Genomic DNA, 55,655 nt, shown 5'->3' on the forward strand with positions numbered 1-55,655 from the left:
TTTCCGCGCCATTTGCCCATGTCACGGATCCTGCGCGCTATTCCATCCAGTCGCGGCGTTGGCGCGGCCAGCGGCGGCACTATTTCACTGTCCCGCTCGGCCCGTATTACATCTGGGGCGCGACGGCTCGAATGCTGCGGGTTTTGGCGGATCGGGTCGCATCGTGAGCGGACTGCGCGGCGCATGGCTTGAGGCGAAGGGGACCCAGCAGGTCATGGCCATGCTGGAGGACGCCGGGTTTGAGGTCTATGCCGTTGGTGGCTGTGTGCGCAATGCACTGCTTGGGGTCCCGGTTTCGGATGTGGATATTTCGACCTCGGCGCGCCCGGAAACTGTAATGGAGCTGGCGCAAAGCGCCGGTCTTCGCGCGGTTCCCACGGGCATTGATCACGGCACCGTCACGGTTGTTGCCGATGGCGACGGTTATGAGGTCACAACGTATCGCGCCGATGTTGAGACCGATGGCCGCCGTGCGGTAGTGCGCTTTGCTGACAACATCCACGAAGATGCGGTGCGCCGGGATTTTACCATGAACGCGATTTATGCTGACCGGCGCGGCGAAATTGTCGATCCGCTGGGAGGTTTGCCAGATCTGGAAGCCCGCAAGCTGCGCTTTATTCAAGATGCCGAAACGCGGATCCGCGAGGATTATCTTCGCATCCTTCGGTTCTTTCGGTTTTCAGCTTGGTACGGTGATCCCGCTGAGGGGTTCGATCCCGAAGCGCTTGCCGCGATTGCTTCAAATATTGACGGTTTGGATCAATTATCACGTGAACGGGTGGGCGTTGAGCTTCGCAAGCTGTTCTCTGCGCCCGACCCGCTCATGGCCGTCGCCGTGATGGAGAAAACCGGGGTGTTGGGCCATGTGATGCCGGGCGCAGCCACGAAACCTTTGGGGCCGCTGTTGTTTCACGAAACGGCGCTGGGCCTTGCGCCAGATCCGCTGCGCAGAATGGCTGTGATGGGCTATTTCGACGGCAACGCGCTACGTCTTTCAAAACATGACCAAAGGCAATTTGCACAGTATCAGAGACTGATATCCACCGATGCCGGACTGGCCGAAATTGCCTGGCGCGAGGGGGCGGAGATGGCCACCGATATCTGCGTACTGCGCGCCGCCAGTTTGGAAATGCCGGTGAACGCGGAAGCTTTGGAGCAGATTGATCAAGGCGCAAAGGCGCAGTTTCCCGTGACCGCCCAAGATCTGATGCCCGCCCATCAAGGGGCGGACCTTGGTGAAGCTTTGCGCAGGCTTCAAAGCCTTTGGATTGCGTCAGGTTTTGCCTTGGACAAACAAGCCTTGCTTGCCTCGCTCGACAAGGGGTGACAGAAAAGCGGTTTTGCGCTAAAGCAAATAGACCTATCGGAGGGCAATTGATGATTTGTGACAGGATACTACCCAGCCCAGCCTGAGCTGTCCTGCACGTGGGGGCCGTTCTTGCCCCGCTTTCATCAAGTTCCAATTGCTCTTCAGGGCCTCCGATATGTTCCGTTTTTTCGAAAACCTGGTTAATCCCTATTCCGACTACACGATGGATGACACGCCGCCGCGCCGCGTCATTCCCTTTATCTTGCAGTACACGAAGTTGTTCCGGGGTATCTTTGTCTGGGCCACGATCCTTTCGGTCATTACGGCAACGATCGAAATTGGCCTGATCTGGGCTATGGGCTGGGTTGTAGATATTCTATCTGGTGACCCCGCTCAGGTTTGGCAGATGCACGGTACAGCGTTGGTTGCTTTGGCTGCATTTATCTTGTTTTTGCGGCCCATCCTGCAGGTGCTGGACGTGGCGCTGTTGAACAACACGATCTTGCCCAACCTCGGGACATTGATCCGTTTTCGAGCGCATTCGCACGTTTTGCGCCAGTCTGTCGGCTGGTTCGAAAATGATTTTGCCGGACGCATCGCCAACCGGATCATGCAGACGCCCCCGGCCGTGGGCGAAGTGACGTTTCAGATCTTTGACGCGATCACCTTTTCGCTGGCCTATGTCATTGGCGCTTTGGTGTTGTTGGGTGATGCCGACCCGAGGCTGATCATCCCGCTCGCGATATGGATTGTCCTTTACGGCTTGCTGATCCGTTGGACGGTTTTGCGTGTCAGCCCTGCGTCCAAAGCATCCAGCGACGCGCGCTCGCAGATCACAGGGCGGGTGGTGGACGCCTATACCAATGTGCATGCGATTAAGATGTTCGCACATCATGACCATGAGATGAGCTATGCCCGAGAGGCGATAGAACATGCGCGCCAGACGTTTTTCCGCGAAATGCGGCTCTATACCATCATGGATGTGGCGTTGGTGACCTTGAACGGTCTTTTGATTGTTGGCGTGGTGGGCTGGGCGATTGCGCTTTGGTCGCAAGGCAGTGCGTCGGCTGGGGTGGTTGCTTCGGCATCGGCCTTGGTTCTGCGGCTGAACGGGATGACCGGCTGGATCATGTGGGCCACGACCAGCCTGTTCCGCGAGTTGGGGATTGTCCAAGAGGGGATGGAGACCATTGCCCAGCCGATCACTCTGGTCGATACGCCCGGGGCCAAGCCCTTGCAGCTGAGTGAAGGCAAGATCGAAATACAGTCTCTATCTCACCACTATGGACGCGCTTCTGGCGGATTGGACGATATCTCCTTGACCATCGCAGCCGGTGAGAAAGTCGGGCTTGTCGGGCGCTCCGGGGCCGGAAAGTCGACTCTCGGCAAGCTGTTGCTCCGGTTTTATGACGTCGAACAGGGGCGCATTCTGATTGACGGTCAGGATATCGCCGAAGTGACTCAGGACAGCTTGCGTCAACAGATCGGGATGGTTCAGCAGGACAGCGCCTTGTTACACCGTTCCGTGCGCCAGAATCTTTTGTTTGGCCGTCCGGATGCCAGCGATGACCAGATCCAACTGGCGGCCAAACAGGCGCAGGCGCATGACTTTATCCTTGATCTCGAGGATCCGCAGGGGCGGCGCGGGTATGATGCCCATGTGGGCGAACGGGGAGTCAAGCTTTCGGGCGGACAGCGGCAACGGATCACCCTTGCGCGGGTCATGCTGAAAGACGCGCCTATCCTGCTGCTGGACGAAGCCACCAGCGCCCTCGATTCCGAGGTTGAAGCCGCCATTCAGGATACTCTGTATGGTATGATGCAGGGAAAAACCGTGATCGCGATCGCGCACCGGCTCTCGACCATTGCGCAAATGGACCGCATTCTGGTCATGGATCAGGGCCGGATTGTCGAAGAGGGCAGCCACGACGCGCTTTTGGCGCGGGGCGGGCTATATGCCAAGTTCTGGGCCCGCCAAAGCGGCGGATTTCTTGACCCAGACATCGACGCTGAGACTGAGGCCGCGGAATGACACCAACTGACTGGATAGATCCTTTTGCACAGGCTGATGGCCCGCCCCCTCGCACGCTTGGGCGCTTTTGCCTTTGGGCGCTGCGGGGAACATGGCCGCCGCTTGCCTTGGCTGGGGTGCTTTCGGTCATCGGCGGAGTGGTCGAAGTCGCGGCGGCAGTGATCCTTGGTTGGGTTGTGGATGCCGCGCTATCGTCCGAAGCAGAGACTGTTTTCAGCTCGAGCAAGGGGCTTTTACTGTTCTCTTTGGGGTTCTTCTTGATTCTGCGCCCGGTGATCTTTGGCCTGAATGCCTATCTGCAAACGCAGGTGACGCAGCCCAATATCCTCAGTCTGATACTGTCGCGCATCCACCGGTACACGATCGGGCAATCGGTCAGCTTTTTCGACAATGATTTCGCCGGGCGCATTTCGCAAAAAGAGATGCAGACCGCTCGCGCGCTGAATGACGTCGTGACTGAGGTTCTGCACACCGTTCTTTTCGCCATCGCTTCGGTCGTTGGTGCGGTCCTTATGCTGGGCACGGTCAATTGGCGCATTGCATTAGGGCTGGTGGTCTGGATGGTGGCCTATGGGTTTTTGATCCGGCACTTCATGCCGCGCGTTCGGGTCAGATCCAAAGCACGCGCGGCCGCTCGGGCTATGGTGACCGGGCAACTCGTGGATACCGTGACCAACATCAAGACGGTCAAGCTGTTCGCGCACGCGGATTACGAAGACAGTGCCGCGCTGGACGCGATGGCCACCTATCGCGACCGCTTTATCGAGTTTGGGCGGGTCTCCGTTGCGTTCCGGTTCTGGCTGATGGCCTTGGCGGGACTTTTGCCGGTTCTGCTGGTGGGCGGGGCGCTTTGGTATTGGAGTCTTGGCCTTGTCACGGCGGGTGATATCGCCGCGACGGGCGCGGTCTCCCTGCGCCTGGCGCAAATGACCGGCTGGGTCTCGTTCACGCTGATGGGGCTTTACGCCAATGTTGGTGAGGTTGAGGACGGCATGCGCACCCTTACCCCGCCGCATGACCTGGTGGACAAGACGGATGCAAGCACCTTGGCAGTTCGGGATGGCCGGATCGAGTTTCAGGACGTGGCTTTTGCCTATGGCCGCAAGACAGGCGGGGTCGAACACATCAGCCTGCATGTGGAACCGGGTGAAAAGCTGGGCGTTGTCGGTGCCTCTGGCGCGGGCAAATCGACCCTCGTAGCAATTCTGATGCGTCTCTATGACACCGAAAAAGGGCGCGTTTTGATTGACGGGCAGGATATAGCCTTGGTCACACAGGACAGCCTGCGCCACAAGATCGGCATGGTCACTCAGGAGACGGCGATGTTCAACCGCTCGGCCATGGACAACATCCGCTATGGTCGACCCGATGCCAGCGACGATGAGGTGTTCGAGGCTGCGCGTAAGGCCGAGGCGCATGACTTTATCCTTGGGTTGCGGGATCATGCCGGCCGGGAAGGCTATGGCGCGCACCTTGGGGAGCGTGGAGTCAAGTTGTCGGGCGGTCAACGCCAACGCATCGCCCTTGCGCGCGCCATCTTGAAGGATGCCCCCATTCTTGTGCTGGACGAGGCAACCTCGGCTTTGGACTCCGAGGTTGAGGCCAGCATTCAGGACGCGTTGACCCGTGTGATGGAGGGAAAGACGGTGCTTGCCATTGCGCACCGCCTGTCGACCATTTCCAGCATGGACCGGATCATCGTTCTGGATGCAGGGCGGATTGCCGAAGAAGGCACGCATGATGAATTGCTCGATAAGGGCGGCCTTTATGCGCGCTATTGGAACCGGCAGTCGGGCGGGTTCCTGGGCTCGGACGAAGGGCAAGAGGCGGCTGAATGATCGCGGCTCTGGACGAGGGCGCGCTTTCCGGGCAAGAGCCTGCACATGACCACGGTTAAAATTCAGCGACTGGGCCACAAAGGCGACGGGATCGCCCATGGGCCGATTTTTGTTCCCGGCGCCTTGCCGGGCGAAGAAGTTACGGGTGACGTGATTGGCGATGTCATGCTGGCGCCCAAGATTGTCACGCCGGTGCCGGAACGGGTAAAGCCGCCGTGCCCCCATGCCAAGGGCTGCGGCGGTTGCCAATTGCAACATGCCAGCGAAGCCTTTGTCGCGGATTGGAAAACGCAGGTCGTGGCCCGGGCGCTTGCCGCGCATGATCTTGGCACTGAAATCAGACCCTGTATCACCTCAAAACCGCAATCTCGCCGGCGTGCGTCCTTTTCGGCCCGGCGGACGAAAAAGGGCGCTTTGGCGGGGTTCCATCAAAAATCATCGGACGTGATTGTGGGTGTACCGAATTGCCAGTTGGTGACGCCCACGCTTGCCGGATCACTGCCGATGGTCGAGGCGTTGGCGGTGCTTGGTGCCAGCCGTAAAGGCGAGTTGTCGGTTCTGGTGACTGAAAGCATGACAGGGCTGGACGTCTCGGTTACCGGCGGGAAAGAGATGGACGCGGCTTTGCGCGGCGAGTTGGCAGATCTGGCGCGTGAGCATGATTTGGCCCGCATCGCCTGGGACGGTGAGGTTCTGAATCGCCGCTCTCCGGTTCAGCGTTTTGGCAATGCCGATGTAACTCCGCCCCCGGGCGCGTTTCTTCAGGCAACTCAGGAGGGCGAAAACGCCCTTCTGAACGGTGTTCGTGAGGCGCTGGGCGCAATGGGCAAGCACGCCAAAATCGCCGACTTGTTTGCCGGATGTGGCACCTTTGCGCTGCCGTTGGCACAGGATGCCCGCGTGCACGCGGTCGAGGGCGATCGGGCGATGATAGAGGCCTTGGATCAAGGATGGCGAAATGCCGAAGGGCTGAAACTGGTGACACACGAGGCCCGTGATCTGTTCCGCAATCCGTTGATGCTGGACGAGTTGGACCGCTTGGACGGGGTGGTGATTGACCCCCCGCGCGCCGGGGCCGAAGCGCAGATGGTTGAGATCGCCCGCGCTCGGGTGCCTAAGGTTGCACATGTGTCCTGCAATCCGGTGACCTTTGCCCGCGACTGCGCAGTGCTCATCAATGCGGGCTATCGTCTGGATTTCGTGCAGGCGGTTGATCAGTTCAGATGGTCAACGCACGTCGAGATCGTCGCGGGTCTTACACTGGTCGATTAACGAAAAGGTGATCTTCCGAGATTCGCCCAAATGGGGTATGCTTCTGGAAAAAACCTGTAAGGGCAAGATCGATGCGGTTTTTAAAGATTTGTGCGATGTTAAGCGTCGTGCTCGGCCTTGGTGCATGCAGCAGCAAGTTCAAGACATATAACGGGCCGGAGGTGACTCACGTTCTGGTGCAAAAGGGTGAGCGGAGGATGTATCTTCTGCACAACGGTCAGGTGCTTAAGCAGTACCGGGTTGGGCTTGGTTTTGCGCCCGGCGGTGACAAGAAACACACCGGGGATGGCCGGACGCCAGAGGGCGATTATTACATCGACAGGCGTAATCCAAACAGCGAATTTCATCTGAGCATCGGCATTTCCTACCCCAACGAACAAGACATTGTCGAGGCACAGGCACTAGGCAAAAGCCCGGGTGGCGATATCTTCATTCATGGACGCCCGCGCAAGTATCGCGACGGCGGTCAAGACTGGACAGCGGGCTGTATTGCCGTGTCCAACTCAGAAATGCAGGACATCTATGCGATGGTCAGGGACGGCACGCCGATTCGAATCACCCCTTGATGCAGCGTCAGCTGGCTGCCGCCGCGCCCGGTATTGCGGAAAGCCCGGGCGCACCTGTCAGCATGGTCCACCAGATCTTGCCGTTCTTTTCCTGATACCAGGCAAAACCAAGTTCGCGGGCAGAGGCATCAAGGATCACCCTGCGGGTCGCATCCTCTTCCATCCACGCGGCGAGGGTTTCAAGCTCGGTCTCGTAGGTTTCCGAAATGTTTTCGCCAACGATCCGGCCAGTGTACCCAACGCGATTGGCCCGGTCGATCGGGGACGATCCATCGGAGCCAAAATGCCATGGGCGGTTCTGCACGGCCATGTCCCGCGAGTGCGTGGCAGCGGCCGCATTCAGTTTGGCGTTGAGCTGCAAAGCCGGGGCGCCAGCCGCTTGACGCAGGGCGTTGACGGAATCCAGTACCCGGAACTCAATACGGCCAGCATCGCCAGCGCCTATTCGATAAACTTTGGGCAGCGGCTTGCCGTCTGGCGCCAAAGTGGCTTGGGTTGACGTCTCGGCGCAGGCAGCCAGAGCTGCCGCGGAGGAAAGAATAATAAACGTACGGCGGTTCATGTTAGCAGCTCTTGGTATCATTCTGTTAACCTATGCCTTATCCTGCACAACGTTGCCAATCAAACCCACATAGGCGTGAGCCTGCGGAAACACGCTCGTTTGAATTGCGACTGAGGCTTTCGGGTCATAATATAACTGCTTACAGAACAATCGTCCGAAAGGAGCCCGAGAACATGGCTATCAACAACGGCAACGGCTTAAGCCGCCGGAACTTTCTGGCGGCAAGTGCGACGATGATCGGGGCCCCTGCTTTGGCCCAGAACGTAAACGAAGGTACGACCGAGATTGAGCGAGAGGTCACAAGTGTTGTGCGGCGGAACATCAGCAGCTTTCGCACGCTCGACTGGCAGCCTTACTTCTCGAATCTGACCAAGGGCGCGATTCTGGTGGATATCAGCAGTCGCGCGCTGCATTTCTGGGAAGATAACGGCAACTACCATCTGTATCCTTCGTCCGTTCCGCTGACAGAAGACCTTACGCGACGCGGCCGGACCGAAGTGGTTCGCAAGGTAGAGGGTCCTGAATGGCGCCCGACACCGTCGATGCGCAAGAGAAACCCGGAGTGGCCGGAATACGTTGGTCCCGGGCCGGATAACCCGCTTGGCTCCCACGCGCTTTATCTGAGCTGGCAATATTACCGCATTCACGGCACCCATGACACGCGCAAGATCGGCCGACGTTCATCCAATGGTTGTATCGGCCTATATAACGAGCATATCGCGCAGCTTTTCAGCATGACTGAGGTGGGCACACAGGTGTTGCTAATTTGACGACAGTTCGTCTAACTGCAATTCAGGCTTGGCAAGATGCAATTGCAATTGCCCAAAAATGCTGCTTAGTCAATTATACGAGGTAAGTCTTGGGTGCCTGTCGTGCGTTCCTCAATGGGCATGGCAGGCGAACATCTGGAGAAGAACATGAAAAAAATCGCACTCGCTGTTGCATTTGCTGCCGCCGCTTCGTCCGCTATGGCTGGTTCCTACGCCAAAGACGACGTTGTAATGGAGCCCGTAGTCGTTGTTGAAGAAGCTGCTCAAAGCTCTTCCTCGGCCGGCATCCTGATCCCGCTGCTGCTTGTTGCAATCATCGCGGCCGCTGTTCACAACAACTAATACTGTTAACTGCGGAACGAATTGGAAAAGGCGCTGCGACGGTAGCGCCTTTTTCATTTGTCATACCCCGAAACTATGTGTGTTACCCGTTTACGAAAGCAGATCATTTGACGGGCGGACGTGCCCCGCCAAAATGCCACGTCTATTGCGGATTTCGGGGCACAAAAAGCTTTGAACATCCGGGTCATCGGCGGAAAGCACCCCGAGTTTGACCAAAATCGCCGCCACAGCACTTTCTGAAGCAACCGTGGTGCCATCAGCGATCTTGAGAGCAATACCCAAGCCCATTTCAGGTAGAATAGCCGTGAAATAGCCGTCGGCACCGGTTTTCAGCGCCAGCGGTTGATTGGCCGCCCGCATCAAAACCGTACAGGCGCGCCCTTCGCCTGCCACCATTTCGGGATAACTGTACATCGCGGCAGCCAGGCGCGCTCCAGCGCGGCTAAGCCCGTCATCGCGGGTGTGAGCGGTGGCAAACCAAGCCATTGCGCGTGACATGGCTTCGACCGTGGTGGCGTAGTTGGGGGCGGAACAGCCGTCGATTCCAAAGCCCGGGCTCTTCAGGTCAGTGACCGTCTCAAAGGCATCAAGACCGGCCGTTTGCACGGGGTGATCGGGATCAACATATTCCGGACCAGCGCCCAAATGTTTGCCAAGCGTCAGAAATCCGGCGTGTTTCCCCGAGCAGTTATTATGCAGCTGACAGGGCGCTTCGCCATCGCGAATCATCTGCAATTTCAGTTTCTTGTCGCGGGTGGGTTGCGGCCCACAGCGCAGATCGGACTCGGACAGTCCAAGGTCGCTTAACCATTTCGAGACTGCGGAAACGTGATCACGCGCCCCTTGATGAGACGCGCAAGCCAATGCCACTTGGCGTTCTGTCAACCGGAATCGCTCCGCCGCACCAGAAGCAACCAAAGGCAGAGCCTGAATCATTTTTGATGAGCTGCGCGGCAAAACAACGGCTTTTGGGTCACCCCAAGCCCGTACTATCCCCTTGCTGTCACTGATGACAGCATGCCCCAAATGGGCGTTTTCAAGGAACGGTCCACGGAACGTTTCGACAAGTAATTCTGGTGCAGTCATGGGGCTTCTCACATCTGAGCGATATTCTGCCAAGAGGGCTTTCGTTTTTCAGCTATTTCAGGCTATTGTCCCGCCGTCGAGAAGAAAAGGTTGTGCCCTGTCAGCGGGCGGATATAGGCCCATGGCGCACCGAGGAATACTGAGGCAAGGACAGCTGGAGGCTGCACAGATGATTTCAAGCTTTGTGCGCGTGATTGCCGCGACTGCGATGGCACTTACGGCGAGCGTTGCCGTGGCGCAGCAGGAAAGCACCAACCGCGTTGACGCAATGACCGACTGGTCCGTTTTCGAGGGCAATGACCCGCGTGAATGCTGGGCGGTCACCACCTACAAGGAAAGCGTCAACACAAAAGACGGGCGTGTTGTTGCCGTCACGCGAGGCGAGATCCTGTTGATGGTGTTCTTCCGCCCCGGCGCGGGGGTCAAGGGCCAGGTTGCCTTTACCGGCGGCTATCCCTTTGCCAATGGCTCGACCGTGAGCGTCAAAGTCGGCGACTCTGACTTTGAGATGTACACCGAGGGCGAATGGGCCTGGCCGGCAACGACTCAGGATGATGCCAAGATGATCACCGCGATGAAGCGCGGCGCGAATGCCGTCATGACTGCGGTCTCGGCGCGTGGCACAAGGACCGAAGACACCTTTTCGCTACTTGGGTTTACCGCTGCCGTGGAAGACGCCGAAAAGCGCTGTTCACAGTAAAGGACCGGGGCGTTGGCCCTGTCACCCAAGGCCGAATTTTTTGGGTATTTAAGACAAGATGAAGCAAGGGCCGGTTTTTGATCGGCCCTTTGTGTTTTGGGCCGAATCCTGTATGGGACGGGCTTGGTTTTCGAAGGATGTGATCAATGGCTGCGGATGCACCTATCACTCAGGATGTCGTGACGATCCCCCGCAAGTTGCCGGAGGGCGGTAAGGTGAACCTTGTGGGTCTGACCCGTGAGGGGTTGAAGGCTGCGCTGTTGCGGGCGGGAACGCCGGAAAAACAGGTCAAGATGCGGGCCGGTCAGGTTTGGCAGTGGATTTATCACTGGGGTGTTCGTGATTTTGCCGCCATGACGAATCTGTCCAAGGATTATCGCGCGCTGTTGGCCGAGGCCTTTGTCGTCGAGATTCCCGAGGTGGTGTCACGGCAGGTCAGCGCCGACGGGACGCGCAAATATCTTGTGCGCATCGCTGGAGGTCACGAGGTCGAGGTAGTCTATATCCCCGAATCTGACCGCGGTACGCTGTGCATCTCGTCTCAGGTTGGCTGCACGTTGACTTGTTCGTTCTGCCATACCGGCACGCAAAAACTCGTCCGCAACCTGACGGCGGGGGAGATTGTCGGCCAGGTCATGATGGCGCGGGACGATCTTGGCGAATGGCCAGAGCCGGGCGTCGGAACGGGTGAAACCGGGCCGCGGCTGTTGTCGAACGTCGTTCTAATGGGCATGGGCGAGCCACTGTACAACTTTGACAATGTGCGCGACGCGATGAATATCGCCATGGACGGCGAAGGGATCTCCCTGTCGCGGCGCCGGATCACGCTGAGCACGTCGGGCGTGGTGCCCGAGATTGCCAAATGCGCTGAGGAGATTGGTTGCTTGATGGCGGTCTCGTTCCACGCCACCACGGACGAAGTGCGCGACAAGCTGGTCCCGATCAACAAGCGCTGGAACATCCGGGAACTGCTGGACACCTTGCGGGAGTACCCCCGCTTGTCCAATAGCGAACGCATCACCTTTGAGTATGTCATGCTGAAGGATGTGAACGACACGGATGCGGACGCGCGGCGACTGGTTCAGTTGATCAAAGGCATCCCGGCCAAGATCAACCTGATTCCCTTCAACGAATGGCCCGGCGCGCCTTATGAGCGTTCAGAATGGGAGCGGATCGAGAAATTCGCCGACATTATTTACAAAGCCGGGTATGCCAGCCCGATCCGTACCCCGCGCGGCGAGGACATCATGGCCGCCTGCGGTCAGCTCAAAAGTGCGACCGAGCGCGCCCGCAAGAGCCGAAAACAGATCGAGGCCGAGGCGGGCATGTAATCCGCTCCTCCGACGGACATGAAAAAGGCGGGGTTGAACCCCGCCTTTTTTCTGCGCCTCTGGTGGCTGATCAGTCGATCCAGCCCTTGAGGTTAGCCTCGACCAAAGCGGAAAGCGCTTTGATATGGGCGTCATCGTCGTTGAGGCAGGGGATATAGGTAAACTCCTCTCCGCCGGCGTGTTCAAAGCTTTCCTTGATCTCTTCGTTGATCTCTTCCAGCGTTTCGATGCAATCGGCCGCAAAGGCGGGCGCGATCACCGCGATGCGCTTTTTCCCCTGTCTGGCCAGATCGGCGACATGGTCCACCGTGTAAGGCTTGAGCCATTCTTCACGGCCAAAAACAGACTGGAAGGTGGTGCAGATCTGGGTGTTGTCCCAGCCCAGACGATCCTTGAGCAGGCGCGTGTTCTTCTGGCACTGGCAATGATATGGGTCGCCTTCAAGCAAGTAGCGCTTGGGCATACCGTGGTAGGAGCAGACCAGCATGTCAGGCTTGGTTTCCAGTTCAGCATAGGCCTTCTCAACCGACTGGGCCAAGGCGGCGATATATAGCGGATGGTCAAAGTAGGGCGGTATGGTGCGGACTGCCGGTTGCCATTTCTCTTCCATCAGCGCCCGGAAGAATTCGTCATTGGCGGTGGCCGAAGTCGCGCCTGCCTGTTGCGGATAAAGCGGGACGAAGAGAATTTTCTGACACCCAGCCTCGACCATGGCGCGCACCTTGGATTTGGTCGACGGATTACCGTAGCGCATACAGAAATCGACCATGACCTGATCGCCATAGCGAGCCTGCATGGCGGCTTTCATCTTGGCGGTCTGGTCCTTGGTGATCGTCATCAGGGGGCTTTCGCCCTTGTCGTGGTTCCAGATCGACTTGTAGTTCGCGCCGCTGGTGAAGGGGCGTTTGGTCAGGATGATCAGCTGCAGAAGCGGTTGCCACTTCCACGAGGCGATGTCGATCACGCGCTTGTCCGAGAGAAACTCGTTCAGATACCGACGCATGGGCCAGTATGTGCAATCGTCCGGAGTTCCTAGGTTGGCCAGAAGGACACCGATCTTGGCCGGTTTGATCGCTGGGTGGTCGGCAGGGGCGTGCTCGGGTCTGACAGCGGCTTTGGTGGCGTCCAGCATCAATTTCGTCCTGTGGTGAAAAACGTTTCGAGGTAAGTATCGTCTTATTTCGATAGGTCAATCTTTGAGCGGGTTTTCCCTGGTTCCCAATGCCTCGGCGAGACTATGGGCCGCAGAGCCGGGCCGGAGGGGCTTGGGTTGGTTTGCGTCAGGAGCCCAGCCCGTCAAGGTGATGATCTCGAAGGTCGCGGGGATGCGGCCATCGTCTTGCGCGAAACTTTCCGAGTACAGTTCGGCGGCGCGCAACAGGACAGCCCGCCTTGTCGGCTTGCGCAACCGCCTTGACAGGGCATTGGTTTCGCCCATGGCGCGTAGATCCCGCATCAGGTGCAGCGCCGATTGATAGCTGGCCGTCAGCGGCATCGTGTCAGCCACGGGAAGGGCAAGGCCGGAGCGTTGCAGCAATCCACCCAGATCGCGGATTTCACCCATCGGCAAGACACGCGGCGACAGTCCGCCTGTTACCTCGATCTCGGCCTGACCAAGTGCGGCGCGCAGCTCGTGCAGTGTTTCACCGCCAAACGTGAAACACAAAAACAGCCCGTCCGGGCGCAGCGCGCGCCTGCTTTGGATGATCTGACCGACCGGATCATTTGCCCAATGCAGCGCCAGCGCATGGATCACCAGATCATGAGCGCCCTCTTTCAGGTCGAGGGTGTCCTCATCCGGGATCATATGTGCATCGGGCAGAATCTTCTGCCACACGTGCGGAAAGGGCGTCACGACAGCGGCACTCGTAAATGTCCTGTTAACCATCGCCAAGCGATCCTGCGCTTCATCGCGGGCGGTTTCGTGCAGAAACAGTGCAGGGTTTGCCGCGGTACGGGCGCGATGGCGGTCAAGGGCCTGACGATCGGTAAGAAGGGGCGGTTGTGTCATGAGGCATGAGATATGAGCTGGGCGCAGCGGATGCAAACGCTTGTGCAATTGGTCTATCCGCCAAGGTGCCTGTCTTGCGGTGGTTTGGTTGAAACGGACTTTGGCCTGTGCGGAGCATGCTGGCGGGATACGCCGTTTATCGCGGGTCTGACCTGTGATCTGTGCGGCACACCGCTGCCGGGGAGTTCCGACCGTGCCGAACATTGTGACGATTGCCTTGCAACCGCTCGGCCTTGGGTCAAAGGGCGCGCAGCTTTGGTTTATAGGGATCGCGGGCGACGGATGGTTCTGGCGCTCAAACACGGGGACCGGCACGACATTGCGCGCCCTGCCGCACGTTGGATGGCGCGGCTGACCCGGCCCGTTGTGCAAAGCGATACATTGATTGTCCCGGTGCCGCTGCATTTGCAGCGCCATTTGTCGCGGCGCTACAACCAGTCTGCCTTGCTGGCCGAGGCCTTGGCCGCAGAGCTGGGCCTGGATTGGTGTCCAGACCTGTTGGAGCGGCGTCAGGCGACGCCTTCGTTGGAAGGGAAGTCGCGCGAAGAACGTTTTCAGACCTTGGCCGGGCGGCTGGATGTGTCACCCCTGCGCGAAGAATTGATCAAGGATCGCAGCGTTCTGATTGTCGACGACGTAATGACCTCCGGGGCAACATTGGCCGCCGCATCCGAGGCCTGCCTTGCGTCGGGCGCAACAGAGGTTTTCGTCAGTGTACTGGCGCGAGTGGTAAAAGATGCCTAAGTATCCTTAGAACAGAAATACGGGATCGCACTATGCAAGACGTTGAAATCTATTCCTCACCCCTGTGCGGATATTGCCATGCGGCCAAGCGGCTTTTGACCCAGAAGGGCGTCGAATTCTCTGAAATCGATGTCCTGAAAGAACCGAACCGCCGGTCCGAGATGATGGACCGTGCGAATGGCGGGTACACTGTGCCGCAGATTTTCGTCGGGAAAACTCATGTGGGCGGCTGTGACGAATTGTATGCGCTGGAACGGGCGGGCAAACTGGACGCCTTGTTGCAAGGCTGATGCGTGTCGCGCTGCTGCAAACCTGTTCGTCGGATGATCCGGCGGAGAACCTTGTCACTGTGCAGGGGTTGCTGCGCGAAGCGGCTAAGCAAGGCGCTCAGTTGGCGTTGATGCCCGAGGTCACCAATTGCGTGTCGATGGATCGTGCGCATCAGGCCGACGTGCTGAAGCTGGAGGCGGATGATCCTTTTTTGGCCGGGCTGACCGAGACTGCGCGGGCCTTGGGTCTTTGGGTTCTGGCGGGATCGATGGCGCTTAAGGCCGAACCGCCCGAGACGCGGTTTGTTAATCGCTCGCTCTTGATTGACGATCGGGGCGCGGTTGTGGCGCGTTATGACAAGATGCACATGTTCGATGTGCAGGTCTCGGAAACGGAAACTTATCGTGAATCCAGCGGCTATGCTCCTGGATCGCGCGCCGTGGTGGTCGATACACCTTGGGCCAGGCTGGGGCTGAGCATCTGCTATGACGTTCGCTTTGCCTATCTGTATCGCGCTTTGGCGCAGGCCGGGGCCGATATCCTGACGGTTCCCTCGGCGTTTTCGCCAGGCACCGGTCCTGCGCATTGGCAGACTTTGCTGCAAGCGCGCGCGATTGAAACCGGCTGCTTTGTGCTGGCTCCGGCGCAATCCGGCACGCATTCAGCGCGCAGCGGGCGGGCCCGTACAACCTATGGGCACAGTATGGTCATTGCCCCTTGGGGCGAGGTGCTGTTGGATGCCGGGATCGAAACAGGGGTCTTTGTCGTGGATCTGGATCTTTCCAAGGTCAAAGAGGCCCGCCGCAAGATCCCGTCATTGACCCATGACCGCAGCTTAGAGGGGCCATTATGAACGATGCCAGCGCCCTTGCCATATCCCTGTTCAGCGAGCTTTTGACAGCGGATCAGTTGCTGCGCGCCCGGCTGACCAAGGTCTTGCCGAACAAGATGGAAATTTCTCATTTCTCGGTGCTCAACCATCTTGGACGGGGTGGAGAGCGCACCCCGGCGCAACTGGCACGGTCGTTTCATGTGACGCGTGGGGCCATGACCAACACTTTGGGTAAGCTCGAATTGTCGGGCTATGTGCACATCCGTCCCGATTGGGATGATGCGCGGCGCAAGCTGGTCTCAATATCACCGGCGGGGAAGGCCGCGCGGGATGCCGCGCTTGCGGCCATTACACCTCTCATCACCGAGATGGTGGGTGAGCTGGGTGAAGATCGGGTGCGCGCAGCATTGCCTGTGCTCCGGGAACTGCGGGTCAGGCTGGAAGAGGGTTAGGCCCTATCCGAAAATGCGCTTGGCATGATCGTTCAGATAGATCTTCAGCCAAGGGGTAAAATCCTGCGGGCGTTTATCGACCTCGGCGCGCAGCGCCGTGAGATCGAGCCAAGCGGTTTCCATCACTTCTTCGGGGTTCGGAACCAGCGGCATTTCCGCCGTTGCCTCAGCCACAAAAATATCGACGACTTCGTGCTCAATCATGCCGCCGCCGACATCGGCTCTATACTCTACCTGTTCACGGAATTGTGGCGATAGGCCTGTAATCCCCAGTTCCTGCTCTAAACGGCGCTGGGCGCAGATCAAGGGATCTTCCTCCCAGTGCGGATGGGTGCAGCAGGTGTTCGCCCAAAGGCCCGGCGTGTGGTATTTTCCCATGGCGCGGCGTTGGATCAAAACTTGCCCTTGGAGCAGGACAAAGACGGACACGGCTTTGTGACGTAACCCGCGCAAATGCGCCTCAAGCTTGTCGACCGGCACCAAGGTGCCGTTGATCCAGGCGGGGATCTTCGTATGCATATCAGGTGCGATTGTGGCTTTTGCGGGCATTCCGGCTTCCTCCTCTATCCGAGTGAGGAGGTCAAGCGCGGCATTTTGTGACATACATCGTAAAAATAAGATGTGTTTGCGCTGAAACGCTTGTTGACTCTGCACGCTTTGCATTAGGTACTGACGCAAATACCTGTAACGGGAGACCGAGAATGAAACTGAAGATCATCACTACCATTGCGGCCGCCACACTGGCCACCGGCGCATTTGCCGACAGCCATGCTGGAACAGGAGATGCCGAGGCTGGCGCCAAAGAATTCGGCAAGTGCAAGTCTTGCCACATGATCGAAGATGCAGAGGGCAATTCAATTGTCAAAGGCGGTCGGACCGGCCCGAACCTTTATGGGGTTATTGGCCGTACTGCGGGCACCTACGAAGGCTTTAGCTATGGCGCCGATCTGGTCGCTGCCGGTGAGGCAGGACTGGTCTGGGATGAAGAGAATTTTGTCGAGTACGTTCAGGACCCCAAGAAATTCCTGGCCGAATATCTGGACAATAAAAGCGCTCGTTCGAAAATGTCCTTCCGCCTGAGAAAGGGCATGGAAGACGTTTATGCCTATCTCGTATCGGTCGGCCCCGCGGCTAATTAAGCCAAAGGCATTGACCTGAACGACAAAGGCGCGCCCTTGGGCGCGCCTTTTCTTTTGGGAATGGCCAAGATCAGTTACCCAGTGCGCTCGCGCGGGCTGTCAGGCCAAAGGCCGATCCAACCAAGCCAAAGACCGTCTGGATCGCGTTGACCGGGGATTCGGTTGCCAGAACCGTGTCGTCCGGATGGATCTGGAATTTGCGCGCTGCAAACAAGCCATCGGCGCTGGTCAGATCAAAGGTAAACACGACTTGCTGCAAATTTGGACCGGTCCCGTCGGGGGCCAAGTGCTCGGCCTTGTATTCCCGAAGAACCAAAACCCCTTTGGGATCTGCGCGGAAATCAGACAGACCGCCCATGAGCGATAGCGCTTCAAGGGCAGTGACCCGATCCTTGGGGAAATAGATCAGGTTCTCCTGACCCGAGGCACCAAGTGCGGTAAAGGCGCGTTCATCAGGCTCGATTATTACGGTGTCGCGGGGTTGCAGCAGCGCATTTTTCGACCCGTTCGCGAAAAGTTCGTCCGCCGAAATTTCGTAGGTCTTGGAGCCGCGCAGCAGGCGGACCTGTGGATTGCGCATATTACTTGGGATGCCGCCTGCGTCAGACAAAACGTTGAGGATTTTGTAGTTCCGCGAAGGCATCGGGTAAGCGCCAGGTTTGGCGACTCCGCCGACCACATCGACGGAATTGTCACGACCCTGCTGCAGGCTAACCTGCACCTGCGCCGAGGGCACAATGGGCTCGAGCCGACTTTGAATCTTGGACCGTGCGCCTGCCGATGTCAGGCCGCGAATGCCGACCTTGTTGACATAGGGCAGAAAGATCGAGCCATTGCCGTCCACCTCTACGCCTCTGATCTCGGTAAACCTCTGACCTGGGTTGGTCAGCAGGGAATTTTCCTGACTGTCCCAGATCGTCACGTCGATCCGATCGCCGGTGCGAATGACCGAAGAGCCTGACCCGTCGGAAGCGTTCGGCCAATGATAGTGCCCGTGCGGACCAGATGAGGGCCAATTGGCGATACCTGGAATGTTCTCGCGCGAAACCGAAACGACCTGAAAGGTCGGGGTCTCGGAGTTTTTCTCAGAGAGCACCTCAGATTGAAGCGCCGCGCCACGAGGCAGGCTACAGGCAGATAATGCCAGCATCGCAGCGAATAATGTGACAAATTTGCGTCTTGCCTTCACGTCGTCCCCCGACATCACCGACCGGTTTTTATTGCTAGTAACCGCTTGTAACGTTGATAGATAGTCTGACGCTGGATTGGAAGTAGAATGAGAAAAACCGTGGTTTCTAACCGTCAGTCGCGCAGAATCCTGCTGCTTGGAGCCAGCGGTATGCTCGGACGCATGTTGCGTGCAGTCTGGCAGAAAAACCCGCCCCAAGATACTGAGGTTACGCCGGTTTTCAGGGGGCGGGCTGATGACGCGTTCGCGCTGCAATGGCATCCCGGCGCGCAGACCGATGGTTTGCCGAAAATCGACGCTGTTGTCGCGATGTGGGGTGTGAAGCCCGGATCGGACGCCGCATTGGAAGAAAACACAGCCTTAGCCATCGCCGCACAGGAGTTGGCGCGCGATTTGGGGGCAACCAAGGTGCTGCATGCCTCCAGCGCGGCGATCTATCAGCCCGGCCCTGATCCGCTGGACGAGGAGGCAAGCCAAATCCCGCCGACGCCCTACGGAAAGGCCAAGTTGGATATGGAAGCGGCAGTCGCGCATTGGCACGCTGAAAATCCCACTGGGCCGGAAAGCGTCTTGATGCGCATCGGCAATGTGGCAGGGGCGGACAGCATTTTCCTGAATCTCGCCAAGGGGGATCGTATCCGTCTGGATCGGTTCAGCGACGGCTCCGCACCGGCCCGAAGCTATATCGCGCCACAGGATCTGGCCGGGGCGATTGTCTCGCTGCTGCGCTCGGACATTACCGGACCGGTGAACCTGAGTGCCCCTGTTGCGACCGGCATGGACCAGATCGCGCTCGCGGCGGGGTCAACGATCGACTGGGTGCCTGCTCCGGAAACGGCCTTGCCAAAGGTGCAATTGGACTGCGGGCGCTTGCAAACGGTCTACACCTTCAACAAACACAGTGCGGAGGCGACTTATCTGGTGGACAGCGCCCGAGCGACGGGAGTGTGGCCATGACCCCTTTTCGCCGCCTGATCGACATTCTGAGCGCCTTTGTCCTTGGCACGGTTCTGATGCCGCTGATCCTTTGGGTAACGGTGCTGCTTTTGGTGAAAGAAGGGCGCCCGATCCTTTATAAGGCCGAGAGAATGAAGACGCCGGACACCGCCTTCCTTTTGTGGAAATTTCGCACGATGCGGCACGATGACGGAGATCGCGGTGTGTCCGGCGGGGACAAGGTCAACCGGATCACCGAAACCGGTGCTTTGCTGCGCCGCAAACGGCTGGATGAACTTCCACAGCTTTTCAATCTATTGCGCGGCGATGTCAGCCTTGTCGGACCGCGCCCGCCGCTTCGCCGCTATGTCGAGATGTATCCCAGGATCTACCGAGAGGTGCTCACGTCGCGGCCCGGGATCACCGGACTTGCCTCGGTGGTGTTTCACAAACACGAAGAGAAATTGCTTGCTGCCTGCAAAACCGCGCAGGAAACCGAAGACGTTTACTGCCGCCGCTGCATTCCGCGAAAGGCTCAGATAGACAAGCTATATGAGCCTCGGCGCAATATCTGCTCCGATTTTCGCGTTATGTTTGCGACTGTCTTCCGCAGCGTCGATCCGCACTAGGCGGGCTTAGCGACGCAGGGCCTGGTTGATGACGTAGCCAATTCCAAAACCAATCCACTGCCGACCGGACAGAATGTTGCCGGCGTTGTCGACGATGTAAGCATTGGTAAATTTCACGCCTTCACCCCGGCACAGCGCGGTCACGACTGTCCCGCTGCTGTAGATTTCACCCGCAGTAACCTGCTGGCGCGCACCGGTAGTAACGTCGCAATTGTACGACTTGGTCTCGGTCACATCTTCCTGGGTCAAGAATCGCTGCTGGTAGGGGGCAGACCCTGCTCGGCGCGCCTGTACCAACCGATACAGCGCGTCCTCTTCAACGTTCATCAGGTCGCCGCCAAAACCGCGCGTTGCGGTGATCATGCCGCGCCGCAACACAATGCCTTGTCGGGTCGAGCTGCCATAGCTTTGGTAAGGGCCATTGCGCTCAATCTCGAGCATCATGAATTGCGCCTTGCGAGCCTCGAACTGAAAGAACTCAATTGGGGCGTCTGTGGCGGCCAGCATTCCGGAGATCTGCTGAGGTGTCACGCCACCGGCGGCTCCGTCGTCCTTTTTGCCTGAAAAGGTCGACGGCAGGTCCTTGACCAGTTCCAAAATCGGGCTTTTTTCGGTGCCGCAAGCGGTCAGGGCGAGGCCCGCGACCAAGGCGAGGCCAAGCCGAAACGTCGTGGTCATTTTCATCGCCAGAATCTCCCCCAGGAGCGAACCACATCGGGTTCATGATAGTCCCGCACCTGATCGTAAAGGCGACCCTGCACGTTCAGACGCGCCCCCCCGTCACGAGACAGGGATTGCAGTGTGATCGTGTCTTTCTTGCGCGAGGGTGTTCCGAGGAAGGAGGCGATCGGAATGGTAAAGCGCAACCCCTTGTCGAAAGACCCTTCGCCAAAGTCTTCGAACGAGGCGTTTGTCTTTGTGGCATAAGCACCAATGGTCCAGCCATTGGCAAATTCGCGGTCGATCGACACCGTTGCGCCGTAATCGCCCGCGAGGTAGCGGCCAACGTCGACTTGTCCGTGGAAGCCGTTTCCAAAGCTGTAATAGGCCGAGACATGGCCGTTCACATTTGGAATATCACGTTTGATACCGGTGACTGGGTCCGTGGTGGTCATGCTTTGAACGCCAAAAAGCTGATCGTAATCACGGCGCAGCACGTAGTTCAGCTCGGCTCCGAAGGCGAGGCGGCTGTTGACGGGCTTCCAAAGGATTTCACCCGAGGCACCGGCGTACATGGATTCGAGATAACCAACCGTCAGACGGCTATAAAGATTGCGACCGGGACGCCCGTAGGCTGCCACTTGCAGGAACTCGACGGCCGGGTCTCCGTTCAGGGTGTAAAGCCCGCGATCCGTACGCACCCGCGGCAGGTTGGATTCGTCCCGCCGGATTTTGTTGTTGCGATTGTTACCGAGCTCTTTCTTCACAGCGCCCGATACGACGATGTTCGGGGTAATCTGCCAATCGGCGCTGGCACGCAGGCCGCCTTGCAGGCCGACGGGGTTGCTGGGGTCAAACAGGGCGACCGAGGCATAGGGACCAAACGACCAGCGGAACTTGGGATACAGACCCGGATCCAAATCCGGCAACCTGCCGTAGGCATCCGTGATCGAGGTGCGTGCCAAAATTTCGTCGGCATTCTCATGCTCAAGACGCTCCAGATCGGAACGGCGGATGGTCACAGCTGACATTGCCATCCCGTTCATCACTGGGATGATAACGAACTCTTCGACCGAGGCGGGCAGCGTGCGGCTCATGGAGCGCGCAGTGCGGCCAATGGCCTGCGAAGGTGCGCCGTATCTGGGGTTCACGAGGCGCACGGTCGCGCGGTTGGCTTCAAGTCTCAGGCCTTCGACCAAGAGACCATCCTTGGCGGCCAGCGAGCGCAGCTCTTTGTTGGCCGAGGTGATGACACTCTGGTTTCCAACCCAGCCAAGATCGCTTGCCGATCCGGCAGGCCGTACCTTGATGGGATAAGAGGCCTGTTCGATGCCGCCAGCCACGCCAAAGGTCTTGGGATTCAGGACCAAAGTAAACTGCGCGCCGATCTCGTTGCCATTGGCATGATATAGCGACAACTGAGAGCCGCTGCGGAACCGGTAGTCGATGCCAAAATTCCACGGGCTGGTTTTTGACATCTGTCCGCGGGTCGATTCCAGATTGTAGTTGTCCGAGGAGTATTCGACCGAGAAATTCCAATTGGCGTTCGGGGCATAGCTGACGCCGCCAAATCCGGCCACGGGCCCGCGGAACCACCGGTCGTATGTCGGAACACCGCCCGCGCCCAGAACGACGTTTGGCCGCGTGCCGGTTGTGGCGAACGAGTTGTAGCTGCCAAGCCGTCCCCATCCTACACCGCCGGTGAGCCTCAGGCCAGGCGCCAAGGTCTTTGTCGCGACGATGTACTCGCCCCCGTAAAGTCCGGTGCCGATCAAGTCCTGAAACCCGACAACAACAGAGGGGCGGATTTTGCCTTCGGTCAGCAGTTGATAGCGCAGATCGAAACTGCGGTCGTAGTACACGCCGTTCTGACTGTCTGGATGGTTAAAGTTGTCGATACCGGAATAGCGGAAGGTTCCGGAAAGGCGCGGAGTGATCTGGAACGACAAGGTGGTGCGGCGGCTGTCACCAAGCTGGCCCATCGTCGCTGCGATCGTCGCATCTGGATCCACTTCGGCGGTGGGCATGTCGATCAGGCCCGGCACCCCGTACAGGTTATGGCTGGGAACATAGGGCGCTTCTTGCGCAAATGCGGCTGCCGACGTCAGTCCGAACGCCGTCACGAGGGTCAACCCGCGCAGGCTTTTCCTATATCGCGTCATTGCCGAGAAGTGTTCCGGCATGCCCGGCCCCTTTCAGAAGGTTCTGTGGTTTATCCTGTGCTAGTCATTTTGACGCGCCCTGTCCATTGATCGGGCTTACGCGCGGGCACTCTGTGGGAAAATCGGCACGGCTTTGCCAACGGTCGTAAACCGCCCTGCGCATTAACGGAACATTTTTAATCGTTAAGTCGCTGGTAAACCCTGCCGGATATACCGGTCAGTGGTGAGAAAAAGGTGGTGATATGAGTGGCGACAACAAGGTTGCGCCAGTCATTATCAAACGAAAGAAAGTCGTCAGCGGCGACGGGCACCATGGCGGTGCGTGGAAGGTGGCTTATGCCGACTTCGTGACCGCTATGATGGCGTTCTTTTTGTTGATGTGGCTGTTGAACGCGACAACTGAAAAACAACGCAAAGGTATCGCGGATTATTTCAGTCCAACTGTGGCGCTGGCCCGTGTTTCGGGCGGCGGAGATGGTCCCTTGGGCGGCGACTCGGTTTTTGCCGAGAATGTTCTGCCACGGATGGGAACCGGCTCGACCAGCCTGAGACCAATGGCGGACAACCGCGAAAAGGGCAGTTTTTCCAAGGGCGAAAGCTCTGATCAGGATACCCAGACAGAGGTTTTTGAACAGGCCGAAGACATGCTGATGGGGCGTGGCGGCGAAAGTATGGTCGCTGACGAGCTGATGAAGCACATCTTTACCGAGGTCACAGACGAAGGGCTGGTGGTAGAACTTTTTGAAACTCAAGAGGCGCCGCTGTTCAAAGGTGAGGCCGAGCCGACCCAGTTGCTGCGTGATCTGGCGATCGTGCTGGTGCGCGCGGCGCAGATCGTGACCAATCCCATCGCGATCGAGGGTCATACGGCGGCCTATCCTGTCGTGCTGGCAAAGAACCCTTCCTGGGATGTGTCTGGAATGCGTGCGACAGCGTTTCGGGAATTGCTCTTCAAGGCGAATCTTCCTGAACAACGTGTCCAGCGTGTGACGTCACATGCGGATCGCGAACCGCGAGAGGCCAATACCATGGATCTCCGAAACAGTCGTATCGAAGTGGTCTTTCTGAGGAGACAACTAGAATAGACCAAGAGTGAGTTGTATTTTAGCTGTTAGCGTCGCGTTAAACCAACGCCCTTATCTGTTGTCCTCGGAATATTACCGAGACAGCAGAAAGGCGTGTCATGACGATCTCCTCCTCCCTCAATGCCGGTGTGGCGGGCCTCGCGGCGAATGCTACGCGGCTTGGGACCATCTCAGATAACATCGCGAACTCAGCAACCAATGGCTACAAACGCGTGGAAACCGATTTCCAGTCCATGGTGATCGGATCCAATGGCGGTACATATACAGCAGGCGGCGTGCGCACGACCACGCAACGGCTGATTGACGAATCGGGCGCCCTAGTCGCCACTACGAACGCAACGGATCTTGCGGTGCGCGGACGGGGCTTCCTGCCGGTTGCACAGTCGGCCGAGGTTCTGGCTGGCAACGGTGACCCCCAGATGTTCCTGACGACGACAGGATCGTTCCGCGTTGATGCGGATGGCTATCTGCGCAGCGAATCGGGCCTTATGCTCCTGGGCTGGCCAGCCAATGCGGACGGCACCATTCCAACCAACGCGCGGGACACCTCGGCATCTTTGGAACCTGTGCAGATCGCTCTCAATCAATACCTGAGCGAACCCACGACCTCGGTCACGCTGGGTGTGAACCTTCCGGCGACAGAAACCTACGCTGGAGCATCGGGTGACGACCTTACTCTGCCGGTGGAGTATTTTGATAACTTCGGCCGGTCCGAAAATCTGACCGTAACCTTTAGCCCGACCATCCCTGCGGCGGGTTCATCCAACGAATGGACGGTTACCATTACCGATTCGGCGAGTGCAGGGGCCGTAATTGGCGAATACACGGTCACGTTCAATGACACGCAGGCCGATGGCGGGACCTTGGGTACCGTAACCGATATTTCAGGCGGTGCTTACGATTCGACGACAGGCTCTTTCATTGTGAACGTCGCCGGCGGCCCGATCGAAATCACTGTTGGGACACCTGGATCGAATGGCGGACTAACCCAGCGCTCGGACTCCTTTGCTCCTTTGAACATTGGCAAGGACGGCTCTCCGGCGGGGAACATGACCTCGGTTGAAATTGACGAGAACGGCTTTGTTTATGCCTTCTTCGATACCGGGATTACGCAGACCATCTATCAGGTCCCGTTGGTCGACGTTCCCAATCCGAACGGCATGGTGGCACTGGATAACCAAGTCTACATGCCTTCCCCGGAAAGCGGCAGTTTCTTCCTTTGGGATGCAGGTGACGGCCCGACTGGCGATGTCGTCTCTTATGCGCGGGAAGAAAGCACCACTGATGTGGCAAGCGAGCTGACCGACATGATCCAGACTCAACGTGCGTATTCGTCGAATGCCAAGGTTATCCAGACCGTCGACGAGATGCTTCAGGAAACCACAAACATCAAGCGCTGACGGTTTTCCGTCAGCCTTTTAAGGAGGCTGCGACATGTCGCTTACTGGTGCACTTTACAACGCGTTCAGCGGCCTCAAGGCCAATTCCCGCGCTGCGGCTTTGGTGTCGACGAATATTTCAAACGCGACAACCGAAAGCTATGGGCGACGGGAATTGGCGGTTTCTGCTGGAGCCGTGGGAAGTCATGGCGGGGTGGTTATCAACGGCGTGATCCGCCATTCCGACCCGGTTCTGATGGCTGACCGCCGGTTGTCCGACGCAAGTATGGGCGCTGCCGGGGACATGTACGCCTTTGCAAGCCGAATGGAGGATCTGGTCGGCGAAACGGGAACGCCCGGTTCGCTGACGGATCGCGTCACGGCCCTTGAAAACGCATTGATAAACGCCGCTTCGAATCCGGCGTCGACTCAGCGGCTTGAAAATATCTCGACGACGGCAAATGATCTGGCGAAAACCATCAACACGCTGTCCGACGAAGTTCAGGTCGCGCGCCAAAGTGCCGACGCTACGATCGCGCGGCATGTACAGACCTTGAATGAAACCGTCGCGCGATTGGATGAAATCAATGACGATGTGATCAAGGCCAATAGCACCGGTGGCGATGTATCGACGTTGCTGGATGAGCGCCAACGCCTGATCGACGGTATTTCTGAAATCGTTCCGCTTCGCGTGGTGGCACGGGATCGAGGTGAGATCGCCCTGTTCACCCGCGGCGGTGCCGTTCTATTGGATGGCCGTCCGATGGAGGTCGGGTTCGAGCCGACCCTGTCGATCGGGGCGGGCATGACCCTGGCGGGGGGACAACTCAACGGTCTTACCCTGAATGGGCTGGACGTAAATTCAACCGACGCGGGGATGTTCGCGGGCGGTAGTCTGGGCGCACAGTTCGAGTTGCGCGATGTTGCAACGGTTGAGCGCCAGTCGCAACTTGACGGTATTGCCCGCGACCTGATCGAGCGTCTCGGGCCCGGAGGACCGGACATAACTCTTGGTGCAACTGATCCCGGTCTGTTTACCGACGCCGGGATCGCTTTTGATCCTCTGAACGAGGCTGGAATCGCCGGACGTCTTGAAATCAATTCTCTCGTCGCCCCCGGCAGCGGAGAAGCGTGGCGACTGCGCGACGGTCTAGGCGCAGCAACGCAGGGAGAGGTTGGCGATGCCTCACTTCTGACTGCAATCTCGGCCGCTCTGGAAGAGCCAGTTCTTCCCGGTTCCACGTCTTTGGATTCGGTCCCGCGCAGCTTCATCAATCAGGTTTCGGGCTTTGCTTCGGATGTGGTGGGCACCCGGGTCCGGGCTGAGAACGAACGCGCCTTCACAATATCGCAAAATACCGGGCTCAAAGAACTTGAGCTCTCTAAAGGGGTCGATACCGACCAGGAATTGCAACGACTCATGCAGATCGAACAACTTTACACCGCCAACGCAAAGGTGATGTCGACGGTCGATCAATTGCTTGAGCGTCTGATGAGCATCTGAGGAGGACAAGAATGGATTCTGTAGGAAATCTGGCCCGCTCGCTGGTACTGCGCACCAATCAGGTGCGTCTGCGCGACGAGATGGACAAATTGGCGGTCGAAGTTTCGACCGGCATGACCAAGGACGCTGGGAAACATCTGGGCGGAGATCTGACCGGCTTGCTGGCGATTGATCGCTCGCTGTCGAAACTGGATGCTTACAGGATTAACACGACCGAAGCAGCCTATCTGACCGGTACCATGCAGACCACTTTGGATGAAATGCAAAGCCGCACCCAGACGTTGTCGCAGACCCTGATTGCGGCGGATTTGACACCATCCGGCGAACTGCTTTCCACCATGTCCGAGGATGCAAAAAGTACGTTGGGCCAGATGCTGAGCGGTATGAACCGCTCGGTCGCCGGGCGTTTTCTTTTCTCCGGAACGGCAACGGATCGGGCTGCCGTTGCGGGAATTGACGACATGATGACCGAACTCAGGACCGCAGTTGCGGGGCAGACCGATCTTGCCGGTATCGAGGCCGCGCTTGATGTCTTTTTCGACGCTGGTGGGACATATGAGACGACGATTTACGAAGGGTCTGCCAACGGTCTCGCGCCCTTGCGTCTAAGTGAAAACGAGACTGCCAGCGTTGATATCCGCGCAACCGATCCGGTGTTTCGAGAACTGATGAAACCAATCGCCATGGCTGCCCTGGCCTCCGACGCGAGCCTCGGATTTGACGAGGCGCTGCAAGGCAAGCTTTTGGCCAAAGCCGGGCGGGATCTTCTGGGCGCACAAAAGCCACTGGTCGAATTGCGCGCCGGTTTGGGAGCTCTTGAGGGGCGGATCGAAGAAACGCAGACCCGAAACTCTGCAGAACGCACGGCGACCAGTCTGGCCAAGCTTGATCTGGTCGGAACGGACCAATACGAGACTGCCGCCAGGTACGAAGCCATTCGCGGGCAGTTGGAAAGCCTATACGCGATTACCGCACGCTCGCAGCGACTTTCGCTGGCGGAGTATCTTTGATGGGCAGATTTTTCGCGCTATTTCTCGCGCTACTGGTCACGGCCAATATGGTTCAGGCGCAATCCGTCCGGATCAAGGATCTGGTCGAGGTGGACGGCGTGCGCTCCAACGATCTGGTAGGATATGGCCTCGTCGTCGGTTTGAACGGAACGGGCGACGGTCTGCGCAATTCGCCATTCACCGAAGAAATCATGTCGAATATCCTGGAGCGACTGGGTGTGAACGTGACCGGCGAACAGTTCCGCCCAAGGAATGTTGCCGCGGTCATTGTGACCGGCCGGTTGCCCGCATTTTCGCGGGTAGGAAATCAGATTGATATAACGGTTTCAGCCATTGGCGATGCCAAAAGCCTGCTTGGCGGTACTTTGATCATGACCCCGCTGAACGCTGCTGACGGACAGATATATGCCGTAGCGCAGGGGACCGTCATTGCAGGTGGCGTGGCGGCCGAAGGCGATGCCGCCAAGGTCGTTCAAGGGGTTCCCACCGCCGGGGTCATCCCATCCGGTGCCCGGGTCGAGCGCGAAGTGTCTTTCGATTTTACCCAGCTTTCCAATCTGCGACTTGCTCTGCGTGAACCGGATTTCACGACCGCCGCAAGGATCGAAGAGGTCATAAACCGGTCCATTGGCCGTCGTGCCGCAACGATGCTGGACGCGGGAACGATCACCGTAAATTTGCAACAAACAGGCGCAGCCTCGCCCGCACGCGCAGTTGTTGCCATTGAGAATCTGTCAGTTGAGCCTGAACGCCGCGCACGGGTCGTTGTCGATCAACGCTCTGGGACGATTGTCATGGGATCAGACGTCAGGATTTCCCGCGTCGCGGTTTCCCAGGGCAACCTGACGCTGCGCATAGAAGAGGCTCCGCTTGCGGTGCAGCCAAATCCGTTTGCCGAAGGTCAGACCGTCGTTGTGCCCCGCAGCGCAGCGGGCATCGTGGAAGAGCCGGGAATTGGACTGGCCGAGGTGCCTGAAGGTACGTCATTGTCCGAAGTTATTGCTGGCCTGAATGCGCTTGGTGTCAGCCCTCGCGACATGATCGACATTCTGAAAAGCATCAAGGCAGCAGGTGCGCTGCACGCTGAATTCGTCGTGATGTAGCGGATTTTGCGCCGCTGGTGAGAGGTTCTTAACGGCTGGCTGTCATCTTCATTGTTAGTTTTGGATCGGGAGTCCGGGAATGCTGGGAATTATCGGTATCGCCGTTATGTTCATCATGGTTTTTGGTGGATATCTGCTGGCGGGTGGCAAGCTGGCCATCATCCTAAAGGCACTGCCATTTGAATTCATGATGATCGGTGGTGCCGCAGCCGGCGCGTTTCTGATCAGCAATGACGGTGGGGCGGTCAAGCATACATTGAAGGATGTTGGGAAGGTCTTCAAAGGCGCTAAATGGAAGCCAGAGGACTACCGGGACCTCCTTTGCCTGCTTTTCGAATTGATTCGCCTTGCCCGCAGCAGCCCGGTTGCAATCGAAGAACATGTTGAAACCCCTTCGGAATCGACGATATTTCAAAAATATCCAAAGATCCTTGGCGACAAAAACGCCCTTGAATTGATCTGCGACACAATGCGGTCAGTTTCGATGAACTACGACGATCCGCATCAGGTCGAGGAGGTTCTGGATAAAAGGATTGAAGGATTGCAACATCACGCGCTGCATTCGAGCCACGCGTTGCAGTCGATGGCGGATGCTTTGCCAGCTTTGGGCATTGTTGCTGCTGTTTTGGGTGTTATCAAAACGATGGCCTCAATCGACCAACCACCAGAAGTGCTGGGCAAACTGATTGGTGGTGCACTTGTCGGTACGTTCCTGGGGGTGTTTTTGGCTTACGGGCTGGCGGCTCCGTTCGCGACCAAGGTCAAGGCTGTTGTTGATGAGGATATGCACTTCTATCAGTTGATCCGCGAGGTTCTGGTCGCGAACCTGCACAATCATGCGACCAATATCTGCATTGAGGTTGGCCGTCAAAACGCGCCCTCTCATTTCCGCCCCAGCTTCATCGACTTGGAAGAGGCGCTGAAATCCGTCAAGCAGGATGCGGCATGAGGTCGTTCGCTCTGGCAATCCTGACCGCTTTTTTGCCGGTGATCGTTTTCGCCCAGCAGGTCACTGTGCGGGCTGGCGAGCATGGTGATTTTACACGCTTGGTTTTCAATGTGCCGGTTGGGACGCAATGGGAGCTTGAGCAAGAAGCGGGCGCAAACCAGATGCGCCTCGTTCTTCGGCGCGATGGATTAAAATTTGATACAAGTCGTGTCTTTCAGAAAATCGATAACAGCCGCATCTCTGGCTTTGAGCCCGTGAATGGGCAGTCAGCACTGGACATCCTGCTGAACTGTAATTGCGCCGCAGAGAGTTTCGTTCTCCGCAACAGAATGATTGTCTTGGACTTCCGCGGTGCGGATGCCGACGTGGTTACTGCCCAACCGGAACCAGAAAAACCGATCACCACCGAAGCAAATCTTCCATACACTGCTCAGGATATCTCGCTGGCACGCGAGTTATCGAAAGTGCGTGTCGCAGGGATTCCCGGCGTTGGACCTTCGAAACAGCCAGAACCACTTTTGCCGAGCGTCTCAATCCTGCGTCCAGAAAACCAGCAAATTGAAAAGGTAAGCAATCAACCTAAAACGACGGATCCTTACGAAGTCGGCGACTCAATTGCCGAGGATCTGGCGAGGGCAGCAACGCAAGGACTTTTGGATCCCGCTGTTCAAGCGGCGCCGGATCCGCGTCACATAACACTTCATCCCGAGGAGCAAGGCTTGGAAGACAACGGTTCTGACGCCGAAGCCCACTCCGCCGATCTTTTTGAGCAGTTGGCTGAGATCAATCCAGACTCCGCTAAAAAAGGGGTCATATCCATCGGCGGCATTCAATGTACTTCCGACAAAAAGCTCAGAATCGCTGAGTGGGGCCAAGCTGACAGCATCCTGGAAGTCCTTGCCAGAGACAGGTCGCAGCTTTTTGGCGAGTTTGACAAAGTTAATGACCGGGCGCTTCAAGATTATGTACGCGCACTTCTACACTTCGGCTTTGGTGCCGAAGCGCGCGCGGTGCTAAGCGCGACCCCGGAACATCCAGATCCCATGCTGCAGGCCATCAGCTATATGGTCGATGGGGAAAAGGAGCCGACCGGCTGGTTCTTGAAGCAAGCCAACTGTGATACAAACGCTGCCTTTTGGGCGGCGCTCAGTGGCGGTGTCAAACCCGAGGACACGCATTACAACAGTCAGGCAATTCTGCGTGGTCTCGAAGCACTTCCTGTCCATCTGCGTGAATTTCTGGGGCCGCAATTGGCAAACCGCCTTTCGCTTGCCGGAAAGTCTGACCTTGCCCGCGACGTTCTCAGGCGGCTGGAGCGACTCCACGGGGGAGCGACGGCCAGCCTTGCCCTGAATGAGGCGCAGCTTGAGTTGCGTGAAGGAAATATTGAAAAAGCCGACACGACGCTCAAGTCTATCCAAGCTCTTCCCGGGGCCGCTGCGCCCAGCGCCATTACCACAGCCGTCGACATTGCGCGTGCGAAAGACCAGTCAGTGTCTGGTGAGGTTGTTGCCTTGACGGCTGCATACGCGTCTGAGCTGAGGGACAGCGAACAGGGCCCGGAACTTTGGCAGGCCCACATAAGATCCAGGCTTTTGAACCGGCAGTTTCCAGAGGGCTACGAAGCGCTGCAGGATTCGGTGGGGATCCCCGCCGAGATGGTCCGGGACACTACGATTGAAGTGTTCAAGGCACTGACCGCGCAGGCGGAAGATGTTGAATTCCTGAAGTTTGCAATGGGCGGCATGCTGCATTCCGAAGACCTCGGAAATCCTAGCTTGGACTTGGCGATCATTCAGCGTTTGCTGGATCTGGATATGGCCGAGGCCGCGTTGGATCGGCTCGACACCACCCCGGAAAAACCGGGCGCACACGAATTTCGGCTTGCGCGAGCGCGGGCGTTGTTGGCTCTGTCCCGTCCCGAAGAGGCTGAAATTGTTCTTGTTGGCTTGAGAGGCGAAAAGATTTCCGAGTTGCGTGCGGAAGCCCGGCGTCAGATGGGCGACTTTGACTACGCCAGAAACATTTATGAAGAGATGGGGCAATCTGATGATGCTCTGAATGCCGCGTGGTTGTCAGGCGATTGGGAGCGCGTCGCGCAAGAAGGGGAAAACCCGCTCGCTCAAGCGGCCCGCTTGACCGAGGCTACTGCGCCCGCGCCAGAGGCGCCGAGCTTGGGTTATGCCGAGGGCTTGACTGGCGAGAGCGCACAAACCCGCGAAACGATCCGCGCATTGTTGGAAGCCACACGTATTGGCGCCGGCAATTGAGATAAACTTACCAAAAATAAATCTCTTCTGATTAGCACTTGAAGGGCGCGTGAACACGCCTGGTAAGTGACCCAAGAGGCCAAGAAATGGCATCCACGGATATTCTGATCAACTCCCGCCCGGTGGCTCGCAAAGACCATTTGATGGCGGGATCTCCCAGCTGCGTGCGCCCCGTCAAAAGTGCGATGATCGCAGCCGTTGGTATACAATGGCAGCCAACTCTTGGTTCACCGCATTGCTTCAGGAAGATTCCCGAACTCAAGGTAGGAGCAGGCCATTGAACATGAGCATTTCGGCATTTTTCAAGCCGACCATTCTCTTGGCATTGGCGCTTATGGCGATCATCGTCATGATGATTTTGCCAATGCCGTCCTGGGTTTTGGATGTTGGTCTCGCGGCCTCCTTCGGGATCGCGATTTTGATCTTCACAGTGACCTTGTTCATTGAACGACCGCTTGATTTCTCGGCCTTTCCGACGATCCTGCTGACGTCTTTGATGCTGCGCCTTTCACTGAACGTCAGCTCGACCAAACTGATTATCGGTAACGGGCATACGGGCACTTCAGCTGCAGGCGACGTGATCGAAGGGTTTGCCAGCTTCGTCATGGGCGGCAGCGTCTTCCTTGGCCTGGTGGTTTTCGGCGTTCTGATGATCGTCAACTTTACGGTCATCACCAAAGGCGCAGCACGAATGGCCGAAGTTTCGGCCCGTTTTGCGTTGGACGGCATGCCGGGCAAGCAGTTGGCGATTGACGCGGACATGGCCGCAGGTGCGATTGACCACGCCGAAGCAAAGGCGCGCCGTGATCGAGAGCAGCAGGAAACGACCTTCTTCGGATCACTGGACGGTGCGTCCAAATTTGTGAAAGGGGATGCGGTTGCCGGCCTTCTGATCACCGGGCTCAATTTCATCATGGGCATCGCCATGGGCGTTTTCGTGCATGATATGAGCTTTTCGAATGCGGTGGAAACATACGCGATCCTGACGGTTGGCGATGGGCTGGTCACTCAGATTCCGGCGGTTATCATCTCTATTGCCGCGGGTTTGCTGTTGGCGCGCGGCGGAGCGACTGGGGCCACGGACGTTGCCATCCTAAGCCAGCTAGGTCGTCATCCTTCGGCGCTTTTGACTGTCGGCATACTCATGGGTCTCTTTGCCCTTGTTCCCGGCTTGCCTTTTATTCCCTTCATTCTCGGTTCGATCATTCTGTGTGGTGCGGCTTGGTGGGTCGCAAATCGTCCCGAACCGGAGGAGCCCGCGCAAGACGCGCAAGCCGAAGAGCAGGCGCCGACCCAGCGGCCAATGGGCGATGTTTTGGACCTGGACGATATCCATGTCGAATTTGCGCCTGATCTCGTCAATATGGTGCTTGATCCGGCGACGGGGCTGGACATCCGGATTGCCAACATGAGGACCCACGTTGCCTCAAATTATGGGCTGATCCTGCCGGAAATGCGGTTGACGGATGCACCTGAACTGACCACGGGCACCTACGTCATAAAAATTCACGGGGTTGAGATGGCCCGTGGCGAATTGAACGCAGATCTTGTGCTTGCCTTGATGCCCGAAGACCGTGCATCGCTTCCTGCGGGGCATGATGTGACCGAGCCGGTTTATGGCGCGCCCGCCCGCTGGATTCGCCCCGAGGATCAGGAGCGGGCCGCCATCACCGGAGCCACCATCGTCACCCCGACCGAGGTTCTGGCCACCCATCTTCTGGAGGTTGTCCGCCGCAACTTTGGTCGCTTGCTGACACTTAAAGCTCTCCGCCGCTTGCTGGATGAAATGGTTTCGCTGACCAATCCCGCACGGGCCGAAGCGAACCGCAAGCTGATCGACGAATTGATCCCGGACAAGGTACAGATCGACACACTGCATCATGTGTTGCGCCTATTGCTGGATGAACAGGTTTCGATCCGTAACCTGCCGCTGATCCTTGAGGCGATTGCCGAGATGCGCGGCCAGCAGACCCAGCCCGAGGCGATCTGCGAACATGTCCGGCAGCGTCTGGGCTTCCAGCTTGTCGCCGGTTTGCGACGCAAGGATGGAACGATACCCTTGATTCAGCTCGCTCCCGAATGGGAAGAGACATTCCTTTCCTACCAGATCGAAGGCGTGCAAGGCGCGTTGGATGTCGCCCTTCCGCCCGACCGCTTCGAAGCGCTGACCGAGGGTCTGGCTGAACAGATTGGTGAGGCGGGTAACCGAGGCGTCTCGCCCGCGATTGTCACCTCATCGCGGCGGCGCCGGTTTTTGCGAACAGTAATGGCTGCCAAGGGGATGACCAGCCCTGTCATGTCCTTCGAAGAAATCGGTCTTGAGGCGCGGCCAGCGCTTATTGGCGTGGTCGCCGCGTGATTCCCGGGCTCGAGGATGCGGTGACGCTGACGACCTCGGCGCTTTGGGGCGGCTTGATCGTGTTTTTGCGCGTCGGCGCGGCCATGTCTGTCTTGCCTGCGCTGGGTGAACAGATGCTGTCAGTCCGTGTCAAACTGGTTCTCGCTCTTGTCTTGACTTCCGTCGTGGCGCCCGCGGTCCTTCCGCGCATAGACCTGCCTGAGCCGGGCATGGGCAGTCTTGTCGCGGCCGCCGTCACCGAAACGCTGTCCGGGCTGTTTTTGGGCATCATGTTGCGGCTCTTTGTTCTGGCCATCCAAACGGCCGGATCCATTGCGGCGCAGTCGACGTCTTTGGCGCAGATCTTTGGGTCTCAGGGCATGGATCCTTTGCCTGCGGTGGGTCACATCCTGACCATATCGGCGCTGGCATTGCTGATGGCGACAGGCTTTCATGTGAAAGCTGCCGCATATCTGGTGTTATCCTACGACATCCTGCCGCCTCTCATGTTTCCTGACCCGGCGGCGGTGGCCGATGCCGGACGCGAACGCATTGGTCAAAGTTTTGCGCTGGGGTTCAGTCTTGCCGCGCCGTTTGTAATCCTTTCGGTTTTGTACAACCTCACGCTTGGCGTCATCAACAAGGCGATGCCACAGTTGATGGTGGCCTTCGTCGGCGCGCCGGTGATCACTCTTGGGTCGATCGCCATGCTGCTTTTGTGTGCGCCGATCATCCTGACTGTCTGGCTGGAAGCCCTTGAAGGGTTCCTCGCGAACCCGTTCAGGTGACGTATGTCGGATGAAGACGACAGCGCAGAAAAGAGCCACGAAGCTTCCCCACGAAAGCTTGAGGAAGCGCGAAAAAAGGGTGAAATCCCGCGTGCCCCGGATCTGTCCACGGGGATGTCCTACCTTGGGCTTCTTCTATGCGGTTTGGTGCTGGGCGGGCCGGTATTGCGCGAGTTTGCCAATGCTCTGCTGCCGCTGATCGAGCAGCCGGACAGGCTCGAGTCGTTGTTCTTTCGCGATGGCGCGCAGGAAATCGCGGGCGAAGTAATGTCGGCGACGCTGGTGCCGACTCTGCCGATCATGACCGTGCCGGGTATCATGGTCCTGCTGACGCTGCTCGCCTCGCGTGGCATAATCTTCACGCCTTCCAAGCTGATACCCAAGGGGCAAAGGCTGAATCCGATTGCCAACGCAAAGAACAAATTCGGTCGGCGCGGGTTGTTCGAGTTCTTCAAGAGCTTTGTAAAACTCACGGTCTATTCGATCTGTCTGGGTTTGTTCCTGAAGGGAAAACTCGGACAAATCGTTGGTAGCATTTACGCCTCGGCTGGCGAGGGGGTCGTCATGATGACCGACCTGATGATGCAGTTCCTGACGCTGGTTGTATTGATCGCCCTGACCATTGGCGGCCTCGACTTTTTCTGGCAGCGGGCCGAGCACCTTCGCAAGAACCGCATGACGCTGAAAGAATTGCGCGATGAATTCAAGGAATCAGAGGGCGATCCGCACTTCAAACAGGCGCGGAGGGGGCGGGCGCAAGAGATTGCACTGGCGCAAATGATGGGCGCTGTGCCTGACGCCGATGTGGTGATTGTGAACCCGACGCATTTTGCCGTTGCGCTGAAATGGAGCCGTATGCCCGGGGCCGCGCCGGAATGCGTGGCCAAGGGGGTGGATGAAATTGCTCTGAAAATTCGGGAGATTGCGCAGGAAAACAAGGTGCCGATTCATTCTGACCCACCAACTGCGCGCGCGCTCTATGCAACCACGGAAATTGGCAATGAGATTTCTCCGGAACATTACAAACCAGTGGCCGCCGCCATCCGCTTTGCCGAGGCGATGCGTGTCAAAGCCCGCAAGAGGGGATGGTGATGGCGCAAAACTTTGACGACCTCATTCAAGTGACGGATCTTTTGCAGGAGAGGGCGCTGGACAAGCATCGCCAGAACCTGGCCGAAAGCCGGAAGCTGAAAGAAGAACTGGCCCAGATCGATGCCTTCCGGCAGGCGGTTCAGGATGATGCTGGATCACTGGGCGCACGCCGATTGTCCGGGGCGGATACGCTGTGGCAGACGTGGTTGGTGCGCAAACGGGCCACGATCTTGCAACATATGGCGATGGCGCGCGCGAAAGAGGCGGACAGCCTTGCCCATGCGCGAACGGCGCAGGCTCGGTTCAATGCGGCCGAGCGGCTGGACGCCGAGGAAAAGCGCAAGTCGCGGGAAAAACGCCAGTTGGCTCAGACGGAAACGCTCGAAGCACTTGGCCGGTTGCGGCAAGCTATGGCGGAAGATCGCGGATCATAGTTTGCGCGCCCTCTTGGCGATTGGGGGCAAAGCGCATAGTTCCAAACCATGAGATTGTTCCGGTCCGCTCCTGTTGCCCTGCCCAAGTTTGACGCCCCGCTCGCGCCGGACGTGCCATTCTATGCGGTTGGCGACATTCACGGCTGCGACAGTCTGCTGGAAAAGCTGTTTGAGCGGTTTGCTCAGGAAGCACATCCAACAGCTCGGTTGGTCTGTGTCGGCGACTACGTCGATCGCGGCGAAGAAAGCGCTCAGGTCCTGAAGCGGCTGCACGCGATGCAAACCGGCTCGGGCGGGATGATGGTTTGCCTGATGGGAAATCACGAGCGGATGCTTTTGGAGTTTCTCGATAACCCGACCAAATATGGTGTCCGCTGGCTGCGCAATGGCGGGCTGCAGACCTTGGCAAGTTATCGGCTGCCGGCCGTGGCTGAATCTGCCGGGGAAGCAGAATGGCAAGACTTGCGAGACCGTTTGAAAGACCAGATTGGTGATGAGATCGAGAATTGGCTCAGGTCCCTTCCCTTGCATTGGCAAACCGGCAATGTTGCAGTGACCCACGCGGGCGCGGACCCGCAGCTTCCGATTGCCGGGCAAGACGAAAAATCGCTGATCTGGGGGCGCTCGACGTTTTTCGAAGAAGTGCGAAGGGATGGGATCTGGGTGGCTCATGGCCATGTCATCACCCGCGAAGCCAAGGCCGAAAACGGACGCATTCCATTGGACACTGGTGCCTATGCGACTGGGCGTCTGACGGCGGCGCTGATTGAACCAGACAAGCTGACCTATATGAGCGCCTGAGACTGGCTGTTGGTCTGAAAACCCGGTAGGAATCACGCAATTGCCGCGTATCTGCGGGCGTGTAAGGGGAACAATATGCAGACCGTTTTGGTGACCGGCTCGGCCGGCTTTATTGGCTACCACACCTCGCAACGCCTGTTGGAACAGGGGTATCGTGTGGTTGGTCTGGATGCCATGACGGACTACTACGACGTCCGCCTGAAAGAGGATCGGCATGCCCAGCTGACGCCCAACCCCGAGTTCACTGAAGTGATTGGACAGGTCGAAACGCCCGGACTAATGATGCGTCTTTTCGAGATGCACAAGCCGGATTTTTTGATCCATCTCGCCGCACAGGCTGGGGTTCGCTATTCGATCGAGAACCCGCGGTCTTACCTTGAATCCAACATCGTCGGCACGTTTGAAATCCTCGAAGCCGCGCGCGCGCACCCTCCGATCCACATGCTGCTGGCGTCGACCTCATCGGCTTATGGCGCCAACACCCAAATGCCCTATCGCGAAACGGACCGGGCGGATCATCAGATGTCCTTTTACGCGGCGACCAAGAAATCAACCGAGAACATGGCGCATTCCTATGCCCACCTGTTCAATTTGCCCGTCACGATGTTCCGGTTCTTTACCGTTTACGGCCCTTGGGGGCGCCCCGACATGGCGCTGTTCAAGTTTACCAAGGCGATCCTCGCCGGTGAGCCGATTGACGTCTACAACCACGGAAAGATGAAGCGCGATTTCACCTATATCGACGATCTGGTCGAGGGAATCTGCCGCTTGATGGCCGCCATCCCGCAACGACCCGAAGGCGCCGTGCCCGAGGGCGACAGCCTGTCTCCGGTTGCGCCTTACCGGGTTGTGAATATCGGGAACTCGCAGGCGATCCAGTTGACCGAATTCATCGAAGCGATCGAAGCCGCCACTGGCCTTGAGGCCAAGCGCAACCTGATGCCCATTCAGCCCGGCGATGTTCCCGCGACTTGGGCGGATGCGACGTTGTTGCAAAGATTGACGGGCGCGCGTCCCGGCACCACGGTGCAAGACGGCGTGGCGCGCTTTGTTGCCTGGTATCGCGACTACTACGGGGCTTTTGAGAAATAGGTCACCGCGAGCGTAACGTTACTAAAATTCGAGATCACTGAAAATTCGGTAACGTTTTTCTTGATCCGAATCGACATTGAGCATAAACCGACCTTGCGGTCGGCGAATGCCGGCATGAGGAGACGCGCGACTATGACCACAGATGCATTCATCTGCGATGCCACACGCACACCCATTGGCCGCTACGGCGGCGCCCTGTCCTCGGTCCGTGCCGACGATCTGGCGGCGCTACCGATTGCGGCTTTGAAAGAGCGGAACCCCAATGTTGACTGGGCCAGTCTGGACGATGTCATCTATGGCAGCGCCAATCAGGCGGGTGAGGATAACCGCAACGTTGCGCGCATGGCCGCGTTGTTGGCGGGGCTGCCGATCGAAGTTCCGGGAACCACGATCAACCGCCTTTGCGCCAGCGGGATGGACGCGGTGGGGATGGCGTCGCGCGGGATCAAAGCGGGTGACTATGACATGGTCATTGCTGGCGGTGTGGAATCGATGTCCCGCGCGCCTTTTGTGATGCCCAAGGCGACCAGCGCCTTTGCTCGCGCCAACGCGGTCTACGACACCACCATCGGATGGCGGTTTGTGAACCCGAAGATGCAGAAGATGTACGGCACCGACTCGATGCCCCAGACGGCGGACAACGTTGCTGCGGATTACGGCATATCGCGCGAGGATCAGGATGCCTTTGCCGCGCGCTCTCAGGCGCGCTGGGCTGCGGCACATGAGGCAGGTATCTTTGGCGATGAGATCACCCCGGTCTCGGTCCAGCAGCGCAAGGGCGATCCGGTGGTCGTAGACACGGATGAACATCCGCGCCCCGGCACCGATGCAGCCAAACTGTCCAAGTTGCGCGGCGTGAACGGGCCAGACCTGTCGGTGACGGCAGGCAATGCCAGCGGTGTCAACGATGGCGCGGCGGCGATCCTTTTGGCGAACGAGGCGGCCGCCAAGGCAAACGGTCTGACACCGATGGCCCGTGTTGTCGGCATGGCCACAGCGGGTGTTGCTCCGCGCGTCATGGGTATTGGCCCGGTGCCCGCCACGCGCAAAGTGCTGGCACGAACGGGTCTAAGCATCGAGCAGATGGATGTGATAGAGTTGAACGAGGCATTCGCCAGTCAAGGGCTGGCCACGCTGCGCGAATTGGGCGTCGCGGACGATGCACCGCATGTGAACCCGAACGGAGGGGCCATTGCTTTGGGCCACCCCTTGGGCATGTCGGGTGCGCGGCTGGTTTTGACGGCGGCCTATCAATTGCGACGTACGGGCGGGCGCTATGCGCTGTGCACCATGTGCGTCGGTGTTGGACAGGGCGCTGCCCTGATCCTTGAACGGGTATAAGGAGGCACTTCCATGTATGCTCAGATGGTTAAGTCCGAAGCAACGAACGACGATCCCGAAAAGCTGGCCGCCTTTCAGGCGCGCATCGACGCCGGTGAACGGATCGAACCGAAGGATTGGATGCCGGTCGGTTATCGCAAAACGCTGATCCGCCAGATTGGTCAGCACGCGCACTCCGAAATCGTCGGCCAACTGCCCGAAGGCAATTGGATCACCCGCGCCCCGACGCTCGAGCGCAAGGCGATCCTGCTGGCCAAGGTGCAGGATGAAGCGGGCCATGGTCTGTACCTGTATTGCGCCGCGGAAACATTGGGGGTCTCTCGTGATGAGCTGACCGAAATGCTGCTGGACGGGCGAATGAAATACAGCTCGATCTTCAACTACCCGACGCTGACCTGGGCCGATATTGGCGCGGTCGGTTGGCTGGTTGATGGCGCGGCGATCATGAATCAGGTGCCGCTGCAGCGTACATCCTTTGGGCCGTACAGCCGCGCGATGATCCGCATCTGCAAGGAGGAATCCTTCCACCAGCGGCAGGGCTACGACATCATGATGAAGATGGCGCAGGGCACCGAGGCGCAGAAACGCATGGCGCAGGATGCGCTGAACCGCTTTTGGTATCCGTCCCTGATGATGTTCGGTCCGTCCGATGCCGAAAGCGTACATTCGGCGCAAAGCATGGCGTGGAAGATCAAGATCGATAGCAACGACGGGCTGCGCCAGAAGTTTGTCGACCAGACCGTGCCGCAGGCAAAATACCTTGGCCTGACCATCCCGGACGACAACCTGAAATGGAACGAGGAAAAGAACGGCTGGGATTTCTCAGAGCCTGACTGGACTGAATTTTTCAACGTGCTCAAGGGCAATGGCCCTTGCAACCATGAACGCATGGAAGACCGCAACAAGGCCTGGGACGATGGTGCCTGGGTTCGCGACGGGTTGCTTGCTCATGCAGAAAAGAAACGCGCCGCCAAAGTCGCGGCTGAGTAAGGGGAAACGAAATGTCCAAGGAATGGCCCCTCTGGGAGATTTTCATCCGTGGTCAGCACGGGATGAGCCACCGCCACGTCGGCAGCCTACACGCGCCCGACGCCGAGACCGCGATCCGCAATGCGCGCGACGTCTATACGCGCCGCAACGAAGGTGTGTCGATTTGGGTGGTCGAGGCTGTGCATATCGCGGCTTCGTCGCCTTCGGACAAGGGTCCGCTTTACGAGCCGTCGGAATCCAAGGTCTACCGCCACCCGACCTTTTTCGACATTCCCGACGAAGTGGGGCACATGTGATGGCCGAGGTGATCGACAAGACTGCTTTGTTCGAATTCCTGTGCCGGATGGGGGACAATACCCTTATCCTCGGGCATCGGGTGTCCGAATGGTGCGGTCATGCGCCGGTGCTTGAGGAAGATATCGCGCTGGCCAATACCGCGCTGGACCTGATCGGACAGACCCAACTGTGGCTGGGCTATGCGGCCGAGGTCGAGGGCAAAGGACGCAGCGCCGACGATCTGGCGTTTTTGCGCGATGCTTGGGATTTTCGGAACATTCTGATGGTCGAACTGCCGAATGGCGATTTTGGCCAGACCTTGATGCGGCAATTCCTGTTCGACGCTTGGCAAGTGATCATGCTTCGGCATTTGCAGGACTCGTCGGACCAAACCATCCGTGAGATCGCCGAGAAGGCCAGCAAAGAGGTGGCCTATCACCTTGAACGCTCGGCCGGAACGGTTGTCGGGTTGGGTGATGGAACGCCGGAAAGCCACGCCCGTATGCAGGCCGCCATTGACCGGCTTTGGCCCTATGTGGGTGAGATGTTTGCAGGCGACAAAACGGATCAGGCGATGTTCGAGGCCGGGATCGCCCCGGAACCCGGCGCGCTGCGGTCTGAGTATGATGCCTTGATCTCAAGCACCATGAGCGAGGCGACCCTGACGATCCCCGAAGGTGATTTCCACCACAAAGGCGGACGCAACGGGCAGATGCACACCGAACATCTGGGCCATATCCTGTGCACCATGCAATGGTTGCAACGGGCCTATCCGGGCGCCAAGTGGTGACGACGATGCGCCCCGAGATCAATCAGGTTTGGGAATGGCTCGACGCCGTGCCTGACCCGGAAATTCCGGCGATCAGCCTTGTTGATCTGGGGATCATTCGGGATGTGGCATGGCAGGATGACACCTTGAATGTCACTGTCACGCCCACCTACTCGGGGTGTCCGGCGACCAGCATCATCAATCTCGATATCGAGACCGCTCTGCGCGATCACGGCATCGAGAAGATCAAGCTTGAACGGCAACTCTCGCCGGCTTGGACCACCGATTGGCTGTCCGAGAAAGGCCGCGCCAAGCTGGAAGCTTACGGCATTGCCCCGCCTCAACCTGCGGGTGGCCCCAAGCGCTGCCCCCGCTGCGGCGGCGACAATCTGGAAAAGCTCAGCCAGTTCGGGTCGACGCCTTGCAAGGCGCAGTGGCGCTGCACCGACTGTCTTGAACCCTTCGACTATTTCAAATGCATCTGACGAGGTTGCTATGGCCCGCTTTCATCCCCTCGAAGTGACCGACATCCGTAAAACGATCCGCGATGCGGTGGTTTTGACACTGCGTCCTTCGGACCGGGATGCCTTTGCCTTTACCCAAGGCCAGTATCTGACCTTCCGTCACAATTTCGACGGCGAAGAATTGCGCCGGTCCTATTCGATCTGCGCCGGCTTGGACGACGGGGTTTTGCAAGTGGGGATCAAGCGGGTCGAGGGCGGTGCCTTTTCGACGTTCGCCAACACCGAGCTGAAGGTCGGCGATACGCTGGAAGCGATGCCGCCGATGGGCAACTTTCACACTCCACTGAGCGCGGACAAGGCCCGGCACTATCTGGGGTTTGCAGGCGGTTCTGGGATCACACCGGTGTTGTCGATCATCAAGACGGTGCTGACACGCGAACCCCAGTCCGCCTTTACCTTGGTCTATGCCAACAAGGCCGTGAACACGATCATGTTCCGCGAAGAGCTGGAAGATCTGAAGAACCAGCATATGGGCCGGTTCAACGTGATCCACGTTCTGGAAAGCGACGCGCAAGAGATCGAGTTGTTTACCGGTCTGGTGAGCGAAGAGAAATGCGCGCAGCTGTTCCGGTCCGGGTGGGTCGATATCGAAAGCGTCGACACCGCATTCATCTGCGGCCCCGAGCCGATGATGCTGGGCATTGCCAGCGCCCTGCGGACCGCCGGACTAAGCGATGCGCAGATCAAGTTCGAGCTTTTCGCGTCGGCCCAGCCCGGGCGGTTGGCACGCAAGGTCGTCGCGGCTGAGGCGGGCACCACAGCGAACCAGACCACGGCGCAAATCACGCTTGACGGGGCGACCCAGACGGTGACGCTGGGCAAGGATACTTCGATCCTAGATGCCGCGCTCGAGAACGCCATGGACGCGCCCTATGCCTGCAAGGCCGGGGTATGTTCGACTTGTCGTTGCCGGGTGATCGAAGGAGAAGTCGAGATGATGACAAACCACGCGCTGGAGGATTACGAGGTCGAAAAGGGCTATGTCCTGTCGTGCCAGTCCTACCCGGTGACGGATCGCGTTGTCGTGGATTACGACCAATAGGGGACCGCTATGGAAGATATGTCGATCAAGGACTACCTCGCGCAAGGCGGTGTTTTGTCCAGCCCCGCCAATGTCCCGCCGCGTTACCGTGCAGAGCTGCTCAAGATCATGGCAAGCTTTGTCGATTCCGAACTGGCGGGATCAGCCGGGTTTGCAGATGTCATCAACACCGCGCCGGGGATCCGCGAACGGATTTCTGCGGCGAAGATCGTTCTCGAAAAGGCGGCGAACGCGGAAAAGGTGCTGACCTTGATGGGGGAATTTGGCGCAGACACCGCCCGATATGCCAACAGTCACCCGTGGAATGCGCGTCTTGAGCGTTCCGCCGACATCGGTGCTGCCCGCGGTGAGCATGACATGCGGCTTGCGGTCTTTAACTATCCGCTGGACGGTTGGGGCGACGCCGTGGTGATGAACCTGCTGATGGGTCTTGCCGTGGGTGTCCAGATGCAAGACCTGTGCCGTGTCTCATACCAGCCACTGGCCGAGGCCTTTCGCGCAATCGCCCCGATCGAAGCCCGCCATGCCGAACTGGCCGCTCATGGCTTGGCGCGCCTGACCGAGGAAGGGCAAGGGGAAAGCCTGCAAGCCTCTGTCGCCTATTGGTGGCCTCGCGTTGCGGCCAGCTTTGGGTCGGTCACGTCGAATAAAGCCGATAGCCTGCTTGCCATGGGCCTGCGCCACAGCACCAATGCCGATCAACGCGCGCAATGGGAAGCCAAAGCAGAACAGGCATTGAATGCGCTGGGTTTGAAGCGCCCTTAAAGCCCGCGCAGCCCGTTCAACGTAAGGTCGCAGACCAACCCGGCATATTCCTCGCGGGCGCTTTTGCCCGCGCCGGAATTCCACATGTAATACCAATTGAGCATGCCAAAAACCGACATGGTCACGGCACGCATTTTGGCTTTGTCATCGCGCAAGCCCGGGGCGCAGTCGGCAATGACCTTGCCGACAAACTGCACCAAATCGCGTTGATAGCGACGCAACAGCGCCTGCTGATCTTCGGGTAGGGCGCCGAGTCCGTTCACTTGAACCTGATGTTCGTGGTCCTGCCCCTGATAGGCCATCAGAACTTCGCTGATCACGCGGCGCAGGCGGTTCTCGGGGGTTAACCCCGAGAGGGGCAAATCGCAGATCCGTGTCCGCAGCCCTGCCAGATAGGTGTCAAGGATGTCGAAAAGGATCGCATCCTTGCTTTCGTAATAGTGGTAAATGTTCGCCTTGGATATCCCGCATTCGCGGGCAAGCAGCGCCATCGAGGCGCGATCAAACCCCTCCTTGGCGAACACCTTGGCCGCGGACTTCAAAATCTGGCGGCGTTTTTCGTCGTGGTCCTTTGCAATTGTCCGTGCCACAGGTCAGTCCTTGCTGCGGTTGTCGACAACGCGCCGCGCCTTGCCCTGGGACCGCTCGACAGCGCCGGGATCGCCGACAACGATTTCCGTCGAAACCCCAACCACATCCTTGATCCGCTTGGACAGCATCCGTGCCGCCGCATTGCGTGAGGCATCGTCGGCGGCTGTCACCTCGGCTTCGACAAAGACCCGCATCGCGTCCATGCGACCGGACTTGAACAGTTCGATCTGGTAGTGCGCGGCAATCCCGCCCGTAGCCATGACCTGCTCTTCGATCTGCGAGGGGAAGACGTTGACGCCGCGCAGAATGATCATGTCATCGCTGCGCCCGGTGATCTTTTCCATCCGCCGCATGCTGCGGGCAGTGCCGGGCAAAAGCCGGGTCAGATCGCGGGTACGATAGCGGACCATGGGCAGGCCCTCTTTGGTGAGGGTGGTAAAGACCAGCTCACCCATTTCGCCATCGGGCAGGACCTCGCCGGTTTCCGGATCGATAACCTCGGGGTAGAAGTGATCCTCCCAGATGACGGGGCCGTCCTTGGTTTCCACGCATTCATTGGCGACACCGGGGCCCATGATTTCCGACAGGCCGTAAATGTCGACGGCGTGCATATCAAAGGCTTCTTCAACCTCGGTGCGCATGGCATCGGTCCAAGGTTCGGCGCCGAAGATGCCGACCTGAAGGCTGCTTTCGCGCGGATCGAGCCCGGCTTTGTGAAACCCTTCAAGGATGTTCAGAAGATACGATGGCGTGACCATGATGGTCGTCGGTTTGAAATCGTTGATCAGCGTGACCTGCCGTTCGGTCATGCCGCCGGAAATCGGGACGACAGTGCAGCCAAGCCGCTCTGCCCCGTAGTGCGCGCCAAGGCCGCCGGTGAACAGACCGTAACCATAAGCGATATGCACAATGTCCCCGGGCCGCGTGCCCGAGGCGCGCATGGAACGCGCGACGAGATCGGCCCAGTTGTTGATGTCATTCGCCGTATATCCAACCACAGTCGGCTTGCCCGTCGTCCCGGACGAGGCATGCACCCGCGAGATCTGGTTTTGCGGCACGGCGAACATGCCAAAAGGGTAGTTGTCGCGCAGGTCGGTCTTGTAGGTGAAGGGGAACTTGGCCAGATCGGCCAGGCTGTGCAGGTCGTCCGGATGCACGCCCGCGGCATCAAAGCGCTGTTTGTACATCGGCACGTTGTCATAGGCGTGACGCAGCGACCATTTCAGGCGGTCCAATTGCAGCGCACTGATTTCATCGCGCGAGGCGATCTCGATCGGGTCGAGGTCGGATTTCTTGGGTGTCAGGTCTTTCATGGTCTTTCTCCTCCCCGAAGTCGCTATTCTTCGAACAGCTGGCCGTTGATGGTGCGTGAAAAGCCGCGGAATTCAGCCATGACCTTGCCGGTCTGGTTGGTCACGGTGATGTCGTAGATGCCGCTGCGCCCTTGCAGGCTGACTTCGCGGGCGGTGGCGGTCAGGATGTCGCCCTGTTTCCCCGGCGCGAGGTAGCTGATCAGGTTGTGCTGGGCGACCGTCACTTGGTTGCGGCTGTTGCAGGCAAAGGCAAAAGCGCTATCAGCCAGCGTAAAGGTAAATCCGCCATGACAGATGCCGTGGCCGTTGCAATGGTGATCCTCAACCGTCAGCGTCAACACGGCGCGGCCTTCGTCCACCTCGACGATCCGGCAGCCCAACCATTGCGAGGCTTTGTCGCCTTCCCACATGGCCGCTGCAGATTTTTCGGCACGTTCCTTGGGCGTCATGGTCAATTTCCCTGAAATTTTGGCGAACGTTTCTGCAGAAAGGCGCTGACGCCTTCGGCATAATCCGCGCTTTCGCCACAGCGCTTCATGAAATCTGCCTCCATCTCCAAATGGTCATGCAGCGTATCAGTGGCCGAGGCCTGAATAGCCTGTTTGGTCAGAGCGTATCCCAGCGTTGGACCAGCGGCGAAACGGGCGGCCATTGCGCGGGCTTCCGGCATCAGTTCCTCGTCTGGCAGGGCTTTCCAGATCAGCCCCCAGTCTTCGGCTTTCTGGGCGGGCAGGGGCTCTGCGGTAAAGGCCAGCCCCTTGGCACGGGCTTCGCCCAGCAGGCGCGGCAGGTGCCACGAGCCGCCGGTATCGGGGATCAACCCGACTTTGGAAAACGACTGGATGAACTTGGCGCTTTGAGCGGCCAGAACGATGTCGCAAGCAAGGCTCAGGTTTGCTCCGGCGCCAGCGGCAACGCCGTTGACAGCACAGATGACGGGGAAATCAAGGCTGCGGATCAATCGGACCAGCGGGGCATAGAAGGTGCGCACGGTCTTGGACAGATCGGGCGGGCCATCCATCTTTGACGGGTCACGGTCGCCCAGATCCTGTCCGGCGCAAAACCCACGCCCGGCCCCTGTCAGCAAGACACATCGCTTGCCAGAATCGCGCGCGTACTTCAGCGCGCTGCGTAGGGCGCCATGCATTTCGTCGTTGAAACTATTCAGGCGGTCCGGCCGATTCAGGGTAACTTCGACCCAGTCGCCATGGTCATCAATCAGAATACTTTCGCTCATGCCACGCTCCTCCCTCAGCTATGACCTTGCATAAACCGAACGGTTGGTCAATAAATAACAAACTTTTTGGGGGAGAGGCCGATGACCATTCAGAACGTGCAGAGTTTTGTGGCGGGCAACTGGATCGCGCCGGGGGATGGGGCGCGGCAGATCGCCAGTGCGATTGACGGACGGGTGATCGCGCAAGCAGGCAATGCGGCGCTGGACATGCAGGACATCCTTGACCATGCGCGCGGCGTTGGTGGCCCGGCACTGCGGGCGCTGACGTTCCACGACAGGGCGCGGATGCTCAAGGCACTGGCGCTTGAGCTGAACAAACACAAGGATGCCCTTTACGAGCTTAGCTTTCAGACCGGGGCGACCCGCGCGGATCATGGTTTTGACATCGACGGCGGTATCGGGACGATGTTTGTTTTCGCCTCCAAGGGGCGGCGCGAAATGCCTGATGCACAGGTCTATCTTGACGGTCAGCCTGAACAATTGGGCAAGACCGGGGCCTTTATGGGTCAGCACATCTGCACGCCTTTGCAGGGCGCGGCAGTCCATATCAATGCATTCAACTTCCCGCTTTGGGGGATGCTGGAAAAGCTGGCGCCGACACTGTTGGCGGGTGTGCCTGCCATCGTCAAACCCGCGACGGACACCTGTTATGTGACCGAACTTGCCGTCAGGATCATGGCGGGCAGTGGCATTCTGCCCGAGGGGGCGCTTCAGATGATCGCGGGCGGAGTCGGCGATCTACTTGACCGGTTGACTTGTCAGGACGCTGTCAGCTTTACCGGCTCGGCGGCCACTGCTTTCAAACTGCGCAGCAACCCGAAGCTGACGGAGAATGCGACGCGGTTCGTGGCTGAACAGGACAGCCTGAACGCCTCTATCCTAGGTCCGGATGCCGAACCCGGATCGCCCGAGTTTGATCTGTTCATCAAGGAAGTGCATCGCGAGATGACAACTAAAGCCGGGCAGAAATGCACTGCGATCCGGCGAATCTTGGTACCCGAAGGCCGAATAGAGGCCGTCAGTGAGGCGCTGTCCGCGCGACTGGCGAAGACCGTGATTGGCGATCCGAGGGACGAGGCGACGCGCATGGGCGCGCTGGTCTCAAATGCGCAAAAAGCTGACGTTCTGGACAAGGTTGCAAAGATCGGCGCCGAGGTTGAGCGCGTCTTTGGCAACCCGGATGACTTTGGCCTGAACGGGGATGCCAATGGCGCTTTCCTGCCCCCGATGCTGCTGCTCTGTGCTGATCCGGACAAGGCCCAGCGCGTTCACGATACCGAGGCATTTGGCCCGGTCAGCACGTTGCTGCCTTATCGTGATCTGGACCATGCCATTGCGCTGGCCAATCGCGGCGGAGGATCGCTTGTAACCTCGGTCATCACGCATGATCCACATGTTGCAAGGCAGGTTACTTTGGGCGCGGCCGCCTTTCACGGGCGGATTTACATCAACGACCGGACCTCGATGAAGGAAAGCACCGGCCATGGCGCGCCGATGCCGCACATGATCCATGGCGGCCCCGGTCGCGCCGGCGGCGGCGAAGAAATGGGCGGCGTACGCGGCGTCAAACACTACATGCAGCGCACCGCCATTCAGGGCTCGCCCGAGATGCTGACGGCGATTGGCGGGACCTGGATGCCGGGGGCCGAACAAAGGGACGGCGGCGCCCATCCGTTTACCCGCACGTTCGGCGATCTGGTGATTGGCGAGACGATCATTACACATGCGCGCACCGTCACGCTCGACGACATCGAAACCTTCGCCCGCTTTACCGGGGATACGTTTTACGCCCACATGGATGACGACGCCGCCAAGCGAAACCCTTTCTTTCCGGGTCGCGTGGCGCATGGGTATCTGTTGCTGTCCTTCGCCGCTGGCCTGTTTGTCGAACCGAACGAAGGCCCGGTTCTGGCCAATACAGGGTTGGACAATCTTCGCTTCATGAAACCTGTCAGTGCCGGTGACGCGATCCATGTGCGACTGACGGTCAAGACCAAGACGCCGCGCAATAGCGATTATGGCGAGGTGCGTTGGCATGTAACGCTGCTCAATCAGGACGATGAGAAGGTCGCGGAATACGAGCTTTTGACCATGAACGCCTATTGAGACTGGCCCGGCGGACGTCTAGTCTGAGCGTATGCCGGGTCAATCCTCTGAAATTGCGCGTGAAATCGCCCCCTTTGCAGACTGTGGTCCGTTGCGAACATGGTCGGTGATCGCAACGATCATGGGCGACCTTCTGCGGGATCCCCCGGATTGTATCAGTGGGCAGAGCCTTGCTTCGCTGGTTGGTAAAATGGGAATATCCGAACAGGCGCTGCGGGTTGCTGTCCACCGGCTGAAGAAAGACGGATGGATCGAAAGTCGCCGCGAAGGGCGCGAGTCGTTTCACTATCTGTCCGCGCAAGCCAGACAAGAGACCGAAGCCGTGCGCCCCTTGATTTACGGTGGTGTTCCACCGGACGCTGGCGACGTCACGCTGGTTGTCGCGCCACCGGATCTGGCGCAACCGTTGCTGCGGATCCTTCCGAAACCCGCGACCCAGCTTTCGGCGCGCTGCGCCTTGATCGCCGAAAGCAAAGGCGTACTGGACGAAAGGCTCCTGACTGTTCCGCTTGGCCCCGCCGAGATCCCGGATTGGGTGGCCGAGGTATTGGCGCCAAAGGATCTTCGGGCCGAGTTTGCGATGCTGACCAAACAGACACTGCACGCCGTGGACCACCTTCCCGAAGCGCCGGAAATGCGACTGGTTCTGCGGCTCGTCATACTGCACCATTGGCGTCGGCTTGTGCTGCGGCAACCGCCCTTGGCGGAAGCATTGTTGCCCGCCGGTTGGGAGGGCCGACAAGCCAGAACAGTCGTGACCCGCGCTTTGGACATGCTTCCAAGGGTTCACGTCGGGAACTTAAAATATCTTTGATATCAGATGTTTGAGTGTCTTTTGCCCGGGCCATGAAGCTGCCGGGCGGCTGATTTCGAAAAGAAATGAAACGAATTTTCCGATTTTTCGAAACGTATTCACGGTTTCTAAATCCACCGGGAAGTAGGTCTTTATCGATCAAAGAAAAAGAGAGATCGATAAATGAAACTAAAATCGTCGGTAATGGTTCTCGTGCTCGCGATGTCCGCCCATACGGCCCATGCGCTTGATGCGGGGCGGTACAAAACACTGGTGGCGGAAACGATTTCCGGCATCAGTTCAAATGATGTCGATGTCGTCCGAATGATTGATCTGCAACAGCAGCTGATTGCCATGGGCGTCCAGGGCGCGCGGGCTTTCGCAGTCGACTCGCCCGCGGACGCGACCTTGATGAATTTCGTGGCGGATCAAGCCGACGCCATGCAGCAAATGACCTTGGACGAAATCGAAGCTGCCTGGCACGACGGGGAAGCGCTGGAAGAGATTGGCCTAGCCATGGATGCTCTTGACCATTTCGGCGCCCAAATCAGCCACATGGACGCAATCGTTCATCCCGCTACCGCGATTATCGCTTTGCGTGAATATCAGGCCACGGGGAAGAAAAGCTATCTGGTCCAGGTGAAAGATGAGCTTTCGGAAGTGGTCGAGCACATCGGTCATTTGAACTAATTAGTGAATAGGTCCTGCCCCCATGAAACTGACACACTCTATCACCGTTCAGCTATTCGCGTTTTTTGGCGCGATTCTTGTGGCCGCCGCGATTGTCGGAGGAATCGGATTGATGGGGGTTCGAAACATCGCGGGAACCGTCGGCGGAACGGCAAGAGATGCCCTGCCGAAAGTGGCGGATTCGACAGAACTTGAAGCTCACAGCCTCCACTTCGAAACGCTTCTGGTAGCCTATCTCGATCGCAAATCCTTCGATGCCGAGGAGGAAGCGCAGGTCAAGGAGGCGCTGAGTGACGTCAAGGATCATGTCGCCGAAGGGAGTTCGATTGCCGCACTTTATCCAGCTCTTGAAAGCTCTGCCACCAAGGCGCTTGATGATCATCGCCGTTCTTCGGAGCTGGTTTTCAACATCGGAGACGAAGAGTTGTCGATTGCTGAGGTTCTGCGGCGGATCAAACTGGAAAACGGCGACTATCTGAAGTCAGTAAGCGAAGCCACCAGTTTTGGTGTCTTTGAGGGCGTTCTGGTCGATCCGACCCAGACGACTTTCTATGCGTGGTCGCAGAGTTTCAAACCCAAACACCCCGGCCTTAAAGAAGCTATGGATGCCTATGCAAAGGCCGAAGCGGATACCATAACCTATGTATCTGAAAAGCTTGCCTCGAATCCAAAGACTGCCCAGTCGCAATTTGTACGGATGACCGCGCGCCGCGTGCCACGCATGGAGCGCGCTTTGGATGATCTTCTGACCCTTGCTGAAAAGACCTACAAAATCCGCGTTGCGGCCAAGACGACCACGCTTGCGCGCCTGCGTGGTCAGTTGGCTACCTTCATCGACGCGGTCACCAAAGAGCAGGAACAGGCTCTGGCTGACATGCAGGCTTCGGTCACAACAGCGCAAGAACGTGCCGATCAGGTCGCGACCCTGATCACAGCGGCCTTGGCGATCGGTCTCGGTCTGTCCGTCCTGATGACTTATATCTCGGTGCGCCGGATCGCTCACCCGTTGAAAGATCTGTCAAATGCAATCGAATTGCTGTCGCAACAGCAATATGACGCGAGTGTTCCGCATACTACGCGCAAGGATGAATTGGGCCGGATTGCGGTCAACGTCGACATCTTGCGCGGCAATCTTCAAATCGCCGAAAAGGAAAGCACCCGCCGCGAGTTGGAGCGTGCCGAACAGGCCGACGTGATGGAGCAGTTCAGCCACGGAATTCGCCTTCTGGCGCAGGGGGACCTGACCTGCCGCTTGGAAGACGTCTTCATGGCGGATTACGAACCGTTGCGACGTGATTTCAACGAAACTGTGGATTCTCTGAATGCCATCGTGAGCAGTTTGATCGGTAATGCGGATAAGGTTCATCTTGGGGCGGATGGGATTACGAATTCCATCACCGATATGTCGCAACGAACCGAAAACCAGGCTGCGACTCTGGAACAGGCCGCAGCCGCGCTTGATCAGATGACTGCAAGCGTTCGGTCCTCGGCCGAGGCAGCCGACGCCGCGAATAGCGAAGTTGCCGAAGCAAGGAACGAGGTGGATCGCAGCAGCCAAGTGGTTGGAGAGGCGGTTGGAGCAATGCAGTCGATCAAGGAATCCAGCGATCAGATCGTCCAGATCCTTTCCTTTATCGATGACATTGCCTTTCAGACCAACCTTCTGGCCCTGAACGCGGGGGTTGAGGCAGCCCGGGCTGGAAATGCGGGACGCGGCTTTGCCGTTGTCGCCTCCGAGGTATTGGCCCTTGCCCAGCGCACGTCGGATGCCGCCAATGAGATCAAGGGCCTGATCCTGACTGCGGCCGATCAGGTCGAGTCAGGCGTATCTCTGGTCAATCAGACGGGGCGCTCATTGTCCCAGATTGTCGAGCGGGTTGGCCGGGTGACTGAGCAGGTGCAAAACATTGCCGCCAGCGCCAAAGAGCAGGCCGTCGGTCTCGCTGAGATTAATTCAGGCGTAACCCAACTGGATGGTGTGACCCAACAAAATGCGGCGATGGTTGGGGAAACTACGGCGGCGTCAAACAACATGCGCAACGATGCTGTGAATTTGCGCCGGATGGTGGATCGGTTCCGGTTAAGGGCCGAGAAGGTGGACATGCCGCATGCGGGCCGCGAAGACACTTGGGACAGCCTTCTGAATTTCAAAATCCCGCTAGACGATCAGATCGCCGCATAAACTGGTCTCGCCGCCGCAGTCCCTTGGGATGCGGCGGTTTTCTGCGACTTGCGGCCAAGGGGTGACATTGGAAAATGCTGGTCGCCCAACGCGTGATTTGCCGTTGCAATCGTCAAAACAATCGGCGCATTTTGCCCTATGTCCGATTTGACTTGTCCCAATTGCGGTGACGCGGTTCCGGCGCAGATTTCTTATGTGACAATGGTCACCTGCCCGTCCTGCAGCACGACACTTTATCTGGATGGTGCGCGTCTGCGTGCCGCCGGAAAAGCGGGTGAAATGCACGATGGACCCAAGCTTTTTGATCTTGGCGACACGGTTCGACTGGGTGAAGCCACGGTACAGATCATGGGGCACGCCCGGTTTTCTTATGGTCGTGGCTGGTGGGATGAATTCTGGGGCCTTGATGAGGAACAGCGCAGCGTCTGGGTTTCGGTCGATGAGGGCGACATCATTCTGCAATACCCGATGAAGGAGTCGTTTTGGCCGCCGCTTCAGTCCGGTAGTCCGGTCGGAACGGCCTTCAAGCATCGCGATGAGACATGGCGGGTGGTCGAACACGACAAGGCGGAATGCATCGCGTTGAGGGGCTCGTTCGGTGAACAGCTTGCGGTCGGCGAGACGTACCGCTTTATCAACGCGCAATCCGAGAGTGGCGCACTGATGTCCGGCGAATTTTGGGAGGATGGCCGCGCCTGGTTTCTGGGCTTCTGGCACGATCCCTTTGAGATCAAGGTCGAGGTCGACCCATGACCCGAGCCGCCAGTCTTGAATCGATCAACTGCACGGCTTGCGGCGCGGGACTTGATATTCTGGGCGGGGGCCGTGTTACCACGCACATCTGTTCTTATTGCGGAACAGAGATGGACGCTCGTCACGACTATCGCGCATTGCGCAAGTTTTCCGACATGCCCCGGCCCGATACGCCCTTTTCGCTGGGGCAGACGGGCAAGATACGCGGCGTTGAGTGGACGGTTATCGGCACGCTCGGCCACCGTGAAGATTGGGGTAGCAAGACATGGACCTGGGTTGAGCATCAGATTTTTTCACCCACCCATGGCTATGCCTGGCTGACGGTCGAAGATGGGCATCTGATCTTTTCCCGCCGGTTGCGCGGCGCTCCTCAATCGCTTTGGATCAGTGAGAACTGGGTCGAGACCGCCGAAAACATCCCCTTTGTGTGGTACGGTTCCGAGACCTTCAAATACCTGCAAACGACGAAAAGCCGCCTGACTTTTGCCGAGGGCGAATTTACCTGGTCTCCGAGTGTGGGCGATACGACGACCACGGTTTCGGCAATGTCGCCAACCGCCATGCTGGACTTTTCCCAGACAGGGACCGAACGTGAGATTTATCGCTCGACCTATCTGCCGCAGGCAGAGACGCTCAAGGCGTTCGGGCTCAAACCCGGTGATTTGAAACGTCAGGGCGTGCACGCGCTTCAGCCGTATAAGGCGGGCGAGAATTCGGGCTTCATTGCCTATGCCAGCGGGCTTGCTGCGGCCGCAAGTTTCATCATTGCGCTTACCTTCAGCTTTTTGCCCGGGTTTCAGATACTCGCGCCGACGACTTTGACAACGCGATCCTTGCCGCGATCCGTGACGTTTGACATCACCGACACCACGAAGCTTGCTGGGATCAAGCTGCAAAGCGATGTCGCGAACGCCTGGGCCTATTACGAGATGGAGCTGACCGACCCCGAAGACGAACCAATGTTCGAAGCGGGACGGACCGTCGAGTATTATTACGGGCGTGAAGGCTCGGAAAACTGGAGCGAAGGCAGCAGGTCGACCTCGCTGTATTTCCGCCCGTCCGAGCCGGGCACCTACACATTGACCGTTGATCAGCCCGAGGCGGGCACTTGGGGCAGCAGCAATATCCGCAAAGCCTCGGGCGTAACGATTTCGGCCCGGCAGGGGATGTCCTCGGGATTCTGGATGTATGTGCTTGGCGCCGGCTTTGCAGCTGTGGCGGCATTGTCTTTCGGACGTGGACATTATCACCGGATGCGTCGATGGCGGCACAGCGATTGGAGCGACGATTGAGATGAACCTTTTCCGCGTGGCCTTTATTGTCATTTCGACCGCTGCCATAGGGGGCACTTCCTACGTGTCCTACTACGGTGCAGGTGGTGAAAGCCTTGATCTGGACCAGTCGGTTCGGGTGGCCTCGGGTGGGCGCGTGGGCGGCGTCGTCGGCAGAGTAAAATAACAGGGGAACCCTAATGGATCTGTTTTCAGCAATTCAACTGACCGAAGTTGTCAGCACCATCTTTTACACCTTTCTCGGGGTGATCTTGATGTCCATCTTCTGGTGGATCATCAACGTCATGACCCCCTTCTCGGTCATCAAGGAGATC

General features: G+C 58.3%; 57 protein-coding genes (2 of these 57 cut by a window edge). 45 read left to right on the top strand and 12 right to left on the bottom strand.

Annotated elements, in window-relative coordinates; all coding sequences use genetic code 11:
- The 6 genes from ACOYQJ_RS08125 to ACOYQJ_RS08150 form a co-directional block, all read left to right on the top strand.
- Window positions 1-167: the end of a CoA pyrophosphatase gene (locus ACOYQJ_RS08125; protein WP_422905516.1), read on the top strand. The gene continues 436 nt to the left of window position 1, outside the view; only the last 167 of its 603 coding nucleotides appear in the window; its start codon lies off the left edge, out of view; the stop codon is at window positions 165-167.
- Window positions 164-1,327: a CCA tRNA nucleotidyltransferase gene (locus tag ACOYQJ_RS08130; protein WP_422905517.1), complete on the top strand. Its 1,164-nt coding sequence runs from the start codon at window positions 164-166 to the stop codon at window positions 1,325-1,327. The genes ACOYQJ_RS08125 and ACOYQJ_RS08130 overlap by 4 nt, the downstream gene beginning before the upstream one ends.
- A 157-nt stretch (window positions 1,328-1,484) precedes the next feature.
- The gene (locus ACOYQJ_RS08135; protein ID WP_422905518.1) at window positions 1,485-3,341 is read left to right on the top strand and encodes an ABC transporter ATP-binding protein; all 1,857 of its coding nucleotides are present in this window, start codon (window positions 1,485-1,487) and stop codon (window positions 3,339-3,341) included.
- The gene (locus tag ACOYQJ_RS08140; protein WP_422905519.1) at window positions 3,338-5,179 is read left to right on the top strand and encodes an ABC transporter ATP-binding protein; all 1,842 of its coding nucleotides are present in this window, start codon (window positions 3,338-3,340) and stop codon (window positions 5,177-5,179) included. The genes ACOYQJ_RS08135 and ACOYQJ_RS08140 overlap by 4 nt, the downstream gene beginning before the upstream one ends.
- Before the next feature lie 45 nt (window positions 5,180-5,224).
- On the top strand, window positions 5,225-6,451 hold the full coding sequence (locus tag ACOYQJ_RS08145) for a class I SAM-dependent RNA methyltransferase (RefSeq protein ID WP_422905520.1): 1,227 nt from the start codon (window positions 5,225-5,227) through the stop codon (window positions 6,449-6,451).
- 71 nt (window positions 6,452-6,522) lie between these two features.
- Window positions 6,523-7,017: a L,D-transpeptidase family protein gene (locus ACOYQJ_RS08150; protein ID WP_422905521.1), complete on the top strand. Its 495-nt coding sequence runs from the start codon at window positions 6,523-6,525 to the stop codon at window positions 7,015-7,017.
- 7 nt (window positions 7,018-7,024) lie between these two features.
- Here ACOYQJ_RS08150 and dalA read toward each other — a convergent pair whose 3' ends face one another.
- Complete coding sequence (gene dalA / locus ACOYQJ_RS08155; protein ID WP_422905522.1) at window positions 7,025-7,579, bottom strand: divisome-associated lipoprotein DalA; 555 nt, start codon at window positions 7,577-7,579, stop codon at window positions 7,025-7,027.
- 173 nt (window positions 7,580-7,752) lie between these two features.
- Between dalA and ACOYQJ_RS08160 the strand changes: the two genes are divergently transcribed.
- On the top strand, window positions 7,753-8,349 hold the full coding sequence (locus tag ACOYQJ_RS08160; protein WP_422905523.1) for a L,D-transpeptidase: 597 nt from the start codon (window positions 7,753-7,755) through the stop codon (window positions 8,347-8,349).
- A 147-nt stretch (window positions 8,350-8,496) separates the two neighbouring features.
- Window positions 8,497-8,691 carry a ferrochelatase gene (locus tag ACOYQJ_RS08165; RefSeq protein ID WP_422905524.1) on the top strand — a complete coding sequence of 65 codons (195 nt, stop codon included), beginning with the start codon at window positions 8,497-8,499 and terminating at the stop codon, window positions 8,689-8,691.
- Window positions 8,692-8,781: 90 nt separating this feature from the next.
- Here the strand turns inward: ACOYQJ_RS08165 and ACOYQJ_RS08170 are convergent, their stop codons facing one another.
- The gene (locus ACOYQJ_RS08170; protein WP_422905525.1) at window positions 8,782-9,777 is read right to left on the bottom strand and encodes an asparaginase; all 996 of its coding nucleotides are present in this window, start codon (window positions 9,775-9,777) and stop codon (window positions 8,782-8,784) included.
- Between the two features lie 169 nt (window positions 9,778-9,946).
- Between ACOYQJ_RS08170 and ACOYQJ_RS08175 the strand changes: the two genes are divergently transcribed.
- Together ACOYQJ_RS08175 and rlmN are read left to right on the top strand one after the other, a co-directional pair.
- A complete protein-coding gene (locus ACOYQJ_RS08175; protein ID WP_422905526.1) occupies window positions 9,947-10,477 on the top strand; it encodes an invasion associated locus B family protein in 531 nt (176 codons plus the stop codon).
- A gap of 146 nt (window positions 10,478-10,623) precedes the next feature.
- Entirely contained in the window at window positions 10,624-11,808 is a 1,185-nt protein-coding gene (rlmN, locus tag ACOYQJ_RS08180) for a dual-specificity RNA methyltransferase RlmN (RefSeq protein WP_422905527.1), read from the top strand.
- A gap of 70 nt (window positions 11,809-11,878) precedes the next feature.
- On the opposite strand, the gene hemH is transcribed toward rlmN, so the two are convergent.
- Window positions 11,879-12,940, bottom strand: a complete 1,062-nt coding sequence (gene hemH / locus ACOYQJ_RS08185; RefSeq protein ID WP_422905528.1) for a ferrochelatase — start codon at window positions 12,938-12,940, stop codon at window positions 11,879-11,881.
- Window positions 12,941-12,997: 57 nt separating this feature from the next.
- The gene (locus tag ACOYQJ_RS08190; protein WP_422905529.1) at window positions 12,998-13,819 is read right to left on the bottom strand and encodes a methyltransferase domain-containing protein; all 822 of its coding nucleotides are present in this window, start codon (window positions 13,817-13,819) and stop codon (window positions 12,998-13,000) included.
- A 12-nt stretch (window positions 13,820-13,831) separates the two neighbouring features.
- Here ACOYQJ_RS08190 and ACOYQJ_RS08195 point away from each other — a divergent pair, with 12 nt between their 5' ends.
- Genes ACOYQJ_RS08195 through ACOYQJ_RS08210 form a run of 4 tightly spaced genes read left to right on the top strand, consistent with a single transcriptional unit; the run spans window position 13,832 to window position 16,117 of the window.
- Window positions 13,832-14,563 (top strand): ComF family protein, encoded by a 732-nt coding sequence (locus ACOYQJ_RS08195; RefSeq protein ID WP_422905530.1) that lies wholly within the window; start codon window positions 13,832-13,834, stop codon window positions 14,561-14,563.
- A 32-nt stretch (window positions 14,564-14,595) separates the two neighbouring features.
- Entirely contained in the window at window positions 14,596-14,853 is a 258-nt protein-coding gene (grxC, locus tag ACOYQJ_RS08200; RefSeq protein WP_422905531.1) for a glutaredoxin 3, read from the top strand.
- The gene (locus tag ACOYQJ_RS08205; protein WP_422905532.1) at window positions 14,853-15,686 is read left to right on the top strand and encodes a carbon-nitrogen hydrolase family protein; all 834 of its coding nucleotides are present in this window, start codon (window positions 14,853-14,855) and stop codon (window positions 15,684-15,686) included. The genes grxC and ACOYQJ_RS08205 overlap by 1 nt, the downstream gene beginning before the upstream one ends.
- Window positions 15,683-16,117 carry a MarR family winged helix-turn-helix transcriptional regulator gene (locus ACOYQJ_RS08210; RefSeq protein ID WP_422905533.1) on the top strand — a complete coding sequence of 145 codons (435 nt, stop codon included), beginning with the start codon at window positions 15,683-15,685 and terminating at the stop codon, window positions 16,115-16,117. The genes ACOYQJ_RS08205 and ACOYQJ_RS08210 overlap by 4 nt, the downstream gene beginning before the upstream one ends.
- 3 nt (window positions 16,118-16,120) lie before the next feature.
- On the opposite strand, the gene idi is transcribed toward ACOYQJ_RS08210, so the two are convergent.
- On the bottom strand, window positions 16,121-16,636 hold the full coding sequence (idi, locus tag ACOYQJ_RS08215; RefSeq protein WP_422905706.1) for an isopentenyl-diphosphate Delta-isomerase: 516 nt from the start codon (window positions 16,634-16,636) through the stop codon (window positions 16,121-16,123).
- 182 nt (window positions 16,637-16,818) lie between these two features.
- On the opposite strand from idi, the gene ACOYQJ_RS08220 reads away from it, so the two are divergent.
- Entirely contained in the window at window positions 16,819-17,256 is a 438-nt protein-coding gene (locus ACOYQJ_RS08220; protein WP_422905534.1) for a c-type cytochrome, read from the top strand.
- A 70-nt stretch (window positions 17,257-17,326) separates the two neighbouring features.
- On the opposite strand, the gene ACOYQJ_RS08225 is transcribed toward ACOYQJ_RS08220, so the two are convergent.
- Window positions 17,327-18,352 (bottom strand): polysaccharide biosynthesis/export family protein, encoded by a 1,026-nt coding sequence (locus ACOYQJ_RS08225; RefSeq protein WP_422905535.1) that lies wholly within the window; start codon window positions 18,350-18,352, stop codon window positions 17,327-17,329.
- 180 nt (window positions 18,353-18,532) lie between these two features.
- Between ACOYQJ_RS08225 and ACOYQJ_RS08230 the strand changes: the two genes are divergently transcribed.
- Together ACOYQJ_RS08230 and ACOYQJ_RS08235 are read left to right on the top strand one after the other, a co-directional pair.
- Entirely contained in the window at window positions 18,533-19,402 is an 870-nt protein-coding gene (locus ACOYQJ_RS08230; protein WP_422905536.1) for an NAD-dependent epimerase/dehydratase family protein, read from the top strand.
- On the top strand, window positions 19,399-20,010 hold the full coding sequence (locus ACOYQJ_RS08235; RefSeq protein ID WP_422905537.1) for a sugar transferase: 612 nt from the start codon (window positions 19,399-19,401) through the stop codon (window positions 20,008-20,010). Before ACOYQJ_RS08230 ends, ACOYQJ_RS08235 begins: the two co-directional genes overlap by 4 nt.
- 6 nt (window positions 20,011-20,016) lie before the next feature.
- Here ACOYQJ_RS08235 and ACOYQJ_RS08240 read toward each other — a convergent pair whose 3' ends face one another.
- Both ACOYQJ_RS08240 and ACOYQJ_RS08245 read right to left on the bottom strand, forming a co-directional pair.
- The gene (locus tag ACOYQJ_RS08240; RefSeq protein WP_422905538.1) at window positions 20,017-20,688 is read right to left on the bottom strand and encodes a YjbF family lipoprotein; all 672 of its coding nucleotides are present in this window, start codon (window positions 20,686-20,688) and stop codon (window positions 20,017-20,019) included.
- A 2-nt stretch (window positions 20,689-20,690) separates the two neighbouring features.
- Entirely contained in the window at window positions 20,691-22,853 is a 2,163-nt protein-coding gene (locus ACOYQJ_RS08245) for a YjbH domain-containing protein (protein ID WP_422905539.1), read from the bottom strand.
- 221 nt (window positions 22,854-23,074) lie between these two features.
- Here ACOYQJ_RS08245 and ACOYQJ_RS08250 point away from each other — a divergent pair, with 221 nt between their 5' ends.
- From ACOYQJ_RS08250 to ACOYQJ_RS08345, 20 genes are all read left to right on the top strand, one after another.
- Window positions 23,075-23,917, top strand: a complete 843-nt coding sequence (locus ACOYQJ_RS08250) for a flagellar motor protein MotB (protein WP_422905540.1) — start codon at window positions 23,075-23,077, stop codon at window positions 23,915-23,917.
- Window positions 23,918-24,015: 98 nt separating this feature from the next.
- Window positions 24,016-25,317, top strand: a complete 1,302-nt coding sequence (locus tag ACOYQJ_RS08255; RefSeq protein WP_422905541.1) for a flagellar hook protein FlgE — start codon at window positions 24,016-24,018, stop codon at window positions 25,315-25,317.
- Between the two features lie 34 nt (window positions 25,318-25,351).
- The gene (flgK, locus tag ACOYQJ_RS08260) at window positions 25,352-26,800 is read left to right on the top strand and encodes a flagellar hook-associated protein FlgK (protein WP_422905542.1); all 1,449 of its coding nucleotides are present in this window, start codon (window positions 25,352-25,354) and stop codon (window positions 26,798-26,800) included.
- 11 nt (window positions 26,801-26,811) lie between these two features.
- Window positions 26,812-27,810, top strand: a complete 999-nt coding sequence (locus ACOYQJ_RS08265) for a flagellin (protein WP_422905543.1) — start codon at window positions 26,812-26,814, stop codon at window positions 27,808-27,810.
- Window positions 27,810-28,913 (top strand): flagellar basal body P-ring protein FlgI, encoded by a 1,104-nt coding sequence (locus ACOYQJ_RS08270; RefSeq protein WP_422905544.1) that lies wholly within the window; start codon window positions 27,810-27,812, stop codon window positions 28,911-28,913. Before ACOYQJ_RS08265 ends, ACOYQJ_RS08270 begins: the two co-directional genes overlap by 1 nt.
- 79 nt (window positions 28,914-28,992) lie before the next feature.
- Window positions 28,993-29,862, top strand: a complete 870-nt coding sequence (motA, locus tag ACOYQJ_RS08275; protein ID WP_422905545.1) for a flagellar motor stator protein MotA — start codon at window positions 28,993-28,995, stop codon at window positions 29,860-29,862.
- Window positions 29,859-32,132, top strand: coding sequence for a hypothetical protein (locus ACOYQJ_RS08280; RefSeq protein WP_422905546.1), 2,274 nt, complete (start codon window positions 29,859-29,861; stop codon window positions 32,130-32,132). The genes motA and ACOYQJ_RS08280 overlap by 4 nt, the downstream gene beginning before the upstream one ends.
- Before the next feature lie 283 nt (window positions 32,133-32,415).
- On the top strand, window positions 32,416-34,491 hold the full coding sequence (gene flhA / locus ACOYQJ_RS08285; protein ID WP_422905547.1) for a flagellar biosynthesis protein FlhA: 2,076 nt from the start codon (window positions 32,416-32,418) through the stop codon (window positions 34,489-34,491).
- Window positions 34,491-35,258 carry a flagellar biosynthetic protein FliR gene (locus ACOYQJ_RS08290; RefSeq protein ID WP_422905707.1) on the top strand — a complete coding sequence of 256 codons (768 nt, stop codon included), beginning with the start codon at window positions 34,491-34,493 and terminating at the stop codon, window positions 35,256-35,258. The genes flhA and ACOYQJ_RS08290 overlap by 1 nt, the downstream gene beginning before the upstream one ends.
- Window positions 35,259-35,261: 3 nt before the next feature.
- The gene (locus ACOYQJ_RS08295; RefSeq protein ID WP_422905548.1) at window positions 35,262-36,350 is read left to right on the top strand and encodes an EscU/YscU/HrcU family type III secretion system export apparatus switch protein; all 1,089 of its coding nucleotides are present in this window, start codon (window positions 35,262-35,264) and stop codon (window positions 36,348-36,350) included.
- Window positions 36,350-36,784, top strand: a complete 435-nt coding sequence (locus tag ACOYQJ_RS08300; protein WP_422905549.1) for a hypothetical protein — start codon at window positions 36,350-36,352, stop codon at window positions 36,782-36,784. Before ACOYQJ_RS08295 ends, ACOYQJ_RS08300 begins: the two co-directional genes overlap by 1 nt.
- Before the next feature lie 48 nt (window positions 36,785-36,832).
- Complete coding sequence (locus tag ACOYQJ_RS08305; protein WP_422905550.1) at window positions 36,833-37,585, top strand: metallophosphoesterase family protein; 753 nt, start codon at window positions 36,833-36,835, stop codon at window positions 37,583-37,585.
- Between the two features lie 75 nt (window positions 37,586-37,660).
- Complete coding sequence (locus tag ACOYQJ_RS08310) at window positions 37,661-38,677, top strand: NAD-dependent epimerase (protein WP_422905551.1); 1,017 nt, start codon at window positions 37,661-37,663, stop codon at window positions 38,675-38,677.
- Between the two features lie 132 nt (window positions 38,678-38,809).
- Entirely contained in the window at window positions 38,810-40,018 is a 1,209-nt protein-coding gene (gene pcaF / locus ACOYQJ_RS08315; protein WP_422905552.1) for a 3-oxoadipyl-CoA thiolase, read from the top strand.
- 12 nt (window positions 40,019-40,030) lie between these two features.
- A complete protein-coding gene (paaA, locus tag ACOYQJ_RS08320) occupies window positions 40,031-41,008 on the top strand; it encodes a 1,2-phenylacetyl-CoA epoxidase subunit PaaA (RefSeq protein ID WP_422905553.1) in 978 nt (325 codons plus the stop codon).
- Between the two features lie 11 nt (window positions 41,009-41,019).
- Window positions 41,020-41,304: a 1,2-phenylacetyl-CoA epoxidase subunit PaaB gene (paaB, locus tag ACOYQJ_RS08325; RefSeq protein ID WP_422905554.1), complete on the top strand. Its 285-nt coding sequence runs from the start codon at window positions 41,020-41,022 to the stop codon at window positions 41,302-41,304.
- A complete protein-coding gene (gene paaC, locus ACOYQJ_RS08330) occupies window positions 41,304-42,074 on the top strand; it encodes a 1,2-phenylacetyl-CoA epoxidase subunit PaaC (RefSeq protein ID WP_422905555.1) in 771 nt (256 codons plus the stop codon). The genes paaB and paaC overlap by 1 nt, the downstream gene beginning before the upstream one ends.
- 5 nt (window positions 42,075-42,079) lie before the next feature.
- A complete protein-coding gene (gene paaD, locus ACOYQJ_RS08335; protein WP_422905708.1) occupies window positions 42,080-42,538 on the top strand; it encodes a 1,2-phenylacetyl-CoA epoxidase subunit PaaD in 459 nt (152 codons plus the stop codon).
- Between the two features lie 10 nt (window positions 42,539-42,548).
- The gene (locus tag ACOYQJ_RS08340; protein WP_422905556.1) at window positions 42,549-43,619 is read left to right on the top strand and encodes a 2Fe-2S iron-sulfur cluster-binding protein; all 1,071 of its coding nucleotides are present in this window, start codon (window positions 42,549-42,551) and stop codon (window positions 43,617-43,619) included.
- A 9-nt stretch (window positions 43,620-43,628) separates the two neighbouring features.
- Window positions 43,629-44,384: a Phenylacetic acid catabolic protein gene (locus ACOYQJ_RS08345; RefSeq protein ID WP_422905557.1), complete on the top strand. Its 756-nt coding sequence runs from the start codon at window positions 43,629-43,631 to the stop codon at window positions 44,382-44,384.
- Here ACOYQJ_RS08345 and ACOYQJ_RS08350 read toward each other — a convergent pair.
- From ACOYQJ_RS08350 to paaG, 4 genes are read right to left on the bottom strand one after another with little or no spacing between them, the layout of a single operon-like run.
- On the bottom strand, window positions 44,381-44,974 hold the full coding sequence (locus ACOYQJ_RS08350; RefSeq protein ID WP_422905558.1) for a TetR/AcrR family transcriptional regulator: 594 nt from the start codon (window positions 44,972-44,974) through the stop codon (window positions 44,381-44,383). The genes ACOYQJ_RS08345 and ACOYQJ_RS08350 overlap by 4 nt on opposite strands.
- A 3-nt stretch (window positions 44,975-44,977) precedes the next feature.
- Entirely contained in the window at window positions 44,978-46,288 is a 1,311-nt protein-coding gene (gene paaK / locus ACOYQJ_RS08355) for a phenylacetate--CoA ligase PaaK (protein WP_422905559.1), read from the bottom strand.
- A 23-nt stretch (window positions 46,289-46,311) separates the two neighbouring features.
- Window positions 46,312-46,737 (bottom strand): hydroxyphenylacetyl-CoA thioesterase PaaI, encoded by a 426-nt coding sequence (gene paaI, locus ACOYQJ_RS08360; protein WP_422905560.1) that lies wholly within the window; start codon window positions 46,735-46,737, stop codon window positions 46,312-46,314.
- Window positions 46,738-46,739: 2 nt separating this feature from the next.
- Window positions 46,740-47,525, bottom strand: a complete 786-nt coding sequence (gene paaG, locus ACOYQJ_RS08365; protein ID WP_422905561.1) for a 2-(1,2-epoxy-1,2-dihydrophenyl)acetyl-CoA isomerase PaaG — start codon at window positions 47,523-47,525, stop codon at window positions 46,740-46,742.
- A gap of 81 nt (window positions 47,526-47,606) precedes the next feature.
- Between paaG and paaZ the strand changes: the two genes are divergently transcribed.
- The 8 genes from paaZ to ACOYQJ_RS08405 all read left to right on the top strand — a co-directional run.
- Window positions 47,607-49,631, top strand: a complete 2,025-nt coding sequence (paaZ, locus tag ACOYQJ_RS08370) for a phenylacetic acid degradation bifunctional protein PaaZ (protein WP_422905562.1) — start codon at window positions 47,607-47,609, stop codon at window positions 49,629-49,631.
- A gap of 31 nt (window positions 49,632-49,662) precedes the next feature.
- Window positions 49,663-50,445: a PaaX family transcriptional regulator C-terminal domain-containing protein gene (locus tag ACOYQJ_RS08375; RefSeq protein ID WP_422905563.1), complete on the top strand. Its 783-nt coding sequence runs from the start codon at window positions 49,663-49,665 to the stop codon at window positions 50,443-50,445.
- A gap of 162 nt (window positions 50,446-50,607) precedes the next feature.
- Entirely contained in the window at window positions 50,608-51,114 is a 507-nt protein-coding gene (locus ACOYQJ_RS08380) for a hypothetical protein (RefSeq protein WP_422905564.1), read from the top strand.
- Window positions 51,115-51,136: 22 nt separating this feature from the next.
- Window positions 51,137-53,296, top strand: a complete 2,160-nt coding sequence (locus tag ACOYQJ_RS08385; protein ID WP_422905565.1) for a methyl-accepting chemotaxis protein — start codon at window positions 51,137-51,139, stop codon at window positions 53,294-53,296.
- Window positions 53,297-53,434: 138 nt separating this feature from the next.
- Window positions 53,435-54,049: a DUF4178 domain-containing protein gene (locus tag ACOYQJ_RS08390; protein WP_422905566.1), complete on the top strand. Its 615-nt coding sequence runs from the start codon at window positions 53,435-53,437 to the stop codon at window positions 54,047-54,049.
- On the top strand, window positions 54,046-55,341 hold the full coding sequence (locus ACOYQJ_RS08395) for a DUF4178 domain-containing protein (protein WP_422905567.1): 1,296 nt from the start codon (window positions 54,046-54,048) through the stop codon (window positions 55,339-55,341). Before ACOYQJ_RS08390 ends, ACOYQJ_RS08395 begins: the two co-directional genes overlap by 4 nt.
- 1 nt (window position 55,342) lies before the next feature.
- Complete coding sequence (locus ACOYQJ_RS08400) at window positions 55,343-55,507, top strand: hypothetical protein (RefSeq protein ID WP_422905568.1); 165 nt, start codon at window positions 55,343-55,345, stop codon at window positions 55,505-55,507.
- Between the two features lie 13 nt (window positions 55,508-55,520).
- Window positions 55,521-55,655: the 5' portion of a DUF350 domain-containing protein gene (locus ACOYQJ_RS08405; protein WP_422905569.1), read on the top strand. 90 nt of this gene lie beyond the right edge of the window; only the first 135 of its 225 coding nucleotides appear in the window; it begins with the start codon at window positions 55,521-55,523; its stop codon lies off the right edge, out of view.

It is taken from the genome of Pacificoceanicola algae (assembly GCF_049341065.1).
Taxonomy (GTDB): Bacteria; Pseudomonadota; Alphaproteobacteria; order Rhodobacterales; family Rhodobacteraceae; genus Pacificoceanicola.

Coding starts and splice junctions, on each gene's coding strand:
- ACOYQJ_RS08305 (WP_422905550.1), top strand. CDS start 36,833: ATGAGATTGTTCCGGTCCGCTCCTGTTGCCCTGCCCAAGTTTGACGCC.
- ACOYQJ_RS08160 (WP_422905523.1), top strand. CDS start 7,753: ATGGCTATCAACAACGGCAACGGCTTAAGCCGCCGGAACTTTCTGGCG.
- ACOYQJ_RS08310 (WP_422905551.1), top strand. CDS start 37,661: ATGCAGACCGTTTTGGTGACCGGCTCGGCCGGCTTTATTGGCTACCAC.
- idi (WP_422905706.1), bottom strand. CDS start 16,636: ATGCATACGAAGATCCCCGCCTGGATCAACGGCACCTTGGTGCCGGTC.
- ACOYQJ_RS08280 (WP_422905546.1), top strand. CDS start 29,859: ATGAGGTCGTTCGCTCTGGCAATCCTGACCGCTTTTTTGCCGGTGATC.
- ACOYQJ_RS08375 (WP_422905563.1), top strand. CDS start 49,663: ATGCCGGGTCAATCCTCTGAAATTGCGCGTGAAATCGCCCCCTTTGCA.
- flhA (WP_422905547.1), top strand. CDS start 32,416: ATGAGCATTTCGGCATTTTTCAAGCCGACCATTCTCTTGGCATTGGCG.
- ACOYQJ_RS08190 (WP_422905529.1), bottom strand. CDS start 13,819: ATGACACAACCGCCCCTTCTTACCGATCGTCAGGCCCTTGACCGCCAT.
- paaB (WP_422905554.1), top strand. CDS start 41,020: ATGTCCAAGGAATGGCCCCTCTGGGAGATTTTCATCCGTGGTCAGCAC.
- pcaF (WP_422905552.1), top strand. CDS start 38,810: ATGACCACAGATGCATTCATCTGCGATGCCACACGCACACCCATTGGC.
- ACOYQJ_RS08210 (WP_422905533.1), top strand. CDS start 15,683: ATGAACGATGCCAGCGCCCTTGCCATATCCCTGTTCAGCGAGCTTTTG.
- ACOYQJ_RS08205 (WP_422905532.1), top strand. CDS start 14,853: ATGCGTGTCGCGCTGCTGCAAACCTGTTCGTCGGATGATCCGGCGGAG.
- hemH (WP_422905528.1), bottom strand. CDS start 12,940: ATGCTGGACGCCACCAAAGCCGCTGTCAGACCCGAGCACGCCCCTGCC.
- ACOYQJ_RS08295 (WP_422905548.1), top strand. CDS start 35,262: ATGTCGGATGAAGACGACAGCGCAGAAAAGAGCCACGAAGCTTCCCCA.
- ACOYQJ_RS08220 (WP_422905534.1), top strand. CDS start 16,819: ATGAAACTGAAGATCATCACTACCATTGCGGCCGCCACACTGGCCACC.
- rlmN (WP_422905527.1), top strand. CDS start 10,624: ATGGCTGCGGATGCACCTATCACTCAGGATGTCGTGACGATCCCCCGC.
- ACOYQJ_RS08380 (WP_422905564.1), top strand. CDS start 50,608: ATGAAACTAAAATCGTCGGTAATGGTTCTCGTGCTCGCGATGTCCGCC.
- grxC (WP_422905531.1), top strand. CDS start 14,596: ATGCAAGACGTTGAAATCTATTCCTCACCCCTGTGCGGATATTGCCAT.
- ACOYQJ_RS08340 (WP_422905556.1), top strand. CDS start 42,549: ATGGCCCGCTTTCATCCCCTCGAAGTGACCGACATCCGTAAAACGATC.
- ACOYQJ_RS08265 (WP_422905543.1), top strand. CDS start 26,812: ATGGATTCTGTAGGAAATCTGGCCCGCTCGCTGGTACTGCGCACCAAT.
- ACOYQJ_RS08390 (WP_422905566.1), top strand. CDS start 53,435: ATGTCCGATTTGACTTGTCCCAATTGCGGTGACGCGGTTCCGGCGCAG.
- ACOYQJ_RS08145 (WP_422905520.1), top strand. CDS start 5,225: ATGACCACGGTTAAAATTCAGCGACTGGGCCACAAAGGCGACGGGATC.
- ACOYQJ_RS08175 (WP_422905526.1), top strand. CDS start 9,947: ATGATTTCAAGCTTTGTGCGCGTGATTGCCGCGACTGCGATGGCACTT.
- ACOYQJ_RS08240 (WP_422905538.1), bottom strand. CDS start 20,688: ATGACCACGACGTTTCGGCTTGGCCTCGCCTTGGTCGCGGGCCTCGCC.
- ACOYQJ_RS08165 (WP_422905524.1), top strand. CDS start 8,497: ATGAAAAAAATCGCACTCGCTGTTGCATTTGCTGCCGCCGCTTCGTCC.
- ACOYQJ_RS08395 (WP_422905567.1), top strand. CDS start 54,046: ATGACCCGAGCCGCCAGTCTTGAATCGATCAACTGCACGGCTTGCGGC.
- paaZ (WP_422905562.1), top strand. CDS start 47,607: ATGACCATTCAGAACGTGCAGAGTTTTGTGGCGGGCAACTGGATCGCG.
- ACOYQJ_RS08235 (WP_422905537.1), top strand. CDS start 19,399: ATGACCCCTTTTCGCCGCCTGATCGACATTCTGAGCGCCTTTGTCCTT.
- ACOYQJ_RS08230 (WP_422905536.1), top strand. CDS start 18,533: ATGAGAAAAACCGTGGTTTCTAACCGTCAGTCGCGCAGAATCCTGCTG.
- ACOYQJ_RS08135 (WP_422905518.1), top strand. CDS start 1,485: ATGTTCCGTTTTTTCGAAAACCTGGTTAATCCCTATTCCGACTACACG.
- paaK (WP_422905559.1), bottom strand. CDS start 46,288: ATGAAAGACCTGACACCCAAGAAATCCGACCTCGACCCGATCGAGATC.
- ACOYQJ_RS08400 (WP_422905568.1), top strand. CDS start 55,343: ATGAACCTTTTCCGCGTGGCCTTTATTGTCATTTCGACCGCTGCCATA.
- ACOYQJ_RS08385 (WP_422905565.1), top strand. CDS start 51,137: ATGAAACTGACACACTCTATCACCGTTCAGCTATTCGCGTTTTTTGGC.
- paaG (WP_422905561.1), bottom strand. CDS start 47,525: ATGAGCGAAAGTATTCTGATTGATGACCATGGCGACTGGGTCGAAGTT.
- ACOYQJ_RS08170 (WP_422905525.1), bottom strand. CDS start 9,777: ATGACTGCACCAGAATTACTTGTCGAAACGTTCCGTGGACCGTTCCTT.
- flgK (WP_422905542.1), top strand. CDS start 25,352: ATGTCGCTTACTGGTGCACTTTACAACGCGTTCAGCGGCCTCAAGGCC.
- ACOYQJ_RS08150 (WP_422905521.1), top strand. CDS start 6,523: ATGCGGTTTTTAAAGATTTGTGCGATGTTAAGCGTCGTGCTCGGCCTT.
- motA (WP_422905545.1), top strand. CDS start 28,993: ATGCTGGGAATTATCGGTATCGCCGTTATGTTCATCATGGTTTTTGGT.
- ACOYQJ_RS08270 (WP_422905544.1), top strand. CDS start 27,810: ATGGGCAGATTTTTCGCGCTATTTCTCGCGCTACTGGTCACGGCCAAT.
- paaD (WP_422905708.1), top strand. CDS start 42,080: ATGCGCCCCGAGATCAATCAGGTTTGGGAATGGCTCGACGCCGTGCCT.
- ACOYQJ_RS08255 (WP_422905541.1), top strand. CDS start 24,016: ATGACGATCTCCTCCTCCCTCAATGCCGGTGTGGCGGGCCTCGCGGCG.
- paaI (WP_422905560.1), bottom strand. CDS start 46,737: ATGACGCCCAAGGAACGTGCCGAAAAATCTGCAGCGGCCATGTGGGAA.
- ACOYQJ_RS08345 (WP_422905557.1), top strand. CDS start 43,629: ATGGAAGATATGTCGATCAAGGACTACCTCGCGCAAGGCGGTGTTTTG.
- paaC (WP_422905555.1), top strand. CDS start 41,304: ATGGCCGAGGTGATCGACAAGACTGCTTTGTTCGAATTCCTGTGCCGG.
- ACOYQJ_RS08245 (WP_422905539.1), bottom strand. CDS start 22,853: ATGCCGGAACACTTCTCGGCAATGACGCGATATAGGAAAAGCCTGCGC.
- ACOYQJ_RS08300 (WP_422905549.1), top strand. CDS start 36,350: ATGGCGCAAAACTTTGACGACCTCATTCAAGTGACGGATCTTTTGCAG.
- ACOYQJ_RS08195 (WP_422905530.1), top strand. CDS start 13,832: ATGAGCTGGGCGCAGCGGATGCAAACGCTTGTGCAATTGGTCTATCCG.
- dalA (WP_422905522.1), bottom strand. CDS start 7,579: ATGAACCGCCGTACGTTTATTATTCTTTCCTCCGCGGCAGCTCTGGCT.
- ACOYQJ_RS08250 (WP_422905540.1), top strand. CDS start 23,075: ATGAGTGGCGACAACAAGGTTGCGCCAGTCATTATCAAACGAAAGAAA.
- ACOYQJ_RS08140 (WP_422905519.1), top strand. CDS start 3,338: ATGACACCAACTGACTGGATAGATCCTTTTGCACAGGCTGATGGCCCG.
- paaA (WP_422905553.1), top strand. CDS start 40,031: ATGTATGCTCAGATGGTTAAGTCCGAAGCAACGAACGACGATCCCGAA.